The organism is Nostoc sp. NMS9 (assembly GCF_017114995.1).
In the GTDB taxonomy this organism is placed as follows: Bacteria; Cyanobacteriota; Cyanobacteriia; order Cyanobacteriales; family Nostocaceae; genus Nostoc.
Genome location: NZ_JABXKL010000052.1, coordinates 1 through 44,349, shown reverse-complemented (window position 1 = coordinate 44,349; position 44,349 = coordinate 1). Strand labels below are relative to the sequence as shown.

10 protein-coding genes and 1 pseudogene are annotated in these 44,349 nt (G+C 41.7%); 7 read left to right on the top strand and 4 right to left on the bottom strand.

Annotated elements, in window-relative coordinates; genetic code table 11:
- Positions 1-1,098, top strand: a pseudogene (locus HWQ40_RS16355) (hypothetical protein); the annotation flags it as partial.
- 19 nt (positions 1,099-1,117) lie between these two features.
- Here the strand turns inward: HWQ40_RS16355 and HWQ40_RS16350 are convergent.
- From HWQ40_RS16350 to HWQ40_RS16340, 3 genes are all read right to left on the bottom strand, one after another.
- Positions 1,118-2,533, bottom strand: coding sequence for an AAA-like domain-containing protein (locus HWQ40_RS16350; RefSeq protein WP_292779575.1), 1,416 nt, complete (start codon positions 2,531-2,533; stop codon positions 1,118-1,120).
- Between the two features lie 580 nt (positions 2,534-3,113).
- Entirely contained in the window at positions 3,114-4,271 is a 1,158-nt protein-coding gene (locus HWQ40_RS16345; RefSeq protein ID WP_292779574.1) for an AAA-like domain-containing protein, read from the bottom strand.
- A gap of 1,177 nt (positions 4,272-5,448) precedes the next feature.
- Positions 5,449-5,694: a hypothetical protein gene (locus tag HWQ40_RS16340; protein WP_292779572.1), complete on the bottom strand. Its 246-nt coding sequence runs from the start codon at positions 5,692-5,694 to the stop codon at positions 5,449-5,451.
- Positions 5,695-6,036: 342 nt separating this feature from the next.
- On the opposite strand from HWQ40_RS16340, the gene HWQ40_RS16335 reads away from it, so the two are divergent.
- The 6 genes from HWQ40_RS16335 (at position 6,037) to HWQ40_RS16310 (ending at position 42,971) form a co-directional block, all read left to right on the top strand.
- On the top strand, positions 6,037-10,296 hold the full coding sequence (locus tag HWQ40_RS16335; protein ID WP_292779570.1) for a non-ribosomal peptide synthetase: 4,260 nt from the start codon (positions 6,037-6,039) through the stop codon (positions 10,294-10,296).
- On the top strand, positions 10,293-18,335 hold the full coding sequence (locus tag HWQ40_RS16330; protein ID WP_292779569.1) for a non-ribosomal peptide synthetase: 8,043 nt from the start codon (positions 10,293-10,295) through the stop codon (positions 18,333-18,335). The genes HWQ40_RS16335 and HWQ40_RS16330 overlap by 4 nt, the downstream gene beginning before the upstream one ends.
- A gap of 2 nt (positions 18,336-18,337) precedes the next feature.
- Complete coding sequence (locus HWQ40_RS16325; RefSeq protein WP_292779568.1) at positions 18,338-25,933, top strand: non-ribosomal peptide synthetase; 7,596 nt, start codon at positions 18,338-18,340, stop codon at positions 25,931-25,933.
- A complete protein-coding gene (locus tag HWQ40_RS16320) occupies positions 25,930-30,195 on the top strand; it encodes a beta-ketoacyl synthase N-terminal-like domain-containing protein (protein ID WP_292779566.1) in 4,266 nt (1,421 codons plus the stop codon). The genes HWQ40_RS16325 and HWQ40_RS16320 overlap by 4 nt, the downstream gene beginning before the upstream one ends.
- Before the next feature lie 104 nt (positions 30,196-30,299).
- The gene (locus HWQ40_RS16315; RefSeq protein WP_292779564.1) at positions 30,300-40,814 is read left to right on the top strand and encodes a non-ribosomal peptide synthetase; all 10,515 of its coding nucleotides are present in this window, start codon (positions 30,300-30,302) and stop codon (positions 40,812-40,814) included.
- Between the two features lie 165 nt (positions 40,815-40,979).
- Positions 40,980-42,971, top strand: coding sequence for an ATP-binding cassette domain-containing protein (locus tag HWQ40_RS16310; protein ID WP_292779563.1), 1,992 nt, complete (start codon positions 40,980-40,982; stop codon positions 42,969-42,971).
- A gap of 371 nt (positions 42,972-43,342) precedes the next feature.
- Here HWQ40_RS16310 and HWQ40_RS16305 read toward each other — a convergent pair whose 3' ends face one another.
- Positions 43,343-43,831: a hypothetical protein gene (locus tag HWQ40_RS16305; RefSeq protein ID WP_292779562.1), complete on the bottom strand. Its 489-nt coding sequence runs from the start codon at positions 43,829-43,831 to the stop codon at positions 43,343-43,345.
- Positions 43,832-44,349: the final 518 nt, after the last annotated feature.

Sequence of the window (44,349 nt, the reverse complement as noted above, 5' to 3'; positions counted from 1 at the left end):
TACGCTTTTGCTCACTTTTATCTAACTTCTGAAAAAATGGGCGAACCGGGAGTTATCATTGTTCAAATGAGTGATGCACGAACATTACAGAACCTTGATGAACGCACCCTGGCACTACATGAAGTGCGATGGCGTACCTACGCCCCTGCTTATATTTTGCAGAAGGTATGGGTGTCTGGATTAAACCATTGGACAACTAAAGCATTAAAAGAAGCTTTCGCTAAAGACTTGAGTTTAAATATATTTGTCGATGCCGAAATCTCAAAGCTCCGAGATACCATCCGCCAAGGGTTGCAGACTGGTAACTGGGATATGAAGGTGGGAGAAAAGCTGTTTATAAAAACTGATGACGGTAAAATTACCCTACCTGACTCCATAGAATTTTCGGAGAGGATGGAACTCTACCGCCGGGGAATTCTGGAACCACCGAAACCGCGAGAAATTGAACTGAATGCTCAAGTCTTGTCCAGTACAGAATCGGTAAAACCTGTGCGGATACGGTGGAAAGCATCGGGGGCTTTGACGATTAAGCTGTATCAAGATGGGAATTTGGTTACAGGGGAGTTTCGCCCTAGTGATGAACATGAGACAGCGATGCCTTCTCTACGAGAGGCTTCGCCAACGGCGGGCTACGCCTACGCTAAAACCACAGCTTTCAAAATTATAGCTGATTATGGCAATGGCGAAGTTGCTGAGAAGAAAACCCCAGCAAGCATTTTAACCTACGGTACTGGTACACCCCGCACACCTAACGGGAGCGAAAAAATTGGCGATGACTGGAATGATTTATCTCTGTTTAAAGCCAAACCGGAAGAATTTGATTTGGAAGGAACACTCGATCGGGTGTTTAATGAATTAAGCGATCGCATCCAAGATAATCAAGTTCAGGGTATCCAGTCGTTGGAAATCTCCGTTGGGCAAGTAATGGACTACCGCAAGTTGATGACGGTTTTCCCTATGTTAATCAAGCTACCCTTGCAAATCGACCAAACGGCAACTATTACTGTTAATGAACAGTTTATCAGGTTAGAGTATCAAGGGCCAGTCAAAGGATTTCAGAGTTTTCAGGGGGCTGTTAACACTTGTACTTGGTATTGAGTGCCTTAGTGTTGCTCTATCAAACAATTGTCGATAGCTGTTTTGCAAAATAGGCGCGATAGAGTTCGCAACGCGGTAAGATGCGATCGCCCTCAAAGCGAATTAATCCCAAACTTTCAAGTTTGTAAGTCTCAACAGGATTAAGAGGAATACCTTGCTTTGCTGCCAGAATTTCAGCATAAATCTTTGCAAGTCTAGGATTTTCTTGCAGTTTGATCAACTGTCGCCATAAATGATCGCGGTAGATACCACCATTGGCCATAGCTTCCTCTATTATTTCTTGCAGGGTCATTTCTTGAGACCTAAGATAGTACAAACTAATCTGAATTAGTGCTGGATGTCCTCCTACTAATGACATTAATTGGGCAAAATCTTTAGCTTTAAACGAGTCTAAACTATACCGCCTAGCTAAATCTTCTACTTGTGGTTGAGTAAAATCGTTCAGACGAATAGGTAGACCAATATTAAAAGGAGAGAGGTTAATATCCCTAGAGATGTACTCTTCCGTTGAGTAAACCATTACTAACCTCAGCTTTTGCCACTTGGGATTGTGTCGTGCTTCCTCACACCATGACCGCAACAAAGCAAAAAACTCGTGACAAATGTGAGGATATTCAAAAAAACGGTCAACTTCATTCAACACTAAAACCACTGGGCTTTGACATTGATCGAGCAAATAGTTTTCTAAATAGAAGCCGCTACTCAAGTTGTAGCCAATTTCTTCATTCCATTTTTCTTTGAGGTTGGGGTCAATACCTAATTGAGTTGCAATTTTCCAGCAAAGACGACGCAACAGTTTATTTAAATCAGTTAGACACTCACTATCGAATTGGTAGCAATTCAGATTCACAGTCTGATACCCAAGTTTCTGTGCAAACGCACAAAGCCGCAACACAAGAGAACTTTTACCCATCTGTTTGGGAGACCTAAGGCGAATCACGCAGCCACTAGTAGTTACTTCTCGATAAACCTTTCTCTCTAGTGGAGGACGTTCAATATAAAAGTGAGAATCTAAAGGTACGGGTCCATCCGGGTATGACCAAAGATTTTCTATCTGTTCAGTTTGTGTGTCATGTTCTTCGACAAATGAGGTTAATTCGGAACGTTGAGATAAATCTTCTTCTATATTTGCAATAGACAATAACTCAGATGTTTCAGTCTCATTTGCTTTGTTGACTATGGCGTAGTCTTCGCTGTGTAATTCTAGATTAAATGCGCTAAAGCAGAGTTTTATAGTTTTTTGATCTACACTTTCACTTAAAGACCATAATTTACTCAAAGTTCTAGTAGAAACATGAATGCGCGAGCTTATTTCTTCTAAACTCAAGTGTTCGCCTTTATTTTCTACTATCTCCACAGAAAGAATTGCTGATTGTAACCGTTTAATTCCTGTGGATGTTAGTACAACTCCTCGTGTGCGTTTAGTTTTATACATTGCTGTTACAGGTATTTATTATAAATGAGTGTCACAAGCAATAATTTTTTCTATTTGCCTACTGAAACTGGAATTTAACGTAGCAATTTTTAATACACTATTCTTTCATTTTTCGTAAAATCCATAGGAACTCTAATAAACTAAGTTACATTATATTAGCTTGATAGTAAACACTGACATCAATTATCTATTTATCCTACTTTTCCCACTTTTCCTACTTTTCCTACTTTTCAACTCGGTGTTTTGATGGTAGTCTTGCAAAAACTCTCTGAAGAAATAAAGGACTTGTATTTGCCTGAATTTGTACAAATGTGATTAAATAATGTAATATTTTTAACTTATATAATTTATGACTTTTTTGTTGGTGTGTTGCAAAAATATTATCGCTTTAGTATAACTCTAAATACTGAGTATTAATAGTTGTAGAACTACTTGTAATCAAAACTTGGCAGAAATTATGCACAAGCAAAGTCCACAGATATACGACTAGATGATGTATTTTTAGTAGTAATTTATACTTATTTTTCAGACAAGCAATGCAGAACTTATCTAACAGATGTATTCTGATTACTAGTTCCTATTAAGAAAAGAGAAAATTTTCTAACTGTCTTGATACCCATTGAGGAGTGAAAACACTCCGGTAAATCGGATTTTTAACTCTCAGATAGCCGTTATAATTTTCCACCAAACCAGATAGCAACAGTTCTGTCTGTTCTTCACTATTATCGGCTGGTATCAAGTTCTCTATCGGGTTCCTATTCCTTAGTTCCTCTACTTGTAACACCTGTTGATAAATTTTTAATAACTTTCGTGCTTTGTGTTCGTCAAAAAGTAAGCGATCTCTTATGGTACGGAGATGTTGAGGTTCATCTTGGAATTCCCAATGTTGAATAATGCGCGATCGCACCAATTGTTCTATCCAATATCCTTCAGTACCGTTCGGTATAGTAATCGCTCCTTTATAACTTTCCAAAGCAACTTGCACAACTAACTGACAAAGCTTTTGCGTGAGAAACGGCTGTCCTCTTGTCCAATGAATAATATACTGCAATATTGCCTGTGGCTGGGTGACTACTTCTTCTAAACCTTCAAGTAGGGGCATAGCTTCATGTAATTGAAAGTCACATAACTTAATTGCTTGACCAATCTTAAAGGGATTTCGATATCGATCGGCAATTAAGTTAGATGGACTGGCTACACCAAACAAAGCAAAACCCAAGCGTTGAAAGCTTGGGTTGTGTGCTTGTTGTTCATAACAGTAACGAATCCAGATAAAAAAATGGTTGACCGGGAAATTCAAACTTAGCAGGCTATTAATATTATCGATAAAGATAAAAATGCGATTATTTTGAAATTCTCTCAGCAACACCTGTTCAACAAATTGATACAGTTTTTGTACAGGGTAAAGCTCTGATTGTTGCTCCCACCAACTCCCAACGTTGACCCGTTCTGTCAGATTTAACTTGTGAAATAAGCTGACAATAATGCCCTTGTACCATTGTATAGGTGTAATTTGATTAGTACCTAATAGGACTGAATTCAAATAAACACATATATAATTTTCTTTTTCTAAGCGATGAATAGTCCGGTGTAGTAGAGATGATTTACCTGTTTGATGGGAGTTGAAGACGTAACAAAAATCTCCTGTTTTTAATCCAGTATAAAGTTGTTCGTCTGCTTGACGGACAATATATGTAGAGTCATCATACTTCAGGCTACCACCGACTTGATATCTCATAGTCAAGTCAATTATTATAAATAGGGATACTTATAATTTTGTAAGCGATACTATATTTAAACGCAACAATTTTATGATATGATTTAACTATTATTTCCATTCTTTTTACTGTTATTTAAGTTTTAACTGTTTTATCTTTACTTGGATTATCTGATGGCAATCGCCTTGTTTCATCACTTTCAGGAAATAGCTTATTTCTAACTTTTATGCTATATGCCGAGCTTTCTCAATCACTGCGCTCACTTCCTTTTCATTGCGTTTTTGAATTGAACTTTGATAAATCTAAGTTGAGATTTTTAGCGATGGCGTAACCGCCTAGCTGATCGCAACATATAATTCCTCACTCAACTTGTCTTGGTTAGTAAGTAAAGCATCGTGATGAGTAGATGGACATAAATAAAGTGAAGACAGGGCAGGTAAGATGCCTACCCCATACCCCATAAGAGGTTAATTGTTTTTGTGGGGTGGGCATTATGCCTGCATAGTCAATAAAAAAGCATTTTATATTTAATTAAGTTCATCTACTTATTGCCAATGTAAACGAGAATGTAAATCAACATAGTTCATAATTTTTCACAGCAGATGTGTAGTGGGAAATGACAACTAAATTAGCCTATGAAGAAAGCAAATTTTTTGAGAAAAAATTATATATTTTTAGATAACTAAAGAATAATTGCTCAAAAGATAATGCCAAAGTCGATCACTCTATCATGTGCAGACTTATCTTCTCTTAGCTAAAAACAAAAATCAAGGAAAGTTAAGACATTTAACTAAATTCTTGAGATAGTTAAGACAGCAATACTGCTCAGTTAAGGAAAAAAGTAAGCTGAAATCCTTGAAATATCGTTGTCTATAATGCCCAAAAGAGGCTTAACCGAGCAGTATTAGTTAAGACAGTTAATAAAAAAGTAAGTAAGTTGTGTTATGAACTAAAAAATTCTTAAAATAATGACACAACCATTCTAAATCAAGAAAATGCGATTGTTATCTGGTAATAAAAAGCCTGAGCTTACTCAAATTTATAACTGGTCTTGAAATTTCCTTTTTGACGCTTTGCTTTAGTAACTACTACACTTTTTAATTCATTAAGTGATTTTAAAATTGAATCTCTCGACCACAGGTTCATCGCTACCACCAGACAAACTAAGCTATTTGCTGGTGAGTCCAGTCGGTGGTGTCAGTTTCTGTCCCGTAGAACTGGCGTTAGCGAGTCTGCGTAATCTTGCAGAGAAGCTACACGTAGCATCTGTCTGCCACACGCTGCGCGAACGTAGAGAGCGTCACCCGTTCGCGCAGCGTCTCCGCTAGGAGAAGGGTAAAGAACGATTTCTTCACTTGTTTTGCTTGGGGTGATTGCTTGCTCAATAGCCCTTGCAGTATCGTTGTCTGGTGTTGCTTTTAGCAAATCATTGCTTTGTATCATTGGGGACAACAGCAAGAAGTCTTTGAGATACACTACAGTTTATTTTTAGTCTTGATTAGAATTCCTAATTTACAAAACTTTGAGCCTTACTAAATCGTACTGAATTATGATTCAGTAAATATTTTAAATATCTATCTACTTAACTTTCTTAACTTTCTTAACTTTCTTAACTTGTTTCTTGACTAGTTTCTTAAATGTCTTAACTGCTATTGCGTTTTATTTAAAAAACTGGGATTATCTACTTGATATATCTACTGGATAATTACAAAGATATTATGATTACGCTTCCAAATTAGTAATAATTTTAATTAATAGTAAGATTGAAGTTTAAAATAGAAGCTAATGCAGTTAGATAATTCTAGTAAAGTTTTAGCAAATTTAAGTAATAAAAGTTTTACATACAGAGAAATAGAAGTTGCTATTCGATCGAGTTTAACTGTAGATGATTGTGTAGTTATAAAGAGAGAAACAGAAAAGCTAACGCAGGAATTAGTTGCCTATATAGTTCCATCAAGCTTATTTGCACCAGAACAATTGTTGTCTGACCTACAAACAATTCTGCCTAGCGAATTAATACCCACAGCACTCGTACCAGTCTCCACTATACCCCTAACAGATCAAGGGCAGGTAGATGAAGTTACTCTAGCCAGCTTAGAAGCTATTGACTCTGAATTAATGCGTTGCATAGAGGAGCAATTAGAGTCATTGCCAGAAATTGAGCGTGTTGCAGTGGTTGTTGAACCCTTGATTACAAGTATTCCTCCTGTCCACTTACAGGATTTGCTAGGCAACACTCAAGCAATGTCTCCGACAACGTCTCCGACGATCGGCTCTGAAGCTAGCCAGCAAAAGGTACAAGCAACTATACTTAGTCAGAAAATAGAAAACAATAACCCGTCCTCGTCAAAAAAGCTAGCTATTAGTCATGGGGAACCACTGCAATACTCCAAAGATGCTCCTAAAACTTTAAAAGAACTACTACAACGAACTGCTCAACATTCAACTCAAGGTATTATTTACATTCAGTCTGATGGTAGTGAAAAAGTTCAATCTTATGGAGAATTGTGGCAAGATGCTCAACGGATTTTAGCTGGATTCAGAAAGTTAGGACTCAAGCCCCAAGATAAAGTAATTTTTCAACTAGAATCCAGCCAAGATTTTCTCTGTGCTTTTTGGGGTTGTGTGCTAGGGGGCTTTGTTCCAGTGCCAATATCCATCGCCCCAACATACGAACTAGCTAATAGTATCGCCAGCAAACTTCAAAACACTTGGCAGATGCTGGGGAAACCCCTTGTACTAACCAACGCTTCTTTAGCTTCCAATATTGATGACTTATCAAAGTTTCTGAATTTAGAAAACTTTCAATTTGTAACTATTGAGAAGTTGCGTGAGTACGAAGCGGATTTCAACTTGCATCAAAGTCAGCCAGAGGATTTAGCGATTTTGTTTTTGACTTCTGGCAGCACTGGTATACCCAAGTGTGTGATGCTAAATCATCGCAATTTATTGAGTATGACGGGTGGCTTAGTTTTGATGGGCAATTTTTCCAATCAGGAAAGCATTTTAAACTGGATGCCTCTGGATCATGTGGGTGCGCTAGTTTCCTTGAGCATTATGGCTGTTGACTTAGGTTGTCAGCAAATTCATGTACCCACTAACTTGATTGTGCAAAATCCGCTGTTGTGGCTAGATTTGATTGATAAACATCAAGCTACGATTAGTTGGGCACCTAATTTTGCCTTTTCGCTAATCTGTGATCGCGCGATTGAGATTAACCAAAAACATTGGGATTTATCGTCGATGCGTTTTATAATCAACGCTGGAGAACCCATTGTCACTAAGATAGCTAGGAGTTTTTTAAGGCTGCTTCAGCGTTATGGTTTACCAACGAATGCGATTCATCCAGCCTTTGGGATGAGCGAAACCTCTTCTGGTATTACTTACTCTGATAGCTTTTCTCTAGAAACTTCATCAGATGACACTTTATTTGTAGAACTGGGGCTTGCAATTGCTGGTTCTTCACTGCGGATTGTTGATGAAAACGAACAAATAGTCATGGAAGGTACGATTGGTAGTTTACAGGTAAAAGGTGCATCTGTTACTAGTGGTTACTATCAGAATCCACAGGCAAACCAAGAAGCTTTTACCCTCGATGGTTGGTTTAATACCGGAGATTTAGGATTTCTCTATCAAGGGCGTTTAACTATTACTGGACGGCAGAAAGATGTAATTATCATCAATGGACTCAACTACTACTGTCACGAAATCGAAACCGCCGTTGAAGAAGTTAAAGGAGTAGAAGTTTCTTATACAGCTGCCTGTGCAGTGAGAGAACCAGGAATCAATACTGATAAACTAGCTATCTTTTTCAATACTTCTCTTTCTGATGATGGCAATTTAGTAACTCTGCTTAAGGAAATTCGCACTTCTGTTGTCAACAAGGTGGGAATAAACCCAGATTATCTAATTCCAGTAAATCAAGAAATTATTCCTAAAACCGCTATTGGTAAAATCCAGCGATCGCAACTGAGCCAGCGCTTCAAAACAGGTGAATTTCAATCCATTATTAAACGAATTGATATATTACTGGGTAACGCTAATACCATTCCCGACTGGTTTTACCGTCAAGTATGGCAGCCCAAAAATCCCATTACTTCTAATTCTTCTTTAACTGTTATTAATTCCACTCTAATATTTATAGATTCATTCGGCTTAGGGGCATATTTATGTCAGATATTATCAGAGCGTAACCTGCCATATATAATTGTTTCACCCGGAGAAGATTTTCGTAAAATTAATCGCTCAAGCTACACGATCACTCCAGGACAATCCAAGGACTACGAACTATTACTCCAATCCTTTGCGGCAAATAACATAATTATCGGACAAATACTTCACCTATGGACTTATGACCGATATAGTGGCGAAGTCAAAAGCTTGGATGCTCTCGAACAAGCACAGGAAAATGGAATATCTAGTCTATTGTTCCTGGTTCAAGCTTTAGCCAAAGTTCAAGGTTTTGACCATTCGGTGCAATTATCATTTATTTCTAGTCATATCCAGTCCATTTCCTCATCTGAACCCATAGCTTACGAGAAATCAGCAGTATTAGGGTTGCTGAAAACCATTCCTCAAGAATTACCTTGGTTGAACTGTTGTCACATTGATTTGCCTTTCACTGAAGTTGAAACCAATGGAGCTTATATCTTACAAGAGATGCAAGTTTCCTCAAAAGAACAAGAGGTAGCATATAGGAATGGGCAGCGTTTAGTTCCTTGCCTAGAAAAAGTTGATTGGACTAACAAACCTAAATCTCCTGTCAGCTTCAAGCGAGGAGGAACTTATTTAATTACCGGAGGACTCGGTGGTATAGGTATTGAAATTGCGCGGTATTTGCTGAAAAATTACCAAGCTAGGCTATTGTTGGTTGGCAGAACTACTTTACCAGATAAAAGTACTTGGAATGAGCATCTAGAGCAAACAGATACTATTGCACAACGCCTGAAAGTTTATCAGGAACTAGAACAGCTTGGAGGAGAGGTAATTCATGAAGCTGTTGATATTTGTGACTGGAAACAGTTACAGATAATAGTTGAAAAAGCTAAATCCCGATGGGGTAAGAATCTAGATGGGATACTTCATTTAGCCGGAACTTCCCATGAACGGCTTGTACTGGAAGAGACGCAGGAGAACTTAGCAGCAGTGCTGCGTCCTAAGGTGTTGGGTGCTTGGGCGTTGCATCAATTGGTCAAAGACAATAAGGGCAGCATTTTTATTAACTTTTCTTCTGTAAACGGTTTTTTTGGTAGCACTGCTTTCGGGGCTTATGCTGCTGCCAATAGTTTTCTCGATTGCTTTTCTTATTACCAAAATTCCCACAGTGAATTAGCGAGCTATTGTTTAAGTTGGAGTATGTGGGATGAGACAGGCATGAGCCAGGGATATCAGATGAAGAACCTGATTCGCGCCAAAGGTTTCTATGTGATGTCTTCCTCCCAAGCAATATCTTCAATGCTTGCCAGCTTACAACATCAGCAAACGCATCTATTGATAGGTTTGGATGGCAGCAACCAAAACATTCAACGTTGGCAGTCGTCAGCTTTTAATTTGCAGAAGTTAACTGCTTATTTCACTGCCAGTAGTAACGAGGTTCAATTACCAGAATTGCGAGTGCAAGACCGCTTTGGAAGTTCTTGCACCTACAACTTAGTACAACTGCCCCAAATGCCTTGTCTCGAAAATGGCGAAATTGATCGCGATCGCCTAATTAGGAAAATTAACACTCAGGAAATTAGGGAGCGGATAGAACCACGCAACGAGATAGAGTTAAAAATTGCTCAATGTTGGCAGCAAGTACTGAAATTACCGCCTTTAAGCATTAATGACAACTTTTTTGAGTTAGGGGGCAATTCTCTCCTAGCTGGCCAAGTGATTTCTCGGTTACGCGAAGATTTCTCTCTAGAGTTATCTCTACAACGTTTATTTAGAGCGCCTACGATCGCCAGTTTAGCCCAAAGTATTGAGGCGATTTTAGGGGTAACTCAGGACAAGAGTGGATCTATTGAGGCACTTGCAGAAGAATATGAGGAAGTAAGGATATGATCACAGAACAGTTTTTAGCTAACCTGCAAACAAAAGGCGTAAAAATCTGGATTGACGGAGATCAACTTGGCTGTCGCGCTCCTAAAGGAGTAATGACAGCAGACATACAGCAGGAACTTAAAGAGCGGAAAACAGAAATCCTAGCTTTTCTCAAAGAAGCTCAAACAGCTACACAATCTAACTCTTTCCCCTTAGTGCCTGTTTCTAGGGATGAGGAGTTACCTTTATCTTTTGCACAGCAGAGGATGTGGTTTCTTTATCAACTAGATAAGGAAAGCCCATTTTACAATGAAAGTTGCCAACTGCGGATTGTTGGAAAGCTCTCAGTGACAGCCTTAGAACAGAGTATCAACGAAATTATCCGCCGTCATGAAGCCTTACGAACTAGCTTTGCTGTGAGAGAGGGCATCCCTTTTCAGGCGATTCCTGCGGAAAGCTGCGCTAACGCGTCCACTGTCACCATAAATATACCTGTGATAGACTTGCAGGGTTTACCAGAAGCCTCAGTGCAACAAATAGTCACTCAGGAAGTTCGCAAACCCTTTGACTTGGATAGTATTCCTTTGTTGCGAGCTACTCTACTGCGCCAGGAAGTAGAATCTCACTTGTTAATTTTGACCATGCATCACATCATTACCGATGGCTGGTCAATGGGAATATTCTTCAAAGAATTAGAAGTCCTCTATCATGCTTTTACTAAAGGGCAACCAAATCCCTTACCAGAATTAACGATACAATACGCTGATTTTGCCCTCTGGCAACGCAAATGGTTAACTAAAGAAGTTCAAGAAAAGCAACTTGAGTACTGGAAACAACAGTTAACTGGCGCACCGCCCTTATTGGAGTTGCCAACGGATTATCCGCGGCCACCAGTCCAGACTTTCACTGGTGCTACCAAAAAATTTCAAATCGAAGAGCATTTAACCTCTCAACTACTAATCCTCAGCCAGAAGTCAGGTGTCACCTTATTTATGACCCTGCTGGCAGCTTTTGGCATTTTACTCCATCGTTACAGTGGTCAAGATGATATTTGTATCGGTTCGCCTTTTGCTAACCGTGATCGCCAAGAAGTTGATTCACTAATCGGCTGTTTTGTCAATACTTTGGTGTTGCGTACTCAGATTGAAGATAATCCTAGTTTCTCTCAATTCCTCCAACAAGTTCGATCTGTTGTTTGGGATGCCCATGCACACCAAAATCTACCATTTGAGCAAGTGGTAGAAGCACTACAGCCGGAACGTTCTCTTAGCTACAACCCCTTGTTTCAAGTAGTGTTTGTTTTGGAAAATTTCTCCCTCGATACTTTAGAGTTACCTGATATTAGTCTGACTCCAGAGATGGCAGAGCGGGGTACATCTCAGTTCGATTTGAGCCTCTCGATTTGGCAGATACAAAAGGGATTAATTGGGTCGTGGGAATATAACAGCGATTTGTTTGAGGCGGATACAATCGCTAGGATGACAGGTCATTTCCAGACAATACTCTCAGCAATTGCTGCTCATCCCGACCAAAGAATTGGAGAATTGCCTTTGCTAACTGAACCAGAACGGCATCAGTTATTAATGGAGTGGAATAATACCCAGGCGAATTATCCTCAGGATAAGTGTATCCATCAATTGTTTGAGGAACAGGTTCAGCGTACCCCAGATGCAGTGGCGGTGGTGTTTGAAAACCAAAAGCTTACCTACCATGAATTGAACAGTCAGGCTAACCAGTTAGCTCATTACTTGCAGTCTTTGGGTGTGAGAGCCGATGTGCTGGTTGGGTTGTGTGTAGAACGATCGCTCTCCATGATTGTGGGAATTTTAGGAATTCTCAAAGCAGGTGGGGCTTATGTGCCACTTGACCCAGAGTATCCCCAAGAGCGTTTAAGCTTTATGCTCGAAGATACTGGGCTATCAGTTGTCTTGACTCAAGAAAAACTAGTTGACAAACTAGGCGATCGCCTCTGGCGCGGCTTTGCCGATTCTCCAGAGGAGACGCTACGCGATCGCAAAGTTGATGTAATTTACTTAGACTCAAACTGGGATATCATCAATCAACAAACAAAACATAACCCGACTACCAGCACCAAAGCTGATAACTTAGCTTATGTAATGTACACAAGCGGTTCTACAGGTCAACCCAAAGGAGTTGCTGTTGATCACCGAGCTGTGAACCGCTTGGTAATCAACACAAATTACATCGACATAAAACCAACAGATGTCATTGCACAAGCTTCAAATTACGCTTTCGACGCTGCCACTTTCGAGATATGGGGTGCGCTACTTCACGGGGCGCGGTTAGTAGGAGTGAGCAAAGAGTTGGCTCTTTCTCCACAAGATTTCGCTGCCTTTATGCGATCGCAAGGTATCAGCGTATTATTCTTGACAACTGCCTTGTTCAATCAAATTGCTCAGGAAGTCCCTTCTGCTTTCAATTCACTACGGCATCTTCTATTTGGCGGCGAAGCAGTTGATCCTAAATGGGTAAAAGAAGTACTGAAAAATGGTGCGCCACAGCGACTACTTCATGTTTATGGCCCGACAGAGAATACAACATTTAGTTCCTGGTATTTAGTGCAGGATGTCCCTGAAGACGCTACAAATATTCCTATTGGTCGTGCGATCGCTAATACCCAAGTTTATATATTAGATAAAAATCTCCAACCAGTACCTGTAGGTTTACCGGGAGAATTGCACATCGGTGGTGCTGGATTAGCACAAGGCTATCTCCATCGTCCTGAAACTACCGCCGAAAAATTTATTGAAATTGAATTATTCGATCGAGTTGAGCGAGTTTACAAAACTGGGGATTTAGTACGCTCTTTCCCAGATGGCAATATTGAATACATAGAACGCATTGACAATCAAGTAAAAATTCGGGGTTTCCGCATCGAATTGGGCGAAATCGAAACAGTTCTGAGCCAATATCCCCATGTGCAGGCATCTTGTGTGATCGCCCGTGAGGACATTCCTGGGGACAAACGCCTAGTCGCTTACATTGTGCCTCAAAAAGAGCAGACTTGTACTGAGCGACTTGCCCTGAGCGCAGTCGTTGGCGCAGCCTCTCGTAGAGAAGGGAATCGAAGTACATTTACAGTAAGCGAACTGCGTAGCTTCCTAAAGGAAAAGTTACCAGAGTATATGGTGCCAAGTGCAATAGTCATCTTAGAAGGTCTACCACTTACCTCCAATGGGAAACTAGACCGCCGCGCACTGCCCGCACCTGATTTACACAGCCAATTATCGGACAAATATGTTGCCCCACGTAACCCAATCGAAGAAATTCTGTCAGGAATTTGGGCACAAGTGCTAAAAGTAGAGCGAGTGGGCATACATGATAACTTCTTTGAACTTGGGGGACACTCTCTACTAGCTACCCAAATAATTTCTCGCATACCAGAAGCCTTTGGGACTTCCTTACCGTTGCGTTCTTTATTTAAATCACCAACAGTAGCCCAGTTAAGTGAAGTCATCTCATCTGAACTTCAAACTGGTTCGAGTCTAGTGCTTCCGGCAATTTTACCCGTTTCCACAAGACTTGACATACCTCTATCTTGGGCGCAGGAGCGCCTGTGGTTTCTCCATTATTTAGAAGGCGAGAGTGGTGCCTACACAATACCTTATGCTGTACGCCTAGAGGGGAATATCAATGTCAAAGCATTGTCAGGGGCAATTGAGGCGATGGTGCGGCGACATGAAGTTCTACGTACTCGGTTTGAGATTAAGGATGACAAACCAGTACAAGTAATAGACCCCAATATAGACATAACGTTACCAGTGGTGGATCTACAAAATGTGGCAGATCCCTGGAAACAAGTGGAGCAACTAGCGATAAAAGAAGCATACAAACCATTCGATCTGGCTAGAGATCCCATGTTGCGGGTCAAGATGTGGCAAGTTGCTCAACAGGAGTATGTACTGCTATTAGTCATTCACCATATTGCTGCTGATGGTTGGTCAATAGGCGTTTTGATCCGCGAGCTGTCTGCCCATTATCGAGCTATTTCCACAGGTAGTTCTGTTGAATTACCAGAGTTATCTGTACAGTATGCCGACTTTACCGTTTGGCAGCGCCAATGGCTGACAAATCAGGTACTAGAGCGTCAGTTAAGCTACTGGAAGCAAGAGTTAGCGGGAGCGCCACCTTTGTTGGAATTGCCTACAGACCGCCCCCGCCCAGCTATCCAGACTTTTCAAGGAGGAATCGAGCGATTTCAAATAGATGCCTCGCTGACTTCTATGCTTAGAAAGATTAGCCAAGAGTCAGGAAGCACTCTGTTTATGACACTGCTGGCGGCTTTTGTCGTGTTAATGTCCCGCTACAGTGGACAAAAGGATCTTGTAATTGGCTCTCCAATTGCTAATCGCAACCGCAAAGAAATCGAAGAGTTAATTGGATTTTTTGTCAACATTTTACCCCTGAGGTTCGATTTATCAAGAGAACTGACCTTTGCAGACTTATTGACGCAGGTACAACAGGTAACTCAAAATGCCTACGAGCATCAGGATTTGCCTTTCGAGATATTAGTCGAACAGTTGCAACCAGAGCGAAAATTAAATCGTAATCCACTGGTACAGGTGGTGTTTGTCCTCCAGAATGCCCCCTCCTCTGGTTGGGATCTGCCTGGCTTAAGTGTCGAGAAAATGCCTTGGGGTCTTGATGCAGCGCGGTTTGACATTGAACTAAACTTTTGGGAAACCCAGTCAGTCCTTGAGGGCTATTGCTGTTACAGTAGCGATTTATTTGATGGGTCAACTATTGCCCGCATGATGCAGCATTTCCAGAATTTGCTAGAAGCGATTGCGCCAAATCCACAGCAGCCAGTGGCTTTACTCCCCTTGCTCACACAGCAGGAGCGTCATCAACTGTTGATGGAATGGAACAATATTCAGGTGAATTATCCCCAAGATAAATGTATTCATCAGTTGTTTGAGGAGCAAGTAGAGCGTACTCCAGATGCCGTGGCCGTAGTGTATGGAAATCAACAACTGACTTACCGACAGTTGAATTATCGCGCTAACCAGTTAGCATATTACTTGCGCTCATTAGGTGTAGGAGCAGATGTGCTAGTTGGTTTGTGTATGGAGCGATCGCTCTCAATGGTCGTAGGACTACTTGGTATTCTCAAGGCGGGTGGTGCTTATGTACCTCTTGACCCAGAGTATCCCCAAGACCGCTTGAGCTTTATGTTAGAAGATGCTCAAGTGTCGGTACTTTTAACCCAACAGCAATTAGTAAAGTCTGTTCCTAAACATCAAGCGCGTGTCGTCTGCTTAGACACCGATTGGGAAAAAATTGCTCAAAACAATGAGTCAAATCTGGAAAACACTGCTACACCCGATAACCTAGCATACGTAATTTTCACTTCTGGTTCCACAGGTAAGCCTAAAGGCGTTTTAGTCAATCACTCAAATGTAGTGCGTCTGTTTGCCGCAACAAACTCGTGGTATAATTTCAACTCTCAAGATGTGTGGACAATGTTCCACTCTTATGCATTTGACTTCTCAGTGTGGGAAATTTGGGGTGCATTGCTGTATGGTGGACGACTGGTAGTAGTGCCTTATCTGGTGACGCGATCGCCCGAATCCTTCTTGGAGTTATTGTGTCAAGAACAAGTCACAATTCTCAATCAGACCCCTTCAGCCTTCCGCCAGTTAATTCAAGCCGAACTGTCAATTGCAACTGCTGGCGACTTGAAATTACGCTTAGTAATTTTCGGTGGGGAAGCACTCGAACTCAAGAGTTTACAACCTTGGTTTGAACGTCACGGCGACCAGTTCCCCCAATTAGTGAATATGTACGGGATTACAGAAACTACTGTACACGTCACTTACCGCCCATTGAGCAAAGCTGATTTAAATCACACAGCTAGTGTCATTGGCCGTCCAATTCCCGACTTACACGTGTATGTGCTGGATGAACATAAACAGTTAGTACCGATTGGCGTTCCTGGTGAGATGTACGTTGGTGGGGAAGGAGTGACACGCGGCTATCTCAATCGTCCTGAATTGACAGATGAACGCTTTATATCTGATCCTTTTAGCAACAACCCCAAAGCCCGACTATACAAAACAGGAGACAAGGCGCGTTATTTGCCCAATGGCGAGTTAGAGTATTTAGGACGCATCGACAATCAAGTCAAGATTCGCGGTTTCCGTATCGAGTTAGGCGAAATTGAAGTAGTTTTAAGTCACCACCCCTTGGTACACGAGAGTGTCGTCATCATCAGAGAAGACACCTCTGGAGATAAACGTCTTGTGGCTTACTTAGTGCCTGCTGTTCATCAAAAAACATTACCCCAGCAGGTTGCCCAATGGCAGACCGAGTACGTTAGTGACTGGCAAATGCTCTATGAACAAGCCTATAGTCAGCGATCGGCATCCACAAATGACCTCACGTTCAATATTACTGGCTGGAACAGTAGTTATACCAGGCAACCCATCCCAGATGGGGAAATGCAGGAGTGGGTTGAGAATACAGTCAGCCGAATTTTGGCTGGTTTTCCGAAACGGGTACTAGAAATTGGTTGTGGAACAGGGTTACTGCTTTCTCGCATTGCCAAGCACTGTCAACAGTATTGGGGATGTGATTATTCGATCGCCGCTATACAGCACGTTGAGCAGATATGCTCCACGGTTGATGGTCTAGCTCATGTGCGGCTGCTGCACCAAATGGCGGATAACTTTGAAAGTATCCCTAAAGGAGAATTCGACACTGTTATTTTGAACTCAGTAGTGCAGTATTTCCCCAGTGTTGAGTATTTATTGCAGGTGATAGAAGGAGCAATGAACGCGATCGCCCAACAGGGTACGTTATTCGTGGGTGATGTCCGCAGCTTACCATTGCTGGAGCCATACCATGCAGCTGTGCAGTTGTCCCAAGCTGCTGAGGATAGAACTATTGAGCAATGGCAGCGAATGGTACATCAGAGTGTAGCCGTTGAAGAAGAATTGGTCATCGACCCCAGTTTCTTTATCGCCCTCCAGACACGCTTTCCTCAGATTACTTGGGTGGAAATTCAGCCCAAACGCGGTTACGCGCAAAATGAGCTAACCCAATTCCGCTATGATGTTACCCTTCATGTCGGTGCTGATGTTCAAACAACTAACGTTTCTTGGCTAAACTGGCAACTCGATGCCCTTTCATTCACACAAATTCAACATCAACTGCAACAACAACAGCCAGAACTGTTGGGAATTAGGCGCGTGCCGAATCAACGAGTACAGCAAGCACTACAGATTTGGCAATGGTTGGAAAATCCCCCGGTTGTAGAAACAGTCAGCCAACTGCGGCAGGTATTAGCACAACAGCCAACAGTTGGGGTCAATCCAGAGCAGTTTTGCCAATTGGGGCAGCAACTCGGTTACACTGTCCACCTGAGTTGGTGGGAGAGTAGTCAGGATGGTTGTTATGATGTGGTGTTCTGCCGCAATAATTCAACACAGACACTTGCACTAAGAGAAGCCGAAGTGTCTGACGCACAAAGGGCGATCGCCCACTTCGACTGCACTCAGTACAAGTTCTGGGATAGTTCAGCCGTTACAACCAAACCCTGGACTGACTATACTAACAATCCCCTACGCGGCAAGTTAGTCCAAAAACTGGTGCCGCAGGTGCGTGAATATATCCAACAAAAGCTACCTGATTACATGGTGCCGCAGGCTTTTGTCATTCTCAATGCCCTGCCGTTGACACTCAATGGCAAGGTGGATCGCCGCTCCCTGCCTTCACCTGATACAGCCACAAGAAGTCTTTCTACTGGCTTTGTTTTACCTCGCACCCCAATTGAAGCTCAACTGGTTCGGATCTGGAGTCAAGTCCTGGGAGTTGAAAGTATTGGTGTTAAGGACAACTTCTTTGAGCTAGGTGGTCATTCCCTACTAGCTACCCAAGTCCTCTCAGAGATCAACTCAGCTTTTCGACTCGATCTGTCTATACAGATAATGTTTGAGTCTCCTACAGTAGCCGGGATAGCAGAATACATCAAAGTAATGGATTGGGCAACACAAAATTTGCCAGTAAAAGAAGTCAGCGTCGAAATAGTGGAGTTATGAGCATGACTAACAGCATTATTGAATTTCTCGATCGCCTGAGCAATTTGAATATTAACCTAGAGGCTAATGGCGAACGCTTGCGCTGTCATGCACCTGAAGGGGTGTTAAATCCAATGCTACTTCAGGAAATAACTGGGCGTAAAACAGAAATTATGCTGTTTTTACAGCAAGCAAAGCAGGCTAAGACTTCTCATCAGTTGCCCATTCAAAGAGTGCCACGAGACGGTGAGCTAACACTGTCTTTTGCCCAACAGCGACTCTGGTTTCTGCACCATTTGTCACCCGACAGTCGTTCTTATAATTTCCTGGATGCTCAGAGGCTACATGGGTCGCTGAATATAATTGCACTGGAACAAAGTCTTAATGAACTCATTCGCCGCCATGAAATCTTAAGAACTACTTTTCCTACCGTAGACGGACAACCTGTTCAGGTCATTGCTGCTCCCACTACCTTCACTTTGTCAATCCATAACTTGCAGGGATTGTCAGTCCAGGAGCAAACTGATCGGATTCAACAAATAGCAAAGTCCTTTGCATCCCAGCCCTTTAATCTAGCTGTTGACCCCTTAGTACAATTCACTCTACTCCAACTGAGTAACCAGGAGTATGTACTGCTGTTAAAGATGCACCACATCATCTACGATGGCTGGTCTTTGGACATCTTCAAACGCGAGTTATCTCAGCTGTATGCAGCTTTCGCTCAAAGATTGCCCAACCCACTATCTGAATTACCTATCCAGTATGCTGACTTTGCGGTTTGGCAACGCCAGTGGCTAACAGGCGAAGTCCTGGAACGCCAACTGAATTACTGGCAGCAACAATTAGCAGGTGTCTCTGGCGTACTAGAACTGCCTACTGATAAACCACGTCCCCCAGTGCAGAGTTTCCGGGGTAGAGTTGAGCGTTTTCAACTGGATCGTGACCTCACACAACGCCTCAAGCAGTTGAGCCAAGAGTCAGACGCAACATTGTTTATGACTCTACTGGCCGCTTTTTTGGTCTTGCTCTCTCGTTACAGTGGTCAGTTAGATATTGTTGTTGGCTCCCCGATCGCTAACCGCAACAACAAGAGCATCGAGCAGCTAATAGGTTTTTTTACTAATACCCTAGTATTAAGGGGCGATCTCTCTGGCAACCCCAGCTTTGCTGACTTCTTAGCGCAAGTGCGGCAAACCACATTGTCAGCCTACGCTCACCAAGACTTGCCTTTTGAGATGTTGGTAGAAAAGCTACAGCCAGAACGAGATTTGAGTCGTAATCCCTTGCTACAGGTAATGTTTTCCCTCCATAATACCCTACAGTCTTCTTGGGATTTGCCAGGTTTAACTATCCAGGACATATCCTTGCCAATTGATGAAATGGTCCGGTTTGACCTGGAAGTTCACTACTGGGAAGTTTCAGGATGTCTGGAGGGTATTTGGAATTACAGTGCTGATTTATTTGATGCAACGACAATTACTCGCATAGCCCAACATTTTCAAATTTTACTACGAGCAATTGTTGCCAATCCCAGAGCGCCAATTGCAGAATTACCACTGTTGACGATCGCAGAACGTCATCAATTGTTGGTGGAGTGGAACAACACTGAAGTAGACTATCCTGGTGATAAGTGTATCCATCAGTTGTTTGAGGAGCAGGTAGAGCGCACCCCGGATGCTGTAGCAGTCGTTTTTGAAGATCAACAACTGACTTACCAGCAGCTGAATACTCGTGCAAATCAATTGGCACATTACTTGCGCTCATTAGATGTGGGAGCAGAGGTGCTAGTTGGGTTGTGTGTGGAGCGATCGCTCTCAATGGTGGTAGGACTACTAAGTATTCTCAAGGCGGGTGGTGCTTATGTACCTCTTGACCCAGACTATCCTACTGAGCGTTTGAGCTTTATGGTTGAAGATGCTCAAGTTAGGGTGTTGCTGACTCAGCAGCAGTTAGTAGAATCTTTGCCTAAACATCAGGCGCGTGTCGTTTGCTTAGACACCGATTGGGAAAAAATTGCTCAAAACAATGAGTTAAACCTGGAAAACACCGCAAAACCCGATAACCTGGCTTATGTTATCTACACTTCAGGTTCCACAGGTAAGCCTAAAGGCGTTTTAGTCAACCATGCTAATGTAGTGCGTCTGTTTGCAGCAACAGACTTTTGGTATAAATTTAATTCTAATGATGTGTGGACAATGTTCCACTCTTATGCTTTCGACTTTTCTGTATGGGAAATTTGGGGTGCATTGCTGTATGGTGGACGACTGGTAGTAGTGCCTTATCTGGTGACGCGATCGCCCGAATCCTTCTATGAGTTATTGTGTCAAGAGAAAGTCACAATTCTCAGTCAAACCCCTTCAGCCTTTCGCCAGTTAATTCAAGCGGAACAGTCAGGAATAACTGCTGGCGATTTAAACTTACGCCTAGTAATTTTTGGTGGAGAAGCCTTAGAAATCAAGAGTTTGCAGCCTTGGTTTGAACGCCACGGCGACCAGCAACCCAAATTAGTGAATATGTACGGGATTACGGAAACCACTGTACATGTAACTTATCGTCCATTGAGCAAAGGCGATTTAAGTGGAACCGCAAGTGTAATTGGTCGTCCAATTCCAGACTTACAGGTATATCTGCTAGATGAACATTTACAGCCAGTGCCCATTGGAGTTGCAGGCGAGATGTATGTTGGTGGTGCTGGGGTAACTCGTAGCTATTTGAATCGTCCCGAACTGACCCAACAACGGTTTATCTCTCATCCTTTTAGCAAGAATCCCCAAGCACGACTATATAAAACAGGGGACTTGGCGCGTTATTTGCCCAATGGCGAGTTAGAGTATTTAGGACGCATTGACCAGCAAGTGAAAATTCGCGGCTTCCGCATCGAACTTGGAGAAATCGAGGCGGCGCTAACACAACACTTGGCTGTGGGGGAAACTATTGTAATCGCGCGAGAGGATGATCCTGGCAATAAGCGTCTAGTAGCTTATATTGTCCCTGACCAAAAATATGCTTTTCCAATTTTACAACTTCTTCGTTTTCAAAATAAAAGCCTGTTTAATGAAGGGTTACTCTATAAGTTGCCGAATGCCATGATGGTTGTCCATCTGAATAAAAACGAGACAGAATTCGTCTACAAAGAACTTTGGGAAGAACAGACTTATTTAAAAAATGGCGTCACTATCAATGAAGGGGATTGCATTTTTGATGTGGGTGCCAATATCGGTCTGTTCACACTCTTTGTGGGTCAAATATGTAAAGATGTTTCTATTTACGCATTTGAGCCAATTCCGCCTGTTTTTGACCTACTACGCATAAATACTGAGAACTATGGCTTAAACGTGAAGCTATTTAATCTTGGTCTTTCCAGCGAGACAAAGAGTGATACCTTTACATATTATCCTCAAATTTCCGTCATTTCAGGACGCTTTGCTGATACTGATCAAGAGCGAGAGGTAATTAAATCCTTTTTGCTCAAACAACAAAATATTGTAGAAAATGAGACAGAAATATCTAGTCAGGCAATTGATGAACTGCTAGCAGAAAGATTGCAGAGTCAGCAATTCACTTGCCAGTTAAGAACAATTTCTGATGTGATTGGTGAGTATGGCGTTGAGAAAATCGATTTGCTGAAAATCGACGTGGAGAAAAGTGAGCAGGATGTGCTCTCAGGCATCCAGCAAGAAGATTGGCAAAAGATTAAGCAGATAGTTGTAGAGGTTCATAACATCAATGGCAGGTTGGAGGAGATTACAGCCCTGCTGAAAAAACATGGATACGACCTAACTATTGAGCAGGATGCTTTACTAGAAGATACTGTACTCTACAATATTTATGCTAGACGACCATCCATAAACCAGTCCCTCCCAGAAGACCCTGGTAGCGGGTTAGTCAGTGATTGTGTAAAACCGACCTGGATCAATGTGAGTTCATTACTCAGTGAGGTTCGCCACTGCCTACAAAAGAAGTTACCAGAGTACATGGTACCAAGTGCTTTTGTGCTGCTGGAATCTTTACCCCTGACTCGGAACGGCAAAGTAGACCGCAACGCCCTACCAAAACCAGACTTAGACAGCACACTGCTAGAAAAATATGTCGCCCCACGTACACCGATTGAGGAAATACTGGTACAAATTTGGGCGCAAGTCCTTAAAGTAGAGCGAGTTGGCATTCATGATAATTTCTTTGAATCAGGGGGACACTCGCTACTAGCAACCCAATTGCTCTCACGCATCCGCAACATTTTCAAATTAGAATTACCACTGCATAGTCTGTTTGCAGCAACAACGGTTGCCAAATTCGCACAAGAGATTAAGCAGTTACAACAACAAAATTTAGAACTGTCTACACCACCTATCTTACCAAGGGCAAGTGATGCTGAATTACCACTATCATTTGCTCAACAGCGTTTGTGGTTTTTAGACCAGTTACAGCCTCTCAGCGCCTTTTACAACGTACCTGTAGCTTTGCGTCTAGTCGGAACTCTCGAAGTTGCGGCGCTACAACAAAGCTTACAAGAAATTATTCACCGCCACGAGGCATTACGTACTAACTTCATTAAAGTTGATGGAAAACCAACTCAAGTTATCCAAACACAAGCGAATTGGAAAGTATCAATTGTTGACTTCAAGTATTTATCCACAACTGAACAAGAAATTGCAACACAGAAATTAGCGCAACAACAAGCTATTCAACCTTTTAACCTGGCAACTGAACCATTAGTTAGGGCGACATTAATCGTACTGTCCAAGACAGAACACGCCTTATTAGTGTGTATGCACCACATTGTTTTTGATGGCTGGTCAGTGGGTGTGTTTGTTCAAGAACTAGCAGCGCTGTACAATGCTTACTCTCAAGGTCAGCCGTCACTGTTAGCACCACTGCCGATTCAGTACGCAGATTTCGCAATTTGGCAGCGAAACTGGTTGCAAGGAGATGTTTTACAAAGCCAACTAAGTTACTGGCAACAACAACTAAAAGATGCACCAGCTTTATTGTCCCTACCCACAGACCGACCTAGACCATCTGTGCAGACTGACAACGGGGCATATCAAGAGTTTGCACTCTCAAAGGAGCTAACCAGTGGCTTGACACAACTGAGTCAACAACAAGGGGTGACTTTATTCATGACGCTGTTGGCAGCGTTTGATACTCTACTTTATCGCTACACAGGACAAGAAGATATATTGGTGGGGTCTCCCATTGCTAACCGCGATCGCAGTGAAATAGAAGAGTTAATTGGCTTTTTTGTCAATACCTTAGTCATGCGTACAGATTTGGCAGGCAATCCCAGTTTTAGCGAATTACTGGGTCGTGTTCGAGAAGTAGCATTGTCCGCGTATGCTCATCAGAACTTGCCTTTTGAAATGCTGGTAGAAGCATTGCAGCCAGAACGGGATCTCAGCTATACACCACTATTCCAGGTGATGTTTGCCCTCCAGAATGCGTCCACATCTCAAGTAGAGTTGACTGGGTTGACTGTCACTCCATTGATAACAGAAGGCGCAACGGCAAAGTTTGATTTAAGTTTATTAATGCAGAACACGGCCACTGGGCTGGTGGGTTTTTGGGAGTACAACACTGATTTGTTTGATGCTAGTACCATTGAGCGAATGACTGGTCATTTTGTGACATTACTTGAAGGTATTATTACTAACCCACAGCAGCTAATCTCACAATTCCCACTGTTGACAGCAGTTGAACAACAGCAGTTATTAGTGGAATGGAATGATACTCAAGTAGATTATCCTTCTGATAAGTGTATTCATCAGTTGTTTGAGGAGCAAGTTCAGCGTACACCCGATGCTCTAGCAGTGGTGTTTGAAGATCAACAACTTACTTACCACCAATTGAATTGTCGCGCTAACCAGTTGGCGCACTACCTCAAGTCTTTGGGAGTGGGAGCAGATGTGCTAGTAGGCATTTGTGTGGAACGCTCAATAGAAATGGTGGTGGGACTACTAGGTATTCTGAAGGCGGGTGGGGCTTATGTGCCACTTGACCCGGAGTATCCGACTGAACGTTTGCGCTTTATGCTAGAAGATTCTCAAGTTCCAGTGTTGCTGACCCAGCAGAAACTCCTTGACAGACTTGCCCAACATCAAGCACAGCTTGTTTGTTTGGATACTGATTGGCAGCTGATTTCTCAGTTAAATCAGGATAATCTAATCACGGAGGCACAAACAAATAATTTGGCTTATGTGATTTATACCTCCGGTTCTACAGGTCAACCCAAGGGAGTGCTGATTGCCCATCAAGGATTATTAAATTTGGTGTTCTGGCACAACAGAGCTTTTAACATCACTTCATTAGACAAAGCCACTCAATTAGCAGGAACAGCATTTGATGCTGCGGTATGGGAATTATGGCCTTACCTAACGACAGGAGCAGGTATCTATTTAGTCAAATCTCAGCTTCTTAGCTCGCTAGTGAACCTACGAGACTGGTTAATTTCAAACAAGATTACTATCAGTTTTCTGCCAACACCACTAGCACAGGAGTTATTGTCTTTGCAATGGCCAACTGAAAATTTGGCTTTGCGTTGCATACTGACTGGAGGAGATAAGCTTCATCAGTATCCATCAGATTTAATTCCCTTCCAAGTGGTAAATAACTATGGCCCAACTGAGAATACTGTTGTCACAACTTCTGGATTGGTAGTTGCCAAAGAGCAAGAACAGATATCACCGACCATTGGGCGAGCGATCGCTAATACACAGGTTTACATATTAGATAGCAATCTGCAACCAGTTCCTGTTGGTGTGCCAGGAGAGTTACATATTGCTGGTGTTGGCTTGGCAAAAGGCTATCTCAACCGCCCCGATCTAACAACTGAGAAATTCATCTCTAATCCGTTTGAGGAAGCAGAAGGGAGTAAATTATATAAAACTGGGGATTTAGCACGTTATTTACCGGATGGCAACATAGAATACCTAGGACGCATTGACGATCAGGTAAAAATTCGGGGCTTCCGCATCGAGTTGGCAGAAATAGAAGCATTGCTGGGGCAACATGATGATGTGCAAGTATGTTGTGTCATTGCTCGTGAAGAAACTCCAGGTAATAAGCGCTTGGTCGCCTATGTAGTGCCGCAAAAAGAGGTCACACCCATAACGAACGAACTGCGTCAGTTTCTTTCCGATCAACTGCCTGGGTATATGGTGCCAACTGCTTTTGTGATATTGGAATTCTTACCCCTGACACCCAACGGCAAAGTAAACCGTCGCGCTCTACCTGCTCCAGATTTACAACAGGAGCTATCAGATTATGTAATGCCAAATACAGAAGTAGAAAGAATCATTGCTGGCGTTTGGCAAAAAGCATTGGCAATAGAAAAAGTGGGAATTTACAATAATTTCTTCGAGCTAGGAGGCAATTCGTTACTACTGGTAAAAATTAATCAGCAATTACAAGAAGAACTTGGTTTAGAACTGTCAATAGTTGATATGTTTAATTACCCAACTATATATAATTTGAGCCAATATTTAAATACTAAGTCTCACAAAGAAAATACAATCAAACAAAACACTTCTCGCACTCAATCTCATAATGAAGTTAAAGCTTTAAAAAGCAAACAATTACAATCCAGGCAACAATACCGCTATCAGAAAAAAGGTAGAAAATGACAATAGATTTAGTGCATAACAATAATGAATTTAACGGTTCTGAAATAGCAATAATTGCTGTTGCTGGTAGATTTCCAGGTGCAGAAGATATTGAATCATTTTGGCAGAATTTACGAGATGGTGTAGAATCTATCTCATGGCTAACGGATGAAGAATTGATAAAATCTGGAGTTTCTCTAGATTTACTTAATAATCCTAATTATGTAAAATCTAGTGCTGTTCTATCAGATATTGAATTGTTTGATGCAAACTTCTTTGCTTATAGCGCCAAAGAAGCTGAACTAATAGATCCACAACAACGCCTATATTTAGAATTGGCTTGGGAAGCTACAGAAAAAGCTGGTTATGACCCACAAACCTACAGTGGTTTAATAGGGGTTTATGGTGGTGTAGGTATGAGTAGGTATTTGCTCAACAATCTAATTCCTCATCATCAATTATCAGAAACAATTGACCCTCTCCAATTAGCAATCTCCAATGATAAAGATTTTTTACCGACACGAGTTGCATATAAGCTTAACTTGACTGGGCCAGCAGTAAATGTGCAAACAGCCTGTTCTACTTCTTTGGTTGCTGTTCATGTAGCTTGCCAAGGTCTCTTAAATGGTGAATGTGACGTGGCTTTAGCTGGTGGAGTTACTCTCAGCATTCCCCAAAAAATAGGCTATTTGCATCAAGAGGGAATGATTCTTTCTCCTGATGGACACAGCCGTACTTTTGATGCTAAAGCACAAGGAACGATCGCTAGTAGCGGTGCTGGGATTGTGGTATTAAAAAGATTAAAGGATGCGATCAGCGATCGCGACTACATTCATGCCATTATTAAAGGCTCAGCAATTAATAATGATGGTGCCATGAAAGTGGGCTTCACTGCTCCTAGTGTTAGTGGTCAAGCAGCAGTGATTGGCGAAGCTCAAGCTATAGCTGGTGTAGATGCCGAAACAATCTCCTACATCGAAGCTCATGGTACAGCTACACCTTTAGGAGATCCGATTGAAATTGCAGCTTTAACTCAAGCTTTTAGTCAAAGTACTGATAAAAAAGGTTTCTGCGCTATTGGTTCGTTAAAAACCAACTTAGGACATTTGGATACAGCAGCAGGTGTGGCAGGTTTGATTAAAACTGTATTAGCACTGCAAAATAAAATGCTGCCTCCTAGTTTGCACTTCGAGACACCTAATCCCAAAATTGATTTTGCCAACAGTCCTTTTTATGTCAATACAACCCTGACTGAATGGAAAACAAATAACACCCCTCGCCGTGCTGGGGTTAGTTCTTTTGGTATCGGAGGTACTAATGCTCATGTCATTTTACAAGAAGCACCTTTAGAAATTCAAAATTCAAAATTCAAAATTCAAAATTCAAAAGATGCAATCGAACGTCCTTTACACTTGTTGTGTTTGTCGGCTAAAACTGCAAATGCACTTGAGAAGGTAACAGCTAATTTAATCGCGCATTTAAAAGAGCATCCAGAACTAAACTTAGGTGATGTAGCTTACACCCTCAATAGTGGTCGCCGGGGTTTTAATCATCGACGGATGTTAATTTGTCAAGACTTAGAAGATGCTATAGAGCCAAAACAAGTTTTTACTAATTATACAGAGATTACAGAACGGTCTGTTGTCTTTATGTTTCCCGGTCAAGGTTCCCAGTATGTCAACATGGCGCGGGAAATTTACGAAACCGAAACAGTATTTAAAGAACAAGTTGATTATTGCTCAGAAGTTCTTAAACCTTTACTAGGACTAGATTTACGTCATATTATTTACCCCAGCGAAGAAAATATTGATGAGGTATCAAAGCAACTTCAACAGACAGAAATTGCTCAACCTGCTATTTTTGTAATTGAATACGCCCTAGCTAAATTATGGCAGTCATGGGGAGTGGAGCCACAAGCTGCGATCGGTCATAGTATTGGCGAGTATGTAGCAGCAACTCTAGCAGAAGTTTTTTCCCTAGAAGATGCCTTATCTCTGGTAGCAGCACGCGGACAGATGATGCAGCAACTGCCCACTGGAGCAATGCTTTCAATTCCCCTGCCCGCAGACAAGGTAAAATTCCTATTAGGGCAAGAACTGTCTGTTGCTGCGATTAATCAACCTTCGCAGTGCGTAGTTTCTGGCTCCATAGCAGCAATAGATGCACTACAAAATCAGCTTGCTGCTCAAGGGATTGAATGCCAACCTTTGCATACTTCCCATGCTTTCCATTCCCACATGATGGAACCAATCTTAGAGGCATTTGCGGAACGAGTCAAAAAAGTTACTTTAAATCCCCCCAAACTTCCTTATATCTCCAACCTCACTGGTACTTGGATTACAGTCACACAAGCCACAAATCCTGACTACTACGCTCACCATCTGCGTTCCACAGTGCTGTTTGCCCAAGGTGTCGAGAAATTATTGGCAACACCAGAGCAAGTCTTACTAGAGGTGGGGCCAGGACATACACTAACTACATTAGTTAAAAGGCATCCAGACAAAGCATCTGCACAAACGGTCTTGACTTCGGTACGTCATCCTCAAGAAAAGCAATCCGATACTCGTGTTTTATTCAATACATTAGGTCAACTCTGGTTGACTGGGGTCAAAGTAGATTGGTTTGGATTTTATAGTCAGGAGAAATATTACCGTCTTCCCTTACCGACTTATCCCTTTGAACGCCAACGTTATTGGATTGACCCTCCACAAAAAGCAGCTTGGGGACAGTTGCAAATCTTACCCACAACATCACAATTGTGGACATCGCTTACACAAGCAGGTCAAAAGCAAGCAAGTGTGAGAAATGCAGAATTCAACGAGTTAACATATCAAGAGAATAGACAGTGGTTGGATCGTTTATGTACAGCCTATATCAGCTCTGCATTCAACCAATTAGGGGCTTTTAGTAATCCCCAACAAAAGTATTCTTTAGAGAATTTGTTAGCGCAATGCCATATTTCTCCCCGCTATCAGCAATTGTTGTCTAGATGGTTGCAAATATTGGTGGAACAAGGACAACTACAGCAACATGAGGAGTTATTCACCGAGCTAGTGCCATGTTTGCAAGATTATATTAACGAATACTTAGAAGAAGTCAGAACCAGATTCGCTGCTTCATCTCTAGTAGATTTAGATTTAGTGCAACGCTGTGGTGAAAATTTAGCTGCTATTGTTGTTGGTGAACAAGAACCATTAGAAATTTTCAATGAACTGATTTACCAAAAAGAAAACAACAATTCACATTCAGAATCTACCTTAAATACTTACTACAACTCTATCTTGCGCTCAAGCTTAGAACAGCTAGTCAAGTCATTGCCATCATCCGTTCACCTGAGAGTTCTGGAAATCGGTGGGGGTACTGGTATGTCTACGCAAGCATTATTACCTGTGTTGCCGCCCAAACAAACCAACTATACTTTTACTGATATTGGTAGCGGTTTCCTGACTCAAGCGCAACAGAAGTTTAACGACTATCCATTTGTTGAATATCGATTACTAGACATAGACAAATCCCCAACTGAGCAAGGATTTGAAAAGTACAGCTTTGATGTAGTCATAGCTTCTAATGTATTGCACGCAACTCAGAACATAGATCAAACACTCTACCATGTACGCTCTTTATTAGCTCCTGGCGGCTTCCTATTACTGTGGGAAATAACTCAACCGAAAATAGACTTTGATATTAGTTGGGGTCTGCTGTTGAAACCTTTAGACGATAAAAGGCGCAGCCCAGGTCAGCCTTTTATCATCAAAGAACAGTGGTTTGAAGCATTACGCACTCAGGATTTTGTTCAAGTTGCTGCGTTTCCCGAAACTGAAGCGTTTGAGCATCAAATTATTATGGCTGTTACTTCTGCGTCAGCCGCATTTAGCGCAAAAGCTGGGCAAAAAGAGACTGACTCAAAATCAGAGATTTCATTACAAAGAAAGGCGGATGTTCTTCAGCTAGAAAAATTATCTGCACTCCACTCCAGACCGAGTTTGCCAAATTCATATATAGCTCCCCGTGATGAAACTGAGCAAAAAATTGCCGATATTTGGCAAGAATTATTAGGAATTAAACAGGTGGGAATAGATGATAATTTTTTTGAATTAGGAGGAGATTCATTAATAGCTGTTCAAGTTTTATCCCGATTGCGAAAAGCTTTTTCTATTAAATTAACTGTAGCCAGTTTATTTGAATCTCCCACAATAGCTGAAATAGCACCAAAGCTAGGAAAACAACAATTAAAACAAAATACTAAGACAGTTGCAATTGGTAGGGAAAAAATAGAAATATGAGCAACGTATAAAAGTTTCTCTACAAATATCGAACCTTACAAAATAAGTTGTGATTAGCTTACACATTCTGCTGAATTAGTTGATAATATGAAGGATATGATTCTATGAATCTCAAGCAATTTGTAGTAGAACTCTCTCATCAGGATGTGGAGTTGTGGGTTGAAGGCAATCGCTTGTGCGTTGATGCTCCAGAGGGAGTATTGACACCAGAAACTCGTGACTTATTAACTAAGCATAAAACAGAACTTATCTTGTTGCTGCACCAGGAAAATGCAGACAACAGTACAGATTTACCCCTGATTAAAGCCAAGCGTCCTCAGAACTTACCTCTGTCTTTTGCTCAAGAACGACTCTGGTTATTAAACCAGTTGGAACCAGATAACCCCTTCTACAACGAACAAGTAGCTTTAAAACTTCATGGTAAGTTGAACGTCGTGGCACTAGAGCAAAGCCTCAACAAAATTATCTCTCGCCACGAAGCCTTACGTACCAATTTCCACACCTTCAAGGAACAGCCAGTTCAGGTAATTGCTGAAAGCTTAACCTTAAATTTGTCAGTAGTAGACCTAACAGAGCTACTTGAAAGTGAAAGAGAAATCGCTTGCCAGCAATTAGCTACGGCAGAAGCTATTCGACCCTTTGACCTTACTAACTCTGGTTTAATCCGAGCTTCTGTGCTTAAACTCACAGACTTAGAACACGTCTTGTTACTAACATTTCACCACATTGTTTTCGATGCTTGGTCAATGGGCGTATTGATGCAAGAGTTAGCAACCATTTACTCAGCACTCTGCAATAACTTGCCACCAGAGCTACCAGAGCTACCAATTCAGTATGCCGACTTTGCTATTTGGCAACGGCAATGGTTGCAAACAGAAGTACTACAAACGCAGCTGGATTATTGGAAGCAACTACTCAAAAACGCTCCTACCTTACTAGAATTACCCACAGACAGACCAAGACCAGCCATTCAAACTTTCCAAGGCGCAATCCAAAGTGTCGAATTTTCAGAGGAACTGACTGAAGCGATCGCCAATTTCAGTAGGCAAGAAGGAGCTACACTGTTCATGACGCTGTTCGCGGCATTTGTTACCTTGCTTTATCGCTATACAGGCTCGGATGATATTGTAGTGGGTACGCCTCTTGCTAAACGCGATCGCTTGGAACTTGAAGGGTTAATTGGCTTTTTTGTCAATACTTTAGCACTACGTACCGATTTGTCAGGCAACCCCAGTTTTCAGCAGTTGCTCAGTCGAGTGCGGCAGGTGATGCTGCAAGCTTACACTCATCCAGACCTCCCCTTTGAGGAATTGGTAAAAGCATTGCAGCCACAACGAGACCTCAGCCATACACCACTGTTTCAAGTGATGTTTGTCCTCGAAAATGCGCCCACATCTGAGGTAGAACTGCCTGGACTAACTGTCAGTTCATTCGGTACAGAAAGGACAACTGCCAAGTTTGATTTAACTTTATTCATTAAAAATACTACCTCTGGGCTGATAGCTGCGTGGCAATATAATACAAACTTGTTTGACTCTGGCACGATAGAGCGGATGGCAGGTCATTTTGTGACCTTGCTAGAAGGTGTTATTGCCAACCCACAGCAGCAAATTTCCCAATTGCCCGTGCTGACACAAGTTGAACAACAGCAGTTGTTAGTAAAGTGGAACAATACTCAAGTAGATTATCCCCGTGATAAATCTATCCATCAGTTGTTTGAGGAGCAGTGTTTGAGTACACCCGATGCAGTGGCGGTGGAGTTTGGCAATCAACAACTGACCTACTATAAATTGAACTGTCGTGCTAACCAGTTAGCCCATTATCTAAAGTCTTTAGGAGTGAAAGCCGATGTGCTAGTTGGGTTATGTGTTGAGCGTTCCTTAGAAATGGTCGTAGGACTATTAGGGATTCTTAAGGCAGGCGGGGCTTATGTGCCACTTGATCCAAACTATCCTCAAGAGCGTTTGGCTTTCATGTTAGAAGATGCTCAAGTTTCAGTATTGCTCACCCAGCAGTCACTCGTTGACAGACTACCTCAGCATCAAGCAAAAATTGTTTGCTTAGATACTGACGCTGGACTGTTTTCTCAATTCAGTCAGGAAAATCTTATCTCTAGCGTACAAGTTAATAACTTAGCTTATGTAATTTATACCTCTGGTTCTACAGGTCAACCTAAAGGCGTAGCCCTTAATCAGCTTGCTCTTTGCAATCTGATTCTGTGGCAACTTCAAAATAATACAATTTATACTGGAGCAAAAACCCTACAATTTGCCCCTATTAGCTTTGATGTCTCCTTCCAAGAAATATTCACTACCTGGTTTTCGGGAGGCACATTGTTCTTAATTACAGAGGAACTACGCCGAGATCCAGTAGCTTTGTTAGGTTTCCTCGAAGAAAAAACTGTTGAGAGACTGTTTGTTCCCTTTGTTGTCTTACAGCAACTAGCTGAAGTCGCTGTTGATAGTGAATTAGTTAATAGCCATTTGAGGGAAATTATTACTGCTGGGGAGCAGTTGCAGATTACTCCGGCTATATCTCAACTGTTCAGCAAATTAAATGATTGTACTTTGCACAATCATTATGGGCCATCGGAAACCCATGTAGTCACTACTTTTACACTGACTAATTCAGTGGACACTTGGCCGTTACTTCCTCCGATCGGACAGCCAATTGCCAATACACAAATTCATATTTTAGATAAATATTTACAGCCTGTACCTATTGGTGTGCCAGGAGAGTTATACATTGGTGGTGTCTGTTTGGCACGAGGCTACCTCAACCGTCCAGAGTTAACACAAGAAAAATTTATCTCCAATCCGTTTGAGAAGCTAGGAGAGAGTAAATTATATAAAACTGGGGATTTAGTACGCCATTTACCAGATGGCAATATCGAATACTTAGGACGCATAGACAACCAAGTAAAAATACGTGGTTTCCGCATTGAGTTGGGAGAAGTTGAAGCAGTACTAAGCCAGCATGAAGATGTGGAAGGATGTTGTATCATCCCCCGCGAAGACACTCCCGGTGATAAACGTCTAGTCGCTTACGTAGTAGCACATCAGGACTGTACACCCACAATTAGCGAACTGCGGCAATTCCTCAAAGAAAAGCTGCCAGAGTACATGGTACCGAATGTTTTTGTCATTTTGGAGTCCTTGCCACTAACTCCTAGCGGTAAGGTAGACCGCCGTGCTTTGCCGGAACCAGATTTATACAGCGAAATCACAGGTAAATATGTAGCCCCACGTACTCAGATTGAAGAACTGTTGGCACAAATTTGGGCGCAAGTGCTGAAAGTAGAACCAGTAGGGATTTATGACAACTTCTTTGAATTAGGGGGACACTCCCTACTAGCAACGCAACTAGTTTCACGAATCCGCAACATTTTAAAAGTGGAACTACCATTGCGTGAGTTGTTTGCCACAGCAACACTAGTTGAATTGGCACAAGCAATTGAGCAGTTACAGCAACAGAACTTAGAACTGTCTGCACCACCCATTCTACCAAGAGCCAAGAATACAGACTTACCACTTTCATTTGCTCAACAGCGTTTGTGGTTTTTAGATCAGTTTGAGCCGAACAGCCCCTCGTATAACATTCCTGTGACTTTACGTCTAGTAGGAACTCTTAATGTTGCAGCCTTAGAGCAAAGCTTACAAGAAATTATTTATCGCCACGAAGCGTTACGCACTAATTTCGTCACTGTTGATGGACAACCAACGCAAATTATTAGGGAAGAGGGAACAGGGAAGAGGGAACAGGGGACTATATCAATTGTTGACTTGAAGTATTTATCGACAACCGAACAAGGAAGTGCTTTAGAGCAATTAGCGCAACAACAAGCTATTGAAGCGTTTGACTTGGCCAGTGAACCATTGCTCAGAGCGACATTGCTAGTGCTGTCTCAGACAGAACACGTCTTTTTAGTGTGTATGCACCATGTTGTGTCTGATGCTTGGTCAATAAATGTACTTATCCAAGAACTAGCAACCCTGTACAATGCTTATTCTCAAAGTCAATTCCCATTGTTAGCGCCACTGCCGATTCAGTACGCAGATTTCGCAATTTGGCAAAGAGACTGGTTGCAAGGAGATGTACTGCAAAGCCAATTGATTTACTGGCAACAGCAACTAGCAAACGCACCAGCTTTGTTGTCGTTACCCACAGACCGAACCAGACCTGCTGTACAGACTTTTGCTGGCGCATATCAACAGTTTGCACTATCAATTGAGTTAACTGATAGATTGGTAAAATTGAGCCAGGAGCAAGGAGTTACCTTGTTCATGACGCTGTTGGCAGCTTATGATACTCTACTTTATCGCTACACAGGACAAGAAGATATTTTGGTTGGTTCTCCCATTGCTAACCGTAATCGTAATGAAATTGAGGGGTTAATTGGCTTTTTTGTCAATACCTTAGTCATGCGTACTAACTTGGCAGGTAATCCCAGTTTTAGCGAATTACTGAGTCGTGTTCGAGAAGTAGCTTTAGGAGCTTACGCTCATCAGGACTTGCCTTTTGAAATGCTTGTGGAAGCATTGCAGCCAGAACGGGATCTCAGCCATACCCCACTGTTCCAGGTAATGTTTGTTCTGCAAAATGCGCCCATGTCTGCATTAGAACTGACTGGGTTAACTGTTACTCCATTGATGACAGAAGCCACAACGGCAAAATTTGATCTTACCTTGCTAATGCAGAACACTACTACTTCGGCTACGCTCAGTACAGGTACTGGGTTGGTGGGTGTGTGGGAGTACAACACTGACTTGTTTGATACCAGCACTATCGAGCGAATGACTGGTCATTTTGTCACATTGCTGGAAAGTATTATTACTAACCCGCAGCAGAAAATTTCACAAGTACCCCTGTTGACAGCATCTGAACAACAACAGTTACTTGTTGAGTGGAACAACACTCAAGTAGACTATTCCTCTGATAAATTTATCCATCAGTTGTTTGAGGAGCAAGTTCAGCGCACCCCGGATGCTGTAGCAGTCGTTTTTGAAGATCAACAACTGACTTATCGACAGTTGAATTGTCGCGCTAACCAGTTAGCACATTACTTGCAGTCTTTGGGTGTAAAACCAGATGTGCTGGTAGGGTTGTGTGTAGAGCGATCGCTCTCAATGGTCGTAGGATTATTAGGAATTCTCAAGGTGGGTGGAGCATATCTGCCACTTGATCCAGATTATCCTCAAGAACGTTTGAGCTTTATGCTGGAAGATGCTCAAGTTCCAGTGCTGCTGACACAACAGCAACTCCTTGAAAAGTTACCTCAACATCAAGCGCAGATTGTATGTTTAGATACTGACTGGCAATTTATTTCTCAGTCAAGTCAGGATAATGCGTTAGCGCAGCTTACCGTAGGTATCGCCGATGTGCAATATAGTAACTTGGCTTATGTGATTTACACCTCTGGTTCTACAGGCAGACCCAAAGGGGTGATGATACCACATGGCGCGATCGCCAACCACTGTTGTATTATTCAACAAGCTTACGCACTTGGAAAGAGCGATCGTGTACTCCAGTTTGCCTCAATCAACTTCGATGCCTCATTAGAACAGATATTTCCGACACTAATAGCTGGCGCTACCTTGGTACTCCGAGGCTCAGATGTATGGACTCCGACAAACTTCCAAAAAATAATTTCGGATTTTGGACTGACTGTCGTTAATCTCCCAACAGCCTACTGGCAACAATTGGCTCAAGAGTGGGCCAAAACACAAGTGTTAGATACCAACAGCCAACTGAGACTTGTGATTGTTGGTGGAGATGTAATGTTGCCCGAATATGTTGCGATTTGGCAACAAAGCGCAATGTCTCGTGTTCGTCTGGTCAACGCCTATGGCCCCACAGAGACAACCATCACTGCAACCCTGTTTGAAATTCTTCCCCAGTTGAGTGAAGACATCAATCTGAAAAAAATGCCTATTGGTCGTCCTCTGCCTAACAGGACTGTATATATTCTAGACAGGTATTTACAGCCTGTTCCCATTGGTGTGCCAGGAGAATTGTACATTGGTGGTGTGTGCTTGGCAAAAGGCTACCTCAACCGCCCAGAACTCACCCAAGAAAAATTTATCCCAAATCCCTTTTCTGATGCCACAGAACGCCTTTACAAAACAGGAGACTTGGCACGTTACCTGGCTGATGGTAACATCGAATACCTTGGTCGCATCGATAACCAAGTGAAGATTCGCGGTTTCCGCATCGAACTTGGAGAAATCGAAGCAGCCCTCAATACCCACCCCCAAATCCAACAAGCCGTAGCTATTGTAACAGAGGATATTCCAGGTAACAAACGCTTAGTTGCTTATGTAGTCAAGAGTGATGAATCGCTCACCACCAACCAACTGCGTCAATTCCTCAAGCAACAGCTACCAGAATACATGATTCCCAGTGGCTTTGTCACCTTAGACAACCTACCGTTAACACCCAACGGCGGCAAACTAGACCGCAAAGCATTACCAACACCTGATGGGGAAATTAGCCGGGAACATGAATACGTAGCACCACGTACAGCCATAGAACAAATTTTAACCAATATCTGGCAACAACTGCTGCTCAAAGAAAAAGTCAGCATCCACGACAACTTCTTTGAAATTGGTGGCGACTCCATCCTGAGTATTCAAATAGTTTCTCGTGCCAAAAACTCAGGATTACAAATCACTCCCAAACAAATATTCCAAAACCAAACCATCGCCGAACTTGCCACGGTTGCCAATACAACAGTGAGTGTTGAGTCTAAACAAGGTATAGTGACTGGAGTTGCATCCCTAACACCCATTCAACAAAGGTTCTTTACACAAAATCGCCCAGAAGCCCACCATTATAATCAATCAGTTTTATTGCAGATTCCAAATAATCTGCAAAGTGAATTAATTGAAATAGCCCTGAAAAAATTACTAGAGCATCACGATGCTTTGCGTCTAAAATTCATATCGGTTGCAGCTGAATACAAACAAATAAACCAAGGGTTAGATGACAGGATACCATTTGCCGTAGTAGATTTATCATCAATGCCCAAACGTGAACAGCTGCTAGCTCTAGAAAAAATCGCCGCAGAGTATCAAGCAAGTTTAAACTTGTCAATAGGGCCGATAATGCAAGTGGTGATGTTTAACTTGGGTAATGAAAGTGATGCTAGGTTACTAATTATTATTCATCACCTAGCAGTAGATGGTGTAAGTTGGCGAATTTTATTATCAGACCTACAAAGAATTTATCAACAACTAATTACTCAGGAACCTCCAAAGCTAAGTGCGAAAACAACAGCATTTATTGATTGGTCAGAAAAATTAAACAATTATGCACAGTCAGAAATTATAAAACTTGAGTTAGACTATTGGCTGAACCAAGCTTGGTCTAAGATAACACCACTACCATCAGATTATACTGACATTCAACAAGAAAATACAGTAGGTAGTGCTGCTTGTGTGTCAGTGAAATTAAGTCAAGAAGAAACCCAAACTCTGCTGTTGTCAGTAAACGAAGCTTACAACACACAAATTAACGATATACTGCTAAGTACATTAGTACTTTCAATAGCAGAGTGGACGGGAAATTCAACAGTACTAATTGACTTAGAGGGACATGGCAGAGAAGAACTATTTTCAGATGTAGACTTCTCACGGACGGTAGGTTGGTTTACCAGTTTGTTTCCCGTATTATTGCAATTATCTTCATTAAACCAACGAGGAGAAATAATCAAATCAATTAAAGAACAATTACGAGCAATTCCTAATCGTGGGATAGGCTACGGTATATTGCGTTACTTGTGTAAAAATCCGACTGTTAATGAACAAATAAAGACAATTCCTGCTTCAGAAATTAGTTTTAACTACCTGGGACAATTTGACCAAGTACAATCAGAAACTGGTTGGAAATTTGCGCCTGAATCTACTGGTGCTAGCCAAAGTTTAAAACAAACTCGTGAGCATCTATTGGATATTAATGCTCTGGTAGTAGAAGGTAAATTACTAATTGATTGGACTTACAATAGTCATGTTTATACTCGTGCCACAGTGGAGAAATTGGCACAGAGCTATATTCAATCAATCAGGTCAATAATAGAACATTGTCAGTTAGCAGAGAATAGAGGATATACACCGAGTGATTTTCCAGATGCACAGTTAAATCAATTACAACTGGATGAGTTATTAACTCGGTTCAAAACTAAAAACATTGAATCAATTTATCCACTTTCTCCTTCACAACAGGGAATGCTTTTCGAGACTCTATCTGCTTCTGAGTCCGGGATACATCTTGAGCAGTGCATTTTAAACTTGCAAGAAGAACTAGACTCTTTAGCTTTTGAAAAAGCTTGGCAGCGTGTCGTCGATCGCCACTCGATCTTCAGAACAGCCTTTATTTGGGAAGATCAAGATGAGCCACTTCAAGTTGTACTGAAGGGAGTGGAAATTTCACTGGAGCAGCAAGATTGGCGCGGACTTTCTCTGTCCCAGCAGCAAGAAAAATTAGAAACCTATCTCAGTGCAGACCGGCTGCGTGGTTTCGAGATGACTGAACCACCGCTAATGCGTTTGGCGCTTTTCCAAGTAAGCTCGAATGCCTATCAATTCGTCTGGACTTCTCATCACATTCTTACAGATGGCTGGTGTGTGCCTCTCATTTTCAAGGAGGTTTTCGCATTCTACGAGGCATTCAGCAGAGGTCAAGATTTATCACTGGAACCCAGCTATTCCTACAGAGATTATATCGTTTGGCTAAAACAGCAGGATTTGTCACAGGCAGAGGCATTCTGGCGGGGCAAACTTCAAGGTTTCAAAAGTCCAACTCCATTAGGAATAGAAGCTGAACCTGTTAATTTTTCTGCCCAGGAAGAGCGCTATGGTGAACAAAAAAGCCGCTTGACAGCTTCGGCAACAGCAGCTTTACAGTCTTTGGTGCGGCAACATCACTTGACCTTAAATATTCTAGTTCATGGTGTTTGGGCTTTGCTCTTGAGTCGCTATAGCGGTCTGGAGGATGTGGTATTCGGCGCGACTGTCTCTGGTCGTCCCTCAGAATTGGTAGGGGCTGAATCCATGTTAGGTCTATTCATTAATACCTTACCGATGCGGCTCCAGGTTTCTCCCCAAGCATCACTTTGGTCTTGGCTTAGAGATATCCAGGATCAAAGCTTCATGCAAAGCGATTATGAATACTGCTCTGAAGGACAAATTCACGAATGGAGTGAAGTACCCGGATCATTACCCCTCTACGAGAGTCTTCTGGTTTTCCAAAACCATCCAGTCGATTCATCAGTAAAACAGGTTGCGAACCATGACAAGAATCAATCTCAGGCTCGTTCTATAGGGGCGCAAACGAAATATGCCCTCACCATTCTAGTTAGCCCAAGTTCAGAGTTAGAGTTTCGCATCATCTACAACCGATACCGTTATGACAATCCGGCTATAGCCCTGATTCTGGAAAATTTTCAGGCTTTGTTGAACAGCATTGTTGACCTTCCAGAGCAGTACCTTGAAACACTGATAGAAAGGATTTCAGCAGAGCAAATTCCGCAAGTTAGACCGCCTCACAAATTTGTTCAAAAGGAACTCCAAAAAGGCTTTGACGCACCCCGAAATCTTTGGGAATTTCAACTGCTACAAATTTGGGAAGACATTCTGGGCATTCATCCTGTCAGCATCCAAGATAACTTTTTTGAACTTGGAGGTCATTCTCTTCTAGCTGTTCGTCTCATGACACAGATTCAAAAACATTTCCAGATAAATTTACCTTTAGCTATTTTGTTCCAATATCCCACTATCGAACAACTAGCAAATTTCTTGAGTTCCTCAACAGATCCTTTACCTTGGTCTGCTCTAGTTCCTATCAAAACTAATGGCAGCCAACCACCACTGTTCTGTGTTCACCCTGGTGGGGGAAATGTTATTTGCTATCACCATATTGCTTATTATTTGAGTTCAGAACGACCATTTTATGGATTACAATCTGTTGGCTTAAATCCCGAAAATCAACCTCATACTAGCGTTGAACAAATGGCAACTCACTATATCCAAGAGTTACAAACGGTTCAACCTCATGGCCCTTATTTTCTCTCTGGCTGGTCTTTTGGTGGCTTGGTAGCTTTAGAGATGGCTCAACAACTTTCCCATCAAGGTGAACAAATAGCTCTGTTGGCTCTAATAGATACTAATCCTCCTTGTCTAAGTTATAAAGGACTAATAGACAATGCTTTTCTATTAGTAGAGTTATTCAAAGATCGTTTAGACCTCTGTTTAGAGGAAGTGCGGCAATTAGAGCCAGAGGAACAGATAATTTATGTCAAGGAACAAGCTAAACAGAAAAATGTAGTTATAGAAGGTTTTGACTTTGATCAAGCTCCCCATCTTCTAAAAATTTCCCAGATCAACGGTCAAGCCGTACAAAAATACAAAGGTCAATATTACTCAGGCTCAATTGTTCTATTTAAAGCCAGTGAGACTGATACCGACTTTGAATATTACTGGAAAGAACTGGTGGAACATATAGAAACGGTTGTAGTTCCTGGTAATCATCTAAACATGGTGTCACCACCTCATGTCCAGACCCTAGTTCAAAAACTCGAAAATTTTCTTGAACAAGCAAGAAACCAATCAATAGGCATTTGCTAAAAAACTATGTAGAGACGCTAAATTGATGTCTCTACGTTGTCAGTAAACACCCTTTAAATGTAATGAATTCTATTATGATTGCTAGTTTTAACCAAATTAAATCCCAGGTGTGGAAAAAATAGTAGTAAATCTAGTTGTAAAAGCTTTTAATTTAATTTCAAAAATATGCAAACTCAAGTTGTTCAAGCTAAACCCTCAACAAATGCTTTTTCAGATTTTATTCAATTTTGGCAAGATATAAGAGCGATCGCCGGCCCTTACTGGTATCCAACAAAGCCAGGGGAAAGAGCCTTTTCAGACGTTATTCGCGCCTGGGGAATGCTTATTCTTCTAATATTGCTAATATTCTCCCTTGTCGCTGCAACTACTTATAATAGTTTCATTCATCGCTATTTAATCGATGTCATCATTCAAGAAAAAGATTATTCTAAATTTACTTATACTATATCATTTTATGCTGTTGGACTTGTCTTGATAACGCTTTTAGTAGGATTTACTAAATTTATTAGAAAACAAATTTCTCTTGATTGGTATCAATGGCTCGACAATCATATTTTAAATAAATATTTGAACAATCGTGCTTATTATAAAATCAATTTTAAAGCTGATATTGATAACCCAGATCAACGTTTATCTCAAGAAATTGAACCAATAACCAGTAGTGCCCTCAGTTTTTCAGCTACTTTACTAGAAAAAGCACTGGAAATGGTAACTTTTTTAATAGTTGTCTGGTCAATTTCCCAACAGATAGCTGTTGCTCTGCTTATCTATACAATTATAGGCAACTTTATTGCTGTTTCCTTAAATCGAGAATTAATTAAGATTAATCAAGCAGAACTTGAATCTAAAGCTGATTATAGTTATTGTCTAACTCATGTCCGCAATCACGCTGAGTCAATAGCTTTTTTTCAAGGAGAAAAACAAGAACTGAATATAATTCAACGCAGATTTACTATCCTCATAAAAAATATTAAAGAAAAGATTAATTGGGAAAGAAATCAGGCAATTTTTAATAGAGGATATCGAGGTACTATCGAATTTCTCACGCTCTTAGTACTCGCGCCTTTATTTATTAGAGGTGAAATTGATTTCGGACAAATTGGACAAGCTACTACAGCTTGCTATTTCTTTGCTGGTGCTTTGGAAGAATTAATAGCTGAATTTGGCGTTTCTGGACGATTTTCTAGTTACGTTCAGCGTTTATCTGATTTTTCAGATGCTTTAGAAGCAGTGGCAAAACAACCTGAAAACGTCGGTACTATTAAAACAATAGAAGAGAATTATTTTGCTTTTGAGAACGTCACTTTACAAACGCCAAACTATGAACAGGTAATCGTCGAAAACTTGTCACTAGCTGTTCAACCAGGAGAAGGTTTATTGATTGTTGGGCCAAGTGGTCGAGGTAAAAGTTCTATGTTGAGAGCGATCGCTGGTTTGTGGAATGCAGGAACTGGTCGTTTGGTGCGTCCTCCCCTAAAAGAAGTCTTATTTTTACCCCAACGTCCTTATATAATTCTGGGAACTTTGCGTGAACAGTTGCTTTATCCTAAAACTAATCGTCAATTGACCGACGCAGAACTCAAAGAAGTTTTGCAACAAGTTAACCTGCAAAACTTGCTAAGTCGAGTTGATGGTTTTGATACTGAAGTTCCTTGGGAGAATATATTGTCCTTGGGAGAACAACAACGCCTGGCTTTCGCACGCCTGTTAGTGACTAATCCAAGGTTCACTATATTAGATGAAGCAACAAGTGCCTTAGATTTGAAAAATGAAGGAAATTTATATCAACAGTTACAAGAGACGAAAACGACGTTTATTAGTGTTGGACATCGAGAAAGTTTATTTAATTATCACCATTGGGTTCTGGAACTTTCACAAGATTCTAGTTGGCAACTTATGACTGTGCAAGATTATCGAAATCAACAAACAATAAATATTCAAAGCACGCCTAATAATGAGTCGCAAAGTCAATCACAAATATTGACGGAAACAATCACAAGTGAAGGGCTTTCTCATAAGGTAATAAGTGAATTAACTAACTATTCCATTAGCACTATCAGAAGTAAGGCAAGCAAAGGAGATTCTATCACTACTAGGGACGGCTTGACGTACCGCTATGACAAAAACCCAAGTGTGTTGAAATGGCTGAGAGTTTAGCGGTTAGACAATTTTAGATTTTAGGTCGCACCTTTAGTGCGCTTTCAACACAACTTGGATTTTGAATTGACCCTAGATATAACTCCGAAAGAAATTAGCAGGCGATCGTACTCTTAATAAATCTAAATTATCTAATTTAAACTTCTGGCTGCGTATCTGTTTCGGGTAATTAATAAATTTGACGCAATTGGAAAACTGCACTGGCTGTATCTATTCCCTTTTTTGACTGAATCAGTTAATTCTATCGGCAATCCGAATATTCAAAATTGTCCCTCCCAATTGAATTTACTACGAAAATGGAGAAGGAGAAGCAGCCGAGGGCTGCTTCTCCTTCCCTCTCTAACAATGATTATTATTATGCCTTGGTGATTTTACGGGTTGTGCGATATCGTAACGGGGAACTGGAGGAGCTGGGCGACAACCTGGTTCGGCGCGCCAACAGGCGCGAGGTCGACGGGTTCTTGCAGATGGTAAACGTTACCCTGCGGCGGAAACTGCGCGAGGTTGTCGTTGAGCAGCTTGGCCGTCTTAGTGTTCGACAGCACCAAGGGCGGACCGCCGCCCGGCGGCTTCTCGATTGTCACCTTGAAATCCAGAAATATCGTCTGCCGGAAGGTCGGCGGGAGATTCCCGATGACTTCGAGCAGGCTGAGCGGCGTCACGTCGGTATCGGACTGAGTGAGGACAACCTTGCCCAGCACAGGACTATCAGCCGAGACCTCGAAGCCGATCACCTTTAGCTTGACGCCGCCGAGACCTGCTCCGAGGTTCTGCTCTACTCGCACCTTGATCCCTCCCTTGAAGTCCAGCGTAATGATCCCCAGGACGTCCACTTTCAGGGGCACATTGACCGCGTACATACTACACGGGATCTCCAAACCGATCGGCGGAAGAAGTCCACTTAGCATCATGATGTTAACCTCCAACTTAACTAGAAATGATTTGGTTAATTAGCTTTTTCATCAAGATATATCTCTGATTGGTCTACTAATTGACTATTAGTTTTTTTAAAGACCGTGTTTGTATCATCTAGCGATCGCTATTCAAGATGCAAGGAAAGTTAAGACAGTTAAGACGGCTCATAAATATTTGATATTAACTTAATATATGCTTCATGGCTGCTTCTCATTCATTTATCAATTGGATTTGTCACATTATTGCATTGATGAATCGAATGCGAGATGCTATCCCAGACATCTCAAATTATGAAGATTTCTTATTTTTATCTGCTTAGAGTGATGGAAGAGTGCTAATGATAATCTCAGCGAACCCACCCCTACTTGTTCAATAATGAAATAAAATTGCTATAGTTTGATATTGATTACTCCCGGTTCGCCCATTTTTTTATGAGTTAGGGAAAATAAGCAGTTAAAAGTAT

Bases quoted from the DNA above. Each gene is read 5' to 3' on its own strand.
- HWQ40_RS16350 (WP_292779575.1), bottom strand. From the start codon at position 2,533: ATGTATAAAACTAAACGCACACGAGGAGTTGTACTAACATCCACAGGA.
- HWQ40_RS16345 (WP_292779574.1), bottom strand. From the start codon at position 4,271: ATGAGATATCAAGTCGGTGGTAGCCTGAAGTATGATGACTCTACATAT.
- HWQ40_RS16340 (WP_292779572.1), bottom strand. From the start codon at position 5,694: ATGATACAAAGCAATGATTTGCTAAAAGCAACACCAGACAACGATACT.
- HWQ40_RS16335 (WP_292779570.1), top strand. From the start codon at position 6,037: ATGCAGTTAGATAATTCTAGTAAAGTTTTAGCAAATTTAAGTAATAAA.
- HWQ40_RS16330 (WP_292779569.1), top strand. From the start codon at position 10,293: ATGATCACAGAACAGTTTTTAGCTAACCTGCAAACAAAAGGCGTAAAA.
- HWQ40_RS16325 (WP_292779568.1), top strand. From the start codon at position 18,338: ATGACTAACAGCATTATTGAATTTCTCGATCGCCTGAGCAATTTGAAT.
- HWQ40_RS16320 (WP_292779566.1), top strand. From the start codon at position 25,930: ATGACAATAGATTTAGTGCATAACAATAATGAATTTAACGGTTCTGAA.
- HWQ40_RS16315 (WP_292779564.1), top strand. From the start codon at position 30,300: ATGAATCTCAAGCAATTTGTAGTAGAACTCTCTCATCAGGATGTGGAG.
- HWQ40_RS16310 (WP_292779563.1), top strand. From the start codon at position 40,980: ATGCAAACTCAAGTTGTTCAAGCTAAACCCTCAACAAATGCTTTTTCA.
- HWQ40_RS16305 (WP_292779562.1), bottom strand. From the start codon at position 43,831: ATGTACGCGGTCAATGTGCCCCTGAAAGTGGACGTCCTGGGGATCATT.